General features: G+C 66.7%; 60 protein-coding genes (2 of these 60 running past the window's edge). 38 read left to right on the top strand and 22 right to left on the bottom strand.

Annotated elements, in window-relative coordinates:
- The 5 genes in view from argJ to AC3ISA_RS06680 are tightly spaced (at most 25 nt apart) and all read left to right on the top strand, a layout consistent with a single transcriptional unit that may run on beyond the window.
- Nucleotides 1–1,097, top strand: the 3' portion of a protein-coding gene (argJ, locus tag AC3ISA_RS06660) for a bifunctional glutamate N-acetyltransferase/amino-acid acetyltransferase ArgJ (protein ID WP_489179830.1). It extends 292 nt beyond the left edge of the window; 1,097 of the gene's 1,389 nt are visible here — the last part of the coding sequence; its start codon lies beyond the left edge, outside the window; it ends in the stop codon at nt 1,095–1,097.
- A gap of 20 nt (nt 1,098–1,117) precedes the next feature.
- On the top strand, nt 1,118–1,354 hold the full coding sequence (locus AC3ISA_RS06665) for a hypothetical protein (protein ID WP_372691640.1): 237 nt from the start codon (nt 1,118–1,120) through the stop codon (nt 1,352–1,354).
- On the top strand, nt 1,351–1,620 hold the full coding sequence (locus AC3ISA_RS06670) for a type II toxin-antitoxin system RelE/ParE family toxin (RefSeq protein WP_372691642.1): 270 nt from the start codon (nt 1,351–1,353) through the stop codon (nt 1,618–1,620). The genes AC3ISA_RS06665 and AC3ISA_RS06670 overlap by 4 nt, the downstream gene beginning before the upstream one ends.
- Nucleotides 1,617–2,027, top strand: a complete 411-nt coding sequence (locus AC3ISA_RS06675; protein WP_489179831.1) for a (deoxy)nucleoside triphosphate pyrophosphohydrolase — start codon at nt 1,617–1,619, stop codon at nt 2,025–2,027. The genes AC3ISA_RS06670 and AC3ISA_RS06675 overlap by 4 nt, the downstream gene beginning before the upstream one ends.
- Before the next feature lie 25 nt (nt 2,028–2,052).
- Nucleotides 2,053–2,244, top strand: coding sequence for a Flp family type IVb pilin (locus tag AC3ISA_RS06680; protein WP_372691644.1), 192 nt, complete (start codon nt 2,053–2,055; stop codon nt 2,242–2,244).
- Here AC3ISA_RS06680 and AC3ISA_RS06685 read toward each other — a convergent pair.
- Nucleotides 2,241–3,140, bottom strand: coding sequence for a methyltransferase domain-containing protein (locus AC3ISA_RS06685; protein WP_489179832.1), 900 nt, complete (start codon nt 3,138–3,140; stop codon nt 2,241–2,243). The genes AC3ISA_RS06680 and AC3ISA_RS06685 overlap by 4 nt on opposite strands.
- On the opposite strand from AC3ISA_RS06685, the gene AC3ISA_RS06690 reads away from it, so the two are divergent.
- The 7 genes from AC3ISA_RS06690 to AC3ISA_RS06720 all read left to right on the top strand — a co-directional run bounded on the left by AC3ISA_RS06690 (nt 3,139) and on the right by AC3ISA_RS06720 (nt 7,347).
- A complete protein-coding gene (locus AC3ISA_RS06690; RefSeq protein ID WP_489179833.1) occupies nt 3,139–3,933 on the top strand; it encodes a ComFC family protein in 795 nt (264 codons plus the stop codon). The genes AC3ISA_RS06685 and AC3ISA_RS06690 overlap by 2 nt on opposite strands.
- 61 nt (nt 3,934–3,994) lie before the next feature.
- Nucleotides 3,995–4,252 (top strand): glutaredoxin 3, encoded by a 258-nt coding sequence (gene grxC, locus AC3ISA_RS06695; RefSeq protein ID WP_489179834.1) that lies wholly within the window; start codon nt 3,995–3,997, stop codon nt 4,250–4,252.
- A gap of 4 nt (nt 4,253–4,256) precedes the next feature.
- Nucleotides 4,257–5,096, top strand: coding sequence for a carbon-nitrogen hydrolase family protein (locus tag AC3ISA_RS06700; protein ID WP_489179835.1), 840 nt, complete (start codon nt 4,257–4,259; stop codon nt 5,094–5,096).
- A 7-nt stretch (nt 5,097–5,103) separates the two neighbouring features.
- Nucleotides 5,104–5,538, top strand: coding sequence for a DUF1178 family protein (locus AC3ISA_RS06705; protein WP_489179836.1), 435 nt, complete (start codon nt 5,104–5,106; stop codon nt 5,536–5,538).
- A gap of 1 nt (nt 5,539) precedes the next feature.
- Nucleotides 5,540–6,361, top strand: coding sequence for a DUF6597 domain-containing transcriptional factor (locus AC3ISA_RS06710; RefSeq protein ID WP_489179837.1), 822 nt, complete (start codon nt 5,540–5,542; stop codon nt 6,359–6,361).
- Between the two features lie 24 nt (nt 6,362–6,385).
- A complete protein-coding gene (locus AC3ISA_RS06715) occupies nt 6,386–6,859 on the top strand; it encodes a DUF6265 family protein (RefSeq protein ID WP_489179838.1) in 474 nt (157 codons plus the stop codon).
- Nucleotides 6,860–6,870: 11 nt separating this feature from the next.
- A complete protein-coding gene (locus tag AC3ISA_RS06720) occupies nt 6,871–7,347 on the top strand; it encodes a GNAT family N-acetyltransferase (protein WP_489179839.1) in 477 nt (158 codons plus the stop codon).
- Here the strand turns inward: AC3ISA_RS06720 and AC3ISA_RS06725 are convergent.
- Complete coding sequence (locus AC3ISA_RS06725; RefSeq protein WP_372691654.1) at nt 7,344–7,667, bottom strand: hypothetical protein; 324 nt, start codon at nt 7,665–7,667, stop codon at nt 7,344–7,346. The genes AC3ISA_RS06720 and AC3ISA_RS06725 overlap by 4 nt on opposite strands.
- Nucleotides 7,668–7,885: 218 nt before the next feature.
- Between AC3ISA_RS06725 and typA the strand changes: the two genes are divergently transcribed.
- The 5 genes from typA (at nt 7,886) to AC3ISA_RS06750 (ending at nt 15,736) form a co-directional block, all read left to right on the top strand.
- Nucleotides 7,886–9,718 carry a translational GTPase TypA gene (typA, locus tag AC3ISA_RS06730; RefSeq protein ID WP_489179840.1) on the top strand — a complete coding sequence of 611 codons (1,833 nt, stop codon included), beginning with the start codon at nt 7,886–7,888 and terminating at the stop codon, nt 9,716–9,718.
- Between the two features lie 47 nt (nt 9,719–9,765).
- Nucleotides 9,766–12,471: a [protein-PII] uridylyltransferase gene (gene glnD, locus AC3ISA_RS06735; RefSeq protein ID WP_489179841.1), complete on the top strand. Its 2,706-nt coding sequence runs from the start codon at nt 9,766–9,768 to the stop codon at nt 12,469–12,471.
- Between the two features lie 37 nt (nt 12,472–12,508).
- The gene (gene murJ, locus AC3ISA_RS06740) at nt 12,509–14,104 is read left to right on the top strand and encodes a murein biosynthesis integral membrane protein MurJ (RefSeq protein ID WP_489179842.1); all 1,596 of its coding nucleotides are present in this window, start codon (nt 12,509–12,511) and stop codon (nt 14,102–14,104) included.
- Between the two features lie 124 nt (nt 14,105–14,228).
- Nucleotides 14,229–15,272 (top strand): tryptophan--tRNA ligase, encoded by a 1,044-nt coding sequence (trpS, locus tag AC3ISA_RS06745; RefSeq protein WP_489179843.1) that lies wholly within the window; start codon nt 14,229–14,231, stop codon nt 15,270–15,272.
- The gene (locus tag AC3ISA_RS06750) at nt 15,272–15,736 is read left to right on the top strand and encodes an OsmC family protein (protein ID WP_489179844.1); all 465 of its coding nucleotides are present in this window, start codon (nt 15,272–15,274) and stop codon (nt 15,734–15,736) included. Before trpS ends, AC3ISA_RS06750 begins: the two co-directional genes overlap by 1 nt.
- Here AC3ISA_RS06750 and AC3ISA_RS06755 read toward each other — a convergent pair.
- The 3 genes from AC3ISA_RS06755 to AC3ISA_RS06765 are packed head-to-tail and all read right to left on the bottom strand — an operon-like array spanning nt 15,733 to nt 17,971.
- A complete protein-coding gene (locus tag AC3ISA_RS06755; RefSeq protein WP_489179845.1) occupies nt 15,733–16,674 on the bottom strand; it encodes an NAD(P)/FAD-dependent oxidoreductase in 942 nt (313 codons plus the stop codon). The genes AC3ISA_RS06750 and AC3ISA_RS06755 overlap by 4 nt on opposite strands.
- Complete coding sequence (locus AC3ISA_RS06760) at nt 16,652–17,131, bottom strand: Rrf2 family transcriptional regulator (RefSeq protein WP_489179846.1); 480 nt, start codon at nt 17,129–17,131, stop codon at nt 16,652–16,654. Before AC3ISA_RS06760 ends, AC3ISA_RS06755 begins: the two co-directional genes overlap by 23 nt.
- Nucleotides 17,132–17,188: 57 nt before the next feature.
- Entirely contained in the window at nt 17,189–17,971 is a 783-nt protein-coding gene (locus AC3ISA_RS06765) for a dienelactone hydrolase family protein (protein WP_489179847.1), read from the bottom strand.
- 75 nt (nt 17,972–18,046) lie between these two features.
- Here AC3ISA_RS06765 and AC3ISA_RS06770 point away from each other — a divergent pair, with 75 nt between their 5' ends.
- Together AC3ISA_RS06770 and AC3ISA_RS06775 are read left to right on the top strand one after the other, a co-directional pair.
- Entirely contained in the window at nt 18,047–18,682 is a 636-nt protein-coding gene (locus AC3ISA_RS06770; RefSeq protein WP_489179848.1) for a PadR family transcriptional regulator, read from the top strand.
- Between the two features lie 2 nt (nt 18,683–18,684).
- The gene (locus tag AC3ISA_RS06775; protein WP_489179849.1) at nt 18,685–19,482 is read left to right on the top strand and encodes a siderophore-interacting protein; all 798 of its coding nucleotides are present in this window, start codon (nt 18,685–18,687) and stop codon (nt 19,480–19,482) included.
- 3 nt (nt 19,483–19,485) lie between these two features.
- Here AC3ISA_RS06775 and AC3ISA_RS06780 read toward each other — a convergent pair whose 3' ends face one another.
- A complete protein-coding gene (locus AC3ISA_RS06780) occupies nt 19,486–20,124 on the bottom strand; it encodes an alpha-ketoglutarate-dependent dioxygenase AlkB (RefSeq protein ID WP_489179850.1) in 639 nt (212 codons plus the stop codon).
- Entirely contained in the window at nt 20,087–20,455 is a 369-nt protein-coding gene (locus tag AC3ISA_RS06785) for a hypothetical protein (RefSeq protein WP_489179851.1), read from the bottom strand. The genes AC3ISA_RS06780 and AC3ISA_RS06785 overlap by 38 nt, the downstream gene beginning before the upstream one ends.
- Before the next feature lie 291 nt (nt 20,456–20,746).
- On the opposite strand from AC3ISA_RS06785, the gene dnaK reads away from it, so the two are divergent.
- The 3 genes from dnaK (at nt 20,747) to dapB (ending at nt 24,789) form a co-directional block, all read left to right on the top strand.
- A complete protein-coding gene (gene dnaK, locus AC3ISA_RS06790; RefSeq protein ID WP_489179852.1) occupies nt 20,747–22,666 on the top strand; it encodes a molecular chaperone DnaK in 1,920 nt (639 codons plus the stop codon).
- A gap of 174 nt (nt 22,667–22,840) precedes the next feature.
- Nucleotides 22,841–24,043: a molecular chaperone DnaJ gene (gene dnaJ / locus AC3ISA_RS06795; RefSeq protein ID WP_489179853.1), complete on the top strand. Its 1,203-nt coding sequence runs from the start codon at nt 22,841–22,843 to the stop codon at nt 24,041–24,043.
- Nucleotides 24,040–24,789 carry a 4-hydroxy-tetrahydrodipicolinate reductase gene (dapB, locus tag AC3ISA_RS06800; protein ID WP_489179854.1) on the top strand — a complete coding sequence of 250 codons (750 nt, stop codon included), beginning with the start codon at nt 24,040–24,042 and terminating at the stop codon, nt 24,787–24,789. Before dnaJ ends, dapB begins: the two co-directional genes overlap by 4 nt.
- A gap of 122 nt (nt 24,790–24,911) precedes the next feature.
- Here dapB and dnaQ read toward each other — a convergent pair whose 3' ends face one another.
- The 5 genes from dnaQ to AC3ISA_RS06825 are packed head-to-tail and all read right to left on the bottom strand — an operon-like array spanning nt 24,912 to nt 28,619.
- Nucleotides 24,912–25,634 (bottom strand): DNA polymerase III subunit epsilon, encoded by a 723-nt coding sequence (dnaQ, locus tag AC3ISA_RS06805; RefSeq protein ID WP_489179855.1) that lies wholly within the window; start codon nt 25,632–25,634, stop codon nt 24,912–24,914.
- 24 nt (nt 25,635–25,658) lie between these two features.
- Nucleotides 25,659–26,291 carry a dephospho-CoA kinase gene (gene coaE / locus AC3ISA_RS06810; protein WP_489179856.1) on the bottom strand — a complete coding sequence of 211 codons (633 nt, stop codon included), beginning with the start codon at nt 26,289–26,291 and terminating at the stop codon, nt 25,659–25,661.
- Nucleotides 26,288–27,118 (bottom strand): shikimate dehydrogenase family protein, encoded by an 831-nt coding sequence (locus AC3ISA_RS06815; protein WP_489179857.1) that lies wholly within the window; start codon nt 27,116–27,118, stop codon nt 26,288–26,290. Before AC3ISA_RS06815 ends, coaE begins: the two co-directional genes overlap by 4 nt.
- Entirely contained in the window at nt 27,115–27,753 is a 639-nt protein-coding gene (locus AC3ISA_RS06820) for a Maf family protein (RefSeq protein WP_489179858.1), read from the bottom strand. Before AC3ISA_RS06820 ends, AC3ISA_RS06815 begins: the two co-directional genes overlap by 4 nt.
- Nucleotides 27,750–28,619: a pyruvate, water dikinase regulatory protein gene (locus AC3ISA_RS06825; protein WP_489179859.1), complete on the bottom strand. Its 870-nt coding sequence runs from the start codon at nt 28,617–28,619 to the stop codon at nt 27,750–27,752. The genes AC3ISA_RS06820 and AC3ISA_RS06825 overlap by 4 nt, the downstream gene beginning before the upstream one ends.
- 450 nt (nt 28,620–29,069) lie before the next feature.
- Here AC3ISA_RS06825 and hemE point away from each other — a divergent pair, with 450 nt between their 5' ends.
- From hemE to AC3ISA_RS06880, 11 genes are all read left to right on the top strand, one after another.
- Entirely contained in the window at nt 29,070–30,128 is a 1,059-nt protein-coding gene (gene hemE, locus AC3ISA_RS06830; protein WP_489179860.1) for a uroporphyrinogen decarboxylase, read from the top strand.
- Nucleotides 30,125–31,186: a ferrochelatase gene (gene hemH, locus AC3ISA_RS06835; protein ID WP_489179861.1), complete on the top strand. Its 1,062-nt coding sequence runs from the start codon at nt 30,125–30,127 to the stop codon at nt 31,184–31,186. Before hemE ends, hemH begins: the two co-directional genes overlap by 4 nt.
- Nucleotides 31,183–31,650: a CopD family protein gene (locus tag AC3ISA_RS06840; protein WP_489179862.1), complete on the top strand. Its 468-nt coding sequence runs from the start codon at nt 31,183–31,185 to the stop codon at nt 31,648–31,650. The genes hemH and AC3ISA_RS06840 overlap by 4 nt, the downstream gene beginning before the upstream one ends.
- 694 nt (nt 31,651–32,344) lie before the next feature.
- Complete coding sequence (rho, locus tag AC3ISA_RS06845; protein ID WP_489179863.1) at nt 32,345–33,778, top strand: transcription termination factor Rho; 1,434 nt, start codon at nt 32,345–32,347, stop codon at nt 33,776–33,778.
- Nucleotides 33,779–33,817: 39 nt separating this feature from the next.
- On the top strand, nt 33,818–34,045 hold the full coding sequence (locus tag AC3ISA_RS06850; RefSeq protein WP_372691680.1) for a DUF6489 family protein: 228 nt from the start codon (nt 33,818–33,820) through the stop codon (nt 34,043–34,045).
- A 60-nt stretch (nt 34,046–34,105) separates the two neighbouring features.
- Entirely contained in the window at nt 34,106–35,413 is a 1,308-nt protein-coding gene (gene mnmE, locus AC3ISA_RS06855; protein WP_489179864.1) for a tRNA uridine-5-carboxymethylaminomethyl(34) synthesis GTPase MnmE, read from the top strand.
- 82 nt (nt 35,414–35,495) lie between these two features.
- Complete coding sequence (gene mnmG / locus AC3ISA_RS06860) at nt 35,496–37,376, top strand: tRNA uridine-5-carboxymethylaminomethyl(34) synthesis enzyme MnmG (RefSeq protein WP_489179865.1); 1,881 nt, start codon at nt 35,496–35,498, stop codon at nt 37,374–37,376.
- The gene (rsmG, locus tag AC3ISA_RS06865) at nt 37,376–38,008 is read left to right on the top strand and encodes a 16S rRNA (guanine(527)-N(7))-methyltransferase RsmG (protein WP_489179866.1); all 633 of its coding nucleotides are present in this window, start codon (nt 37,376–37,378) and stop codon (nt 38,006–38,008) included. Before mnmG ends, rsmG begins: the two co-directional genes overlap by 1 nt.
- Nucleotides 37,989–38,810, top strand: a complete 822-nt coding sequence (locus tag AC3ISA_RS06870) for a ParA family protein (protein ID WP_372691684.1) — start codon at nt 37,989–37,991, stop codon at nt 38,808–38,810. The genes rsmG and AC3ISA_RS06870 overlap by 20 nt, the downstream gene beginning before the upstream one ends.
- 25 nt (nt 38,811–38,835) lie before the next feature.
- Nucleotides 38,836–39,726 carry a ParB/RepB/Spo0J family partition protein gene (locus AC3ISA_RS06875; RefSeq protein ID WP_489179867.1) on the top strand — a complete coding sequence of 297 codons (891 nt, stop codon included), beginning with the start codon at nt 38,836–38,838 and terminating at the stop codon, nt 39,724–39,726.
- Between the two features lie 26 nt (nt 39,727–39,752).
- Nucleotides 39,753–39,935, top strand: coding sequence for a hypothetical protein (locus tag AC3ISA_RS06880; protein ID WP_135194327.1), 183 nt, complete (start codon nt 39,753–39,755; stop codon nt 39,933–39,935).
- Between the two features lie 40 nt (nt 39,936–39,975).
- Here the strand turns inward: AC3ISA_RS06880 and holA are convergent, their stop codons facing one another.
- The 4 genes from holA to AC3ISA_RS06900 all read right to left on the bottom strand — a co-directional run bounded on the left by holA (nt 39,976) and on the right by AC3ISA_RS06900 (nt 44,707).
- The gene (gene holA, locus AC3ISA_RS06885; protein ID WP_135194328.1) at nt 39,976–41,028 is read right to left on the bottom strand and encodes a DNA polymerase III subunit delta; all 1,053 of its coding nucleotides are present in this window, start codon (nt 41,026–41,028) and stop codon (nt 39,976–39,978) included.
- The gene (gene lptE / locus AC3ISA_RS06890) at nt 41,025–41,504 is read right to left on the bottom strand and encodes an LPS assembly lipoprotein LptE (protein WP_489179868.1); all 480 of its coding nucleotides are present in this window, start codon (nt 41,502–41,504) and stop codon (nt 41,025–41,027) included. The genes holA and lptE overlap by 4 nt, the downstream gene beginning before the upstream one ends.
- Nucleotides 41,504–44,083: a leucine--tRNA ligase gene (gene leuS / locus AC3ISA_RS06895; protein WP_489179869.1), complete on the bottom strand. Its 2,580-nt coding sequence runs from the start codon at nt 44,081–44,083 to the stop codon at nt 41,504–41,506. The genes lptE and leuS overlap by 1 nt, the downstream gene beginning before the upstream one ends.
- Before the next feature lie 159 nt (nt 44,084–44,242).
- Entirely contained in the window at nt 44,243–44,707 is a 465-nt protein-coding gene (locus AC3ISA_RS06900) for a DUF3576 domain-containing protein (RefSeq protein WP_017505409.1), read from the bottom strand.
- A 366-nt stretch (nt 44,708–45,073) separates the two neighbouring features.
- On the opposite strand from AC3ISA_RS06900, the gene AC3ISA_RS06905 reads away from it, so the two are divergent.
- On the top strand, nt 45,074–45,457 hold the full coding sequence (locus AC3ISA_RS06905) for an NtrZ family periplasmic regulatory protein (protein WP_489179870.1): 384 nt from the start codon (nt 45,074–45,076) through the stop codon (nt 45,455–45,457).
- Between the two features lie 10 nt (nt 45,458–45,467).
- On the opposite strand, the gene AC3ISA_RS06910 is transcribed toward AC3ISA_RS06905, so the two are convergent.
- Nucleotides 45,468–46,112, bottom strand: a complete 645-nt coding sequence (locus AC3ISA_RS06910) for a thiamine phosphate synthase (protein ID WP_489179871.1) — start codon at nt 46,110–46,112, stop codon at nt 45,468–45,470.
- Between AC3ISA_RS06910 and AC3ISA_RS06915 the strand changes: the two genes are divergently transcribed.
- Nucleotides 46,111–46,809, top strand: coding sequence for a YggS family pyridoxal phosphate-dependent enzyme (locus AC3ISA_RS06915; RefSeq protein ID WP_489179872.1), 699 nt, complete (start codon nt 46,111–46,113; stop codon nt 46,807–46,809). The two genes, AC3ISA_RS06910 and AC3ISA_RS06915, sit on opposite strands and share 2 nt — an antisense overlap.
- Nucleotides 46,810–46,889: 80 nt before the next feature.
- Nucleotides 46,890–47,576, top strand: coding sequence for a response regulator transcription factor (locus AC3ISA_RS06920; RefSeq protein ID WP_135194334.1), 687 nt, complete (start codon nt 46,890–46,892; stop codon nt 47,574–47,576).
- 3 nt (nt 47,577–47,579) lie between these two features.
- Here the strand turns inward: AC3ISA_RS06920 and yczE are convergent, their stop codons facing one another.
- Nucleotides 47,580–48,179, bottom strand: a complete 600-nt coding sequence (yczE, locus tag AC3ISA_RS06925) for a membrane protein YczE (protein WP_489179873.1) — start codon at nt 48,177–48,179, stop codon at nt 47,580–47,582.
- A 62-nt stretch (nt 48,180–48,241) separates the two neighbouring features.
- On the opposite strand from yczE, the gene yczR reads away from it, so the two are divergent.
- Nucleotides 48,242–49,696: a MocR-like transcription factor YczR gene (gene yczR / locus AC3ISA_RS06930; RefSeq protein WP_489179874.1), complete on the top strand. Its 1,455-nt coding sequence runs from the start codon at nt 48,242–48,244 to the stop codon at nt 49,694–49,696.
- A gap of 3 nt (nt 49,697–49,699) precedes the next feature.
- On the opposite strand, the gene AC3ISA_RS06935 is transcribed toward yczR, so the two are convergent.
- The 4 genes from AC3ISA_RS06935 to AC3ISA_RS06950 form a co-directional block, all read right to left on the bottom strand.
- Nucleotides 49,700–50,497 carry an exodeoxyribonuclease III gene (locus AC3ISA_RS06935; protein WP_489179875.1) on the bottom strand — a complete coding sequence of 266 codons (798 nt, stop codon included), beginning with the start codon at nt 50,495–50,497 and terminating at the stop codon, nt 49,700–49,702.
- 217 nt (nt 50,498–50,714) lie between these two features.
- On the bottom strand, nt 50,715–51,218 hold the full coding sequence (locus AC3ISA_RS06940; RefSeq protein WP_372691701.1) for a hypothetical protein: 504 nt from the start codon (nt 51,216–51,218) through the stop codon (nt 50,715–50,717).
- A gap of 48 nt (nt 51,219–51,266) precedes the next feature.
- Entirely contained in the window at nt 51,267–52,199 is a 933-nt protein-coding gene (locus AC3ISA_RS06945) for a Gfo/Idh/MocA family protein (protein ID WP_489179876.1), read from the bottom strand.
- A 3-nt stretch (nt 52,200–52,202) separates the two neighbouring features.
- A complete protein-coding gene (locus AC3ISA_RS06950) occupies nt 52,203–53,366 on the bottom strand; it encodes a DegT/DnrJ/EryC1/StrS family aminotransferase (RefSeq protein WP_489179877.1) in 1,164 nt (387 codons plus the stop codon).
- A 175-nt stretch (nt 53,367–53,541) separates the two neighbouring features.
- Here AC3ISA_RS06950 and AC3ISA_RS06955 point away from each other — a divergent pair, with 175 nt between their 5' ends.
- Nucleotides 53,542–54,172: the 5' portion of an AGE family epimerase/isomerase gene (locus AC3ISA_RS06955; RefSeq protein WP_489179878.1), read on the top strand. Its footprint extends 458 nt past the window's final position; 631 of the gene's 1,089 nt are visible here — the first part of the coding sequence; its start codon is at nt 53,542–53,544; the stop codon falls past the right edge of the window.

Consider the following 54,172-nt stretch of genomic DNA (forward strand, 5'->3'; position numbering starts at 1 on the left):
GTGCCGGGGTCTTCACCCGCCACAAGATCGGCTCGGCGCCCGTGGATTGGTGCAAGAAGCATCTGACGGGCCCCGAGGGTGGCAAGGACGTGCGGGCCCTGGTGGTCAACGCCGGCTGCGCCAACGCCTTCACCGGCAAGGCCGGCGCCGACGCGGCGCGCCGCACGGCCTCCGAGGTCGCCAAACGGTTCGGCTGTCGCCAGCGCGACGTCATGCTGGCCTCGACCGGGGTGATCGGCGTGGTGCTGGACGAAAAGAAGATCGTCGCCAAACTGCCCGAGATCGAGCACGGGCTGGACGCCGACGCCTGGGCCAGGGCCGGCCGGGGCATCATGACCACCGACACCTTCCCCAAGGGCTCGTACGCCGAGGCCGAGATCGAGGGCTACAAGGTTCGCATCGCCGGCATCGGCAAGGGGTCGGGGATGATCGCGCCGGACATGGCGACCATGCTGGCCTTCATCGTCACGGACGCCGACATCCATCCCAATGTGCTGCAGGCGCTGCTTGGCCTGCACGTCCGCACCACCTTCAACAGCGTGACGGTGGACGGCGACACCTCGACCAACGATACGGCCTTGCTGTTCGCCACCGGAACCTCGGGCGCGCCGCGCATCGGGCGGGTCGGCGACCGTCGCCTGAAGAGCTTCTCGGCTGCACTGGACAAGGTGATGCTGGATCTGGCGCACCAGCTGGTGCGCGACGGTGAGGGCGCGACCAAGTTCGTCAAGGTGACGGTGGACGGCGCGGCCAGCCCGGCATCAGCTCGAAAACTGGCCAAGTCCATCGCCGACAGCCCCCTCGTCAAGACCGCCATCGCCGGCGAGGACGCCAACTGGGGCCGGGTCGTCATGGCGGTCGGCAAGACCGAGGAGCCGGTGGATCGCGACCGCCTGGGCATCCGGTTCGGACCCAACGTCGCCGCCGTGGATGGCGCTCCGTCCGCGACCTACGACGAGGCGAAGATGAGCGCCTATATGAAGAACCCCGAAATCGACATCACCGTCGACGTGGGCGCGGGCCGGGCCTCGGCGACCGTCTGGACCTGCGATCTGACCAAGGGCTACATCGAGATCAACGGCGATTATCGCAGCTGATTTCGTGATAGGGTGAGGTCATGAGCGCCAAGCCGAAACCACTGAATCGCTACGCCCAGGAATTCCCGCCGTTCGTCAGCAGCGAACTGAACGCGGATCTCGACAGCGAACATCCGTCCGAGGACGCTCTGGAATGGGTTAGGCTTCAGCATGATCGCGCGCTTGCAGACCCCCGGCCGGCCCTGACGTCCGAACAGGTTCGGCTGAACCTTCTGGCCCGACACGAGGCGCGGTTGAAGCGCGACGCCAACGCGTGAGCCACAAGCTCGTCTGGCTTCCGAGCGCAGAATTCGATCTTGAGGCGATCTACGACCTCATCGCCTCGGACTCGCCCAAGGCGGCCTACGATTTCGTCGAAAACATCCGCCATCGCTGCGAAGCCTTCGCCGATTTTCCATTCATGGGCCGCAGTCATGATGGGCGGATGTATCAATTCACCTTTGATCGACGGGTCCGCGTCAACTACGCCGTGACAGACACTGAAGTGCAACTGTCCCAATTTCGCTATCTCGGCCAACAATGACTGAACCTCTCCCCACCGTCCTGGTCGTCGCCGTCGCCCTGATCGACGTGGACGGGCGCGTGCTGATCGCCAAACGGCCGCAGGGTAAGAAAATGGCCGGTCTGTGGGAGTTTCCGGGCGGCAAGGTCGAGCCGGGAGAGCGGCCCGAGGCGGCCCTGATCCGCGAGCTTAGGGAAGAACTGGGCATCGACGTCAGCGAAAACTGTCTGTCGCCATTTGTTTTCGCCAGCCACGCTTACGATTCGTTTCACCTGTTGATGCCATTGTATCTGTGCCGACGGTGGGACGGCGTGGTCACGGCGCGTGAACACGACGGCCTGGCCTGGGTGAAGCCGAGCAAACTTTCGGACTATCCCATGCCGCCGGCGGACGAACCTCTGGTCGCCTGGTTGCGCGACCTGCTCTGATCACCGCCGACCAGGGAGGCCGGCCATGCGACGTCTTATCGGCCGATTCCTGCGTAATGAGAGCGGGGCCACCGCCATTGAATACGGCCTGATCTGCGCCCTCATCTTCCTGGCGATCGTCACCTCGTTCAGCGCCCTGGCGAATACCCAGAACGGCGGCTTGGCCGTGACGGTGGAACGACTGACCACCGCCATGAAGGCCGTCGTCGGCAACTAATCCGACTCGCCGGTCATTTCCCTGACGCCCAAGGCATCGGCCAGACGCGTCTTGGCCGAGCCGCGGGGCAGGGGCTTCTGCTGACTCTCGTGCGGTTTCCAGCCGGCCAGATGGATGATCTCGAACGTCGCCAGGATACGACCGTCCGGCTGGGCATGACGTTCGGCATAGAGGGCGGCGGCGCGGGCGACGATGCGGCGGTTCAGCGGTCGGACCGATCCATGCAGCACATTGGTCTCGCCCATGGCGCGCAGGTCGCGGATCAGGGCGAACATATCGGCATAGCGGACGGTGAACCGGTCCACGTCGGAGACGGGCAAGGCCAAACCCGCCCGCTGCAACAGGGCCGCGCCGTCATAGCCGTCGGCGAAGGGCGAAACCCGCGCCTGAGCCCCGCCGCGTTCCTCCAGTTCGACCTCGGTCAGGATGGCGCGCAACTCCTTCAGGGTGCCCGCGCCGAACAAAGTGCCTATGAACAGGCCGTCCGGTTTCAGCGCCCGCCGGATCTGGGCCAGGGCGCCGGGCAGATCGTTGGCCCAGTGCAGGGTCAGCAGCGAGACGATCAGATCGGTCGATCCATCCTCAAGCGGCAGGGCTTCCGCGCCCGGCGCCGCGCGTTGGGCCAGGGAGACGGGCGTCAGGATCGATCCGACGCGACCGGCGGCGTCGCTGGATCGAACCGCGCGCTCGAACACCCCTGGATGGTCGGATAAATCGACCACAACGAGAAAATCGCGCAGTATGGCTTCCAGGCTCTCTGCGGCGTTGGCGGCGGCGCGGGCGTGCAGGAAGTCGGCCTGGTCGAACCGGGCGGCGGACCGCGCCAGTCGCGCCTGACGTCGAACGGCGTCGAAGATGCGCGGGGGGCCTTCGGACGAGGATGGGGGGACGGTCATGAACGCACAGGATGGGGGCTGGCGGCGCGCCTGGGAAGGGGCAGGGCGACAGTTGCGCGGCGCGGGACGCGGCTTGGCCGATCTGATCCTCCCGCCGATGGCGCATGACAGCCGCGAGGCGACGGCCGCCGCAGGGCTGACGCCCGACGCCTGGAGCCGCATCAAGTTTCTGGAGGCGCCGGTCTGCGACGGATGCGGGGCCGCGTTCGAATATGACGGCGGCGCCTTCGCCGAGGACCGCTGCACCGCCTGTATCGCCCAGCCCTATGTTTTTCAGCGCGCGCGGGCGGCGTGCCTGTACGACGAGGCGTCTCGCGGGCTGATCCTGAGGTTCAAGCATGGGGACCAGCAGCAGTTCGCACCCCTGTTCGCCCGCTGGATCGGCCGGTCCGCCGCCGATCTGGTCGAGGCGGCCGATGCGGTTGTTCCCGTGCCGCTGCATCCGTTGCGTCTGCTGTCACGCCGCTTCAACCAGGCCGCCGAGATCGCCCGACCGCTGGCCCGCGACGCGAGACGCGACTATCTGCCCGACGCCCTGGTCCGCACGACCCATACGACCAGCCAGGGCGGCAAGAGCCAGCGCGGGCGGCGTCTGAACGTCAGAAAGGCCTTCGCCGTGACCGAGGCAGGGCGGCGTCGGATCCGGGGACGGCGCATCCTTCTGATCGACGACGTGTTGACCACGGGCGCGACCGGAGAGGCCTGCGCGCGCGCCCTGCTCGACGCCGGAGCGCGCGGCGTGGACCTGGCGGTCATCGCACGGGTGCGAAACGCCCGTGAACTGACTATGTAACCCCTATCGCTCCCCGCGCGGCGGCTCGCTGCCTGGAGACACACTGTTCTGGAGACCTGATTTGGCCGACGTCGTCATCTACACCAAGCCCGGCTGCCCCTATTGCTACAGCGCCATGGCGCTGCTGAAGAAGAAGGGCGTGGACTATACCGAGATCGTCGCCTCGAACGATCCCGAGAAGAAGTCTGAGATGGTCGAGAAGTCAGGCGGCCGCATGACCTTCCCGCAGGTCTTCATCGGCGGCAAGCACGTCGGCGGCTCCGACGACGTCCACGCCCTGGATCGCGACGGCAAGCTCGACGCGCTTCTGGCGGCCTGATCCCGTGAGCGGCGGGCTCGACATCGCCCTGATCCAGACGCGTACGCCGGCGACGGCGCAGGCGGCGCTGGCCCATGTCGAGCCTCTGATCCGCGAAGCCGCGGCCGGCGGGGCGAAGTTCATCCTGACCCCCGAGGGGACCAATGTCCTGGAGCAGCGCCGCGATCGTCGCGACGCCGCGATAACGACCGAGGACGCCGATGTCGTCGTTCTGGGTCTGCGTCGTCTGGCGGCGGAACTGGGCGTCTGGCTGCTGATCGGCTCGGCCATCGTGAGGTCCGGCCATGCCGGTGACGGCCGCGCCGCCAATCGGTCGCTATTGATCAATGCGTCGGGAGGGATCGTCGCCCGATACGACAAGCTGCACGTCTTCGATGTGAACCTGCCGAACGGCGAGACCTATCGCGAGAGCGCGACTGTGCGGCCCGGCGACGGGGCGGCGGTCGCCGACACGCCCTGGGGCCGGCTGGGCCTAACCATCTGCTACGACATCCGCTTTCCACACCTGCACCGCCAGTTGGCCAAGGCGGGCGCGTCGATGATCGCCGTGCCCGCCGCCTTCACCGCCCCGACCGGCGAGGCGCATTGGGAGACGCTGTTGCGCGCGCGCGCCATCGAGACGGGCGCCTTCGTCCTGGCCCCGGCCCAGGGCGGGCTGCATAAGGATGGTCGCCGCACCTGGGGGCGGTCCACCGTCGTCGGACCGTGGGGCGAGATCATCGCCAAGGCGGATCACGACGACCCTTGCATCGTGACGGCGAAACTGGACATGGAGGCTGTGGCCAGGGCGCGTGCGGCCGTGCCCGCCCTGACACATGATCGCGATTTCCTGCCCGCCGTTTGATTGTCCCATGATCCGCTACGCCCTGAAATGCGACCAGGCCCACGGCTTCGAGGCCTGGTTCGGCTCCTCGTCCGACTTTGACGGTCAGGCGGAACGTGGTCTGGTGGAATGCCCGTTCTGCGGCTCGCATTCGGTTCAAAAGGCGATCATGGCCCCGGCCGTAAGCGGGGCGCGCAAGTCCGATCCGGGCTCGGATGTCGCCGCCAAGATGCAGACCCTTATGATGACCGCCGCCCGAGAGGTGCGCGCCCACGTCGAGGCCAACTTCGACTATGTCGGCGACACTTTCGCCCGCGAGGCCCGCGACATTCACGAGGGCAAGTCCGAGAAGCGCGAGATCTATGGCGAGGCGACGCCTGCCGAGGTGCAAAAGCTGAAGGACGACGGCGTGCCGGTCTCGGCCCTGCCCGACGCCCCGCCGGACCCGTCCAAGGTCAACTGAGGTGGCCTCGGGGGAGGGAAGATATCAGGAGTTCGCGCCGCCGCCGGCCCTGAGGCCGTTCGTCCGCGTGATCTGGACCTATGCCGCACCCGATCCTTCACCGACCATCCAGCGCATTGCGCCCGATGGCTGTGCCGAGCTGATCTTCGACCTGGGCGCCCCCTATGCGGAACAGGGCGACGATGGCGAATTCCGCCTGCAGCCCTCGGCCCTGTTCGCGGGGCAGATGACCCGGCCTGTGGTCATGCGGCCGACCGGTCCGACCGAACTGGTCGCCGTTCGGTTTGAGCCCGATGGCGCGCGCGGCTTTCTGGGGCGGCCGCTGAACGAGGCGACCGACCGGCGGCTGGACATGGTCGAGCGCCTGGCCGGCTTCGTCGCTCCGACCGGAGATCCAACGGGGCAGGTCGCGGCCATCGCCGCCTGGCTTGACGCGCAGAGGCGTGGTGCGGACTGGACGATAGACCCGGTGATCCGGGCTGAGATCGAGTTGTCGGCCGACGATCGTCCGGCGCCGATCCGATCTCCGTCCGAACAGCGCGCCCTTCAGCGCCGGTTCGCCGATCGGGTCGGGGTGTCGCCGCGCCTGCTGCGTTCGATCTTTCGCTTTCGCCGCGTGTTCGATCATGCCGCCGACCCGGACAGGGGCGAAAGCTGGCTCGCGGCCGGGCTGGAGGCCGGCTATTTCGATCAGCCGCAGATGGCGCGCGACTTCCGACGCTTTCTGGGCTGCACCGCCACCGAATGGGCGCGTGAACAGCATGAGTTGGCCCGCGCCATCGCGTCGCAAACCTACAAGCTGTCGGGGCCGCATCCCGTCTAGCTTATGCGCCTCGACTGGAGAGCGATGACGACCATGCTGACCCCGCTGCTTCTCGCCGCTGCGCTTCACGCGGACCTGCGCCCCGACCTGGGCTGGATGTCCGGCTACTGGCTGTCATGCGAACCAGGGCGCGAGGTGTCCGAGACCTGGACCGATCCGCGCCTGAACCTGATGCTGGGAACATCCCTGACGGTGCGCGGCGGCCGGGCGGGGTGGGAGCTGTCACGCATCGCGCCGGTCGATCCGACCCCGGCGGCCCCTCTGGCCTATTTCGCGCATCCCGAAGGGCAGGCTGCGACACTGTTTCCGGTCATCGCGTCCGGTCCGACCCGCGTCGTGTTCGAACAGGCGGCGGACGACGACTTTCCCAAACGCGTCGTCTATGAACGCGAGGGCGATGTCCTGAACGCCCGGATCGAAGGCGTGATGGACGGTCAGGAAAGGATCATCCGATGGCGCTTCCAGAAGGCGGAACTGAACGCCCGCTGCCCCAGCTAGACTGGCGGCCCATGCGGCCGACCGACATCGACGCCGTGGTCGAGGTCGCGCGCTTGTCCTTCCCGAACCATTTCGAGGACCGGCCCTGTTTTGAAAATCGGCTGGCGCTGTATCCGCGCGGCTGTTTCGTGCTGGCGGATGGGGATGGCGGGGTCCGGGGCTATCTGATCGCCTATCCGTGGCGGGCCGAAAGCGCGCCTGCGCTGAACACGGTGATCGAGGGACTGCCGGCCGAACCGGCCCTGATCTATCTGCACGACCTGGCCCTGCATCCCGAAGCGCGGGGCGGGGGCGTCACGGGCCGGATCATCGAGCGGCTGGCTGAACAGGTGGCTGAAGACAGCTGGCCCGCCATCGCCCTGGTCGCGGTCAACGACGCGGTCGGCTTCTGGTCACGGCACGGTTTCGTCGAACAGCCGGCCGAGGCCATGGCGGCGAAACTGGCCAGCTACGGTTCTGACGCCCGCTATATGCTCAGGCCGCTCTAAGGCCGGTTGAGGGCGGTCTGACCGCCCGCCCTCACGAAGTCCAGGCGGCTGGACCAAGGCAGGGCGTTGTAGGCCCGACGCCTCATCTCCCGCTCGCACATCAGGGGGTCGCCCACAGAATTCGGGGTCAGAAAGGCGCGGTTCGCGGCGCACCAGTCACGACTGGCGACCCGAATGCGTCCCGCCAGCATCAAAGCGTCTCCCGATCGAGCCATCTGCAAGCCCTGGGCATCGACATGCATGTCCGGCGCTGCGCCGGCGAGCAAAGCGCCAGCCACCATCAATTCCAGCATCAGGCCCATCGTCACAATCTCCCGCATTAGAAGAGCCTGCCTTCAGGCCCTCGCTGGAAAGAGGAGACGTCCGACGTCATCGGATGCGGCCCTGCGGATGAAATATCGGTAAGCTTGGAATAATCGCCGCGAACGCCCGCTATGGTGTTTCTGTCCACATGCCTGTAAGAGGCGCGCGCCTCCCGCATGCCTTTTCATGACCAGCGGCCGCCCGTATGCCGGCCGCGCCTTTTCGCGATTATCAAATGAACCTGCGCAACGTCGCCATCATCGCCCACGTCGACCACGGCAAGACGACCCTGGTGGACCAACTGCTCGCCCAGTCCGGCGTCTTCCGAGCCAACGAGGCGCAGACCGAGCGCGCGATGGACTCCAACGACCAGGAAAAAGAGCGCGGCATCACCATTCTGGCCAAGTGCACCTCGGTGCTCTGGAACGGCAAGGCGGGTGAAACCCGCATCAACATCATCGACACCCCCGGCCACGCCGACTTCGGGGGCGAGGTCGAACGCATCCTGGGCATGGTGGACGGTTGCGTCATCCTGGTCGACGCCGAAGAGGGCGTCATGCCCCAGACCAAGTTCGTGCTGACCAAGGCGCTGAAGATGGGGCTGAAGCCAATCCTCTGCATCAACAAGGTCGACCGCGCCCACGCCGATCCCGACCGGGTCCACAATGAGGCCTTCGACCTGTTCGCCGCCATCGGCGCGACCGACGAACAGCTGGACTTCCCTCACATCTACGCCTCGGGCCGCAACGGCTGGGCGACGATGGATCTGAACGTCCCGAACGACAACCTGGCCCCGCTGTTCGACCTGATCGTCGACCACGTCCCTGCGCCCAAGGTGCAGGACAACCGCGACAAGCCGTTCCAGATGCTGAACGTGCTGATCGAGTCCGACCCCTTCCTGGGCCGGATCCTGACCGGCCGGATCGAGAGCGGCAAGGCCGTTCCCGGCATGGCGATCCACGCCCTGGACCGTGAAGGCAAGGAAATCGAGCGCGGCCGCATCACCAAAGTCCTGGCCTTCCGCGGCCTGAAGCGTCAGGCCCTGGACGAAGGTTCGGAAGCGGGCGACATCGTCGCCATCGCCGGCATGTCCAAGGCGACTGTGGCCGACACCCTGTGCGCCATCGAAGTCACCGACGCCCTGCCCGCCCAGCCGATCGATCCGCCGACCATCTCCATGACCGTCTCGGTCAACGACAGCCCCCTGGCCGGTCGCGAAGGCGACAAGGTCCAGTCGCGCGTCATCCGCGACCGCCTGCTGAAGGAAGCCGAAGCCAACGTCGCCATCCGCGTCACGACCACCGAAGGCGGCGACGCCTATGAAGTGGCCGGTCGTGGCGAACTGCAGCTGGGCGTTCTGATTGAGAACATGCGTCGCGAAGGCTTCGAGGTCTCGATCTCGCGTCCGCGCGTGGTCTTTCAGGAAGGCCCCAACGGCGAGAAGATGGAGCCGATCGAAGACGTCATGATCGACGTGGACGACGAGTTCTCGGGCATCGTCATCGAGAAGCTGTCGGCCCGTAAGGCCGAAATGACCGACATGGGTCCGTCGGGCGCCGGCAAGACCCGCATCAGCCTGAAATGCCCGTCGCGCTCGCTGATCGGCTATCAGGGCGAGTTCCTGACCGACACGCGCGGTTCGGGCGTGCTGAACCGGGTCTTCAGCCACTACGAAGAATACAAGGGCGCGATCGCCGGCCGTCTGAAGGGCGTGCTGATCTCGAACTCGGACGGCGACACGGCGGCCTTCGCCCTGTGGAACCTGGAAGATCGCGGCGTCATGTTCGTCGGCGCCGGCGAGAAGACCTACCAGGGCATGATCATCGGCGAGAACGCACGCTGGGACGACCTGGACGTCAACCCGATCAAGGGCAAGCAACTGACCAACGTCCGCGCCTCCGGCAAGGATGAGGCCGTTCGCCTGACCCCGCCGCGCCAGATGTCGCTGGAACAGGCCATCGCCTATATCGACGATGACGAGCTGGTCGAGGTGACGCCGAAGTCCATCCGCCTGCGCAAGCAGACGCTGAATCCGTCGTTCCGCAAGAAGCGCGTTCGCCCGGAATAGTAATCCCTCACTGACGCGAAGGGGGATGCGGCCTATAGGTGGCTGACATGACCGCTTCGCCCAGTCTGGATGACCGCCTTGACGAGGCCGCCCGCGCGGGAGATCCGCGCGCGGCGGTCTCTGTCGTTTTGCGCGAGACCTATGACGCCGCCCGCGCCCGCGCCGAGCGCAAGCTGGACGGCGGCATGAAGGGGCGCGATGTCGCCCGCATCTACGCCACGGCCGCCGACGACATGCTGGCAGGCCTGTGGCGGGTCGCGACCCAGGTCCTGTTCCCCGTCTCCGCCGTCGAGAGCGAGCGGCTGTCCCTGGTGGCGGTCGGGGGTTACGGCCGGGGCGTCCTGGCGCCCTTTTCCGACCTGGACCTGCTGTTCCTGCGCCCTGCCAAGGCCACGCCGCGCGGCGAGAACGTCATCCAGTTCGTCCTCTATGTGCTGTGGGACCTGGGGGTGAAGGTCGGGCCGGCGGTGCGTTCGGTCGAGGAATGCCTCAGCCTGTCGCGCACCGACATGACGGTGCGGACCACCCTGCTGGAAGCGCGGCCCCTGGCGGGGGACTCAGGCCTGGCCGAACTGATGATCGGCCGGTTCCGCGACATGGTGTCGAAATCCGACCCACGCCCCTTCATCGCCGCCAAGCTGGAAGAACGGGCCGTCCGGCACCAGAAGGCGGGCGTGACGCGCTACAAGGTCGAACCCAACGTCAAGGACGGCAAGGGCGGGCTTCGCGACCTGAACACCCTGTACTGGATCGCGCGGTCCCTGGCGCCCGACAGCCGGCTGGGCGCGACGGTGATGGACGAGATGTTCACCTCGCGCGAGCGTCGCGCCTCCGACGACGCCTTCGACTTCCTGTGGCGGGTGAGGATCCATCTGCACCTGATCGCGGGACGGGCCGAGGAGAAGCTGACCTTCGACATGCAGCCCGAGGTGGCCAGGCGCATGGGCTGGCAGGGGCGGGGCGACGAACCGGCGGTGGAACGGTTCATGCGTCGCTACTTCCTGGTCGCCCGCGACGTCGGCGCCCTGACCCGCGCCATGTCGGCCAAGCTGGAGGCGCGTCACCAGAAGACGGCGCAGGGCCTGTCGCGGCTGATGACCTCGTTCCGATCCACGCGGCGCAAGCTGGAGGTCGAGGGGTTCTGGGTCGATCAGGGCCGGCTGTCGGTCGAGGGGCCGGAGGTGTTCGCCGCCGATCCGGTCAAGCTGCTGACCCTGTTCGTCTGCGCCGACAAGCATGATCTGGACCTGCACCCCGACGCCTTTTCGGCCGTGACCCGGTCGCTGTCGCTGGTGACGCCCAGGCTGCGGCGCGATCCCGCGGCGACGCGGGCCTTTCTGGACATTCTGGCGCATGGCCAGCGGCCCTATCGAGTCCTGACCATCATGAACGAGACGGGCCTGCTGGGACGGTTCCTGCCCGAATGGGGGCGGATCGTCGGCCAGACCCAGTTCAACATGTACCACGCCTATACGGTGGACGAGCATACGCTGCAGGCCATCGGCATCATCAACGACATCGCGCGCGGCAAGCTGAAGGACGACCACCCGTTGGCGACAGAGATCGTCCAGTTGATCTCGGACATGGAAGCCCTGATGCTGGGCATGTTGCTGCACGATGTGGGCAAGGGCGGGGAACGGGGACAGCTGGAGGACGGCGCCATCGCCGCGCGCCGGGCCTGCGAACGTCTGGGCGTCGATCCGCGCCGTATCGAACTGGTCGTCTGGCTGGTGCGCAGCCATCTGGCGCTCAGCGACTATGCCCAGAAGCGCGACCTGTCCGATCCCGCCACCATCCGCGCCTTCGCCGAGCTGGTGGGCGAGCCCGAGCGGTTGCGGATGCTGCTGGTCCTGACCGTGGCCGACATCCGGGCCGTCGGGCCAGGGGTGTGGAACGGCTGGAAGGGTCAGCTGATGCGCACTCTCTACAACCAGGTCGCCGCCTTGTTCCGGGGCGAGGACGTGGCGCGCGAGGATCCGCTGGCGGCGCACCCGGCCCTGGTCGAACGCGCGCGCCAGACGGGCGCCGCCGCCGAGGCCGCACCGACCGCCCCGGTCGCGGGACTGGCGGTCCAGACCACCGAAATCTCCATCGCCGCCGCCGACAGACCGGGCCTGTTCGCCGACCTGGCCCAGACCATGGCCGCCCTCGGCGCCGACGTGACCGACGCCCGCGTGGCGACCACATCCGAGGGTCTGGTGCTGGACGTCTTCCGCATCCAGGACGGGGCGGGTCTGCCCTATGGCCAGGCCGAGCCGCGCCGGATCAAGACCCTGGTCGATGCGCTGGAAAAGGCCGCGCGGGGCGACGGCCGTATCGGCAAGGCGCCGGACCCGACCGGCAACGCCCGAAAGGCCGCCTTCGAGGTCCGGCCCGTGGTCATGGTCGATCATCACGCCAGCGAGCTGGCCACAGTGGTCGAGGTGTCGTGCGCCGACCGGCCCGGCCTGCTGGCGGCCCTGTCGCGCGTGTTCAACGACGAAGGCCTGAACATCCGCTCCGCCCACGTCGCCTCCTATGGGGAACGGGCGGTCGACAGCTTCTATGTGGTGGACCGCAAAGGGCGAAAGGTCGCCTCGGAACAGAGCATCGCCGAACTGCGCACGGCCCTGGAGGCGGTGCTTGACAGCCGCGCGCCCGCGCCGGCCGGACGCAAGGTCGCCTCGGCCCGCGCCAGCGCCCGCGACGTCTCCGACCTGGGCCGCCGCAGCCCGCGCGCGAAGCCGGTATCGCCCGCCGGGGAAGCGCGCTAAGCGAAAGTCTTCTTTCCGCGCCCTGTCGAATGTCCGCATGAGCCTCGCCCGCAACACCCTGGTGCAGTCGACCCTGACGCTGGGCAGCCGCCTGCTGGGCTTCGGCCGCGATCTGGCCCTGTCGGCCAACTTCGGCCAGGGGGCGCTGATGGACGTCTGGTCCACGGCCCTGATGCTGCCCAACATGTTCCGTCGCCTGTTCGCCGAGGGCGCCTTCGCCCAGGCCTTCGTGCCGGTCTATGGCGGAGTCAAGACGCGCGAAGGCGACGAGGCCGCCGCCGTCACCGCCTCCGAGGCCATGTCCTTCATGTTCGCCGTGGTCGCCGCCTTCTGCATCCTGCTGCAGGTCGCCATGCCGTGGATCGTGCCCCTGCTGCTGTCGGCCTGGAGGGACGACGCCGAGGTGATGCGCGTCGGGGTGATCGCCACCCAGTTGGCCATGCCCTACCTGGCTTGCATGACCATCGCCTCCCTCTTGTCAGGGGTGTTGAACACCGGTGGTCGGTTCGCCCTGTCAGCGGCGGTGCCTGTCTTTCTGAACCTTTGCACCCTGGCGCCGCTGTTGGGCGGCTTTTTCCTGCCGGTCTCGCCCGCGATGGTGTTGCTGGCCACCAGCGCGGCGGTCACCGTCTCGGGCGTCATCCAGGCCGGCCTTCTGTGGTGGGGCGTGCGGCGTCTGGGCGTGCGGCTGAAGCTGGGCCTGCCGCGCCTGACCCCGAACGTGAAGCGCGCCCTGGCCCTGGCCGTGCCCGGCGCCATGGCCGGGGGGGCCATGCAGGTTAACTCGGTCGTGTCCCAGGTTCTGGCCGGGTCCGACGCCGGCGCCCGCTCGGTGCTCTACAACGCCGACCGCCTCTACCAACTCCCACTGGGCTTGGTCGGGGTCGCCATCGGTCTGGCCCTGGTGCCACGCCTGACCCGCGCCTTCGTTTCCGGCGATCACGAGGGCGGTCAGAAGACGCTGGACGACGGCATCAACCTGGCCATGGCCTTCACCCTGCCCGCCGCTGTGGCCCTGTTCGTCATTCCCTTCTTCATCATCGACGCGACGGTGACGCGCGGCGCCTTCACCAGCGCCGACGCCGCCCGCACCGCCGACGTGCTGCGTCAGTTCGCCTGGGGCGTGCCGGCCTTCGTCCTGGCCAAGGTCCTGACCCCGCCCTTCTTCGCCCGAGAGGACACGCGCCGGCCGATGTATTTCGCCGTCACAGCCGTGGTCATCACCGTGGTTTTGGGGTCGGGCCTGTTCTTCTGGTTCCGCACCCAGGGCTGGGACGGAGTGCTGGGCCTGGCCATTGCAACCAGCGTCTCGGCCTGGGTCAATGTCGGCCTGCTGGCCGGCGTGCTGATCCACGAGAACGCCTGGCGACCGTCGCCCGCCTTCGTCTCGCGCATCGCCCGTGTCCTGGCCGCCAGCGCCGTCATGGCCGGCCTGCTGCTGCTGGCCAGCATCAACTATGGCCTGCTGAGCCGGACTTTGCTGGCCAAGGAGATCGCCGTCCTCGTCGTCTGCGGCCTGGGCGCGGCCGCCTATGGCGTCTGCCTCTTCGCCTTCCGCGCCGTCACCCTGTCGGAACTGAAGGCGACCCTGCGGCGCGAGCCGGGCGGCGGCGTGGTCTCCGGTCTGGACTGACCGGCGGCGAACCGATAAGCGCGAGGCCATGACGACCTCGGACCTGATTCCGACCGGCGATGGCGCGGCTGAACCGCCGCCGCCTTCACCACGCCTGCCTTTCGACCTTCCGAGACCCGACCCTATGACCGACCAGACCCCAGCCGTTGCGACATACGACGGCCCACGCCGCATCCTGTCCGGCATCCAGGCCTCCGGCGCGCTTCATTTGGGCAACTATCTCGGCGCCCTGAAGCGGTTCGTCGAACTGCAGGACCAGGGCGCGCCCGTCTTCGTCTTCGTCGCCGACATGCACGCCATCACCGTGTGGCAGGATCCGGCCAAGCTGGCCGCCCAGACGCGCGAGATCGCCGCCGCCTATCTGGCCTCGGGCCTGGACCCGGCCAAGTCGATCATCTTCCCGCAGTCGGCCGTGCGCGCCCACGCCGATCTGGCCTGGGTCTTCAACTGCGTCGCCCGCCTGGGCTGGCTGGACCGGATGACCCAGTTCAAGGAGAAGTCGGGCAAGCACAAGGAGCGGGCCTCGGTTGGGCTCTACACCTACCCCGTGCTCCAGGCCGCCGACATCCTGCTGTACAAGGCGACCGAGGTGCCGGTCGGCGAGGACCAGAAGCAGCATCTGGAACTGACCCGCGACATCGCCGCCAAGTTCAACAACGACTTCGGCGTTCCCGGCTTCTTCCCCGTGCCCGAGCCGATCATCCAGGGGCCGGCGACGCGCGTCATGTCCTTGCGCGACGGGGCGGCCAAGATGTCCAAGTCGGACCCGTCCGATAACAGCCGCATCAACCTGACCGACGACGCCGACACCATCGCGTCCAAGATCAAGCGCGCCAAGACAGACCCTGAGCCCCTGCCGGAAACCCTGGACGGGTTGAACGACCGGCCCGAGGCCAAGAACCTGGTCGCCATTTACGCGGCACTGGCCGGCCTGACCCGCGAACAGGTGATCGCCCAGTTCGGCGGTCAGGGCTTCGGCGCCTTCAAGCCGGCGCTGGCGGACCTGGCCGTCTCTTCGCTGGCCCCGGTCACGGCCGAGATGCGCCGCCTGATGGACGACCCGGCCGAGATCGACCGCGTGCTGAAGGACGGCGCCGAACGCGCCGCCGCCGTCGCCGACCCGGTGGTGGACGAGGTCAAGAAGATCGTCGGCTTCTGGAGGGCGTGATGGGTCAGTACGAGGCGAAGATCGCCTGGAGCCGGGGCGACCAGCCCTTTTTGGACAAGCGCTACAGCCGCGCCCATTCCTGGACCTTCGACGGGGGCGCGGTCGTGCCTGGTTCGTCGGCGCCGTCCAGCGTGCCCCTGCCGATGTCCGACGCCTCGGCGGTCGATCCGGAGGAGGCGATGGTCGCCTCCCTGTCCAGCTGCCACATGCTGTGGTTCCTGGCCTTCGCCGCCAACGCCGGCCTGGTGGTCGACACCTATATCGACGAGGCCTCGGGCAAGATGGGCAAGGACGAGAAAGACAAACGCTACCTCGCCGAGGTGACGCTGCGCCCCTTCACCAGCTTCACCGGCCGCGAGCCGGACCAGGCCGAGATCGACGCCCTGCACCATCAGGCCCATGACCACTGCGAAATGGCCCATTCGGTGCGGGCGACCATCACGGTCGAGGCGACGATCGGTTAGGCGGCGATCGCCGTCTCCTCCTCCACCAGGGACCGGAACAGGGCGTGGGCGGCCAGCATCCCGTCCGAGGTCGCCAAGGTGATGTTGGACGCGGCCCGCGCCAGGTCGCCGGCGGCGAAGACGCCCGGCTGGGTCGTCTGTTGCATACCGTCCACCTTGATCACCCGGCCCATCGGCGTGTCGGTCATCTCGCAGCCCAGCCGCTCGGCGAAGGGGCTGGCGACGCGGACGTTGGCGCCGACGAAGATGGCCTTCAGATCCACAAACCGCCCATCCATCAGCCGCGCTCCGGTCAGGGTCGGGGCCTCGCCCTCCAGCCGGGCGATGGGCGTGGTTTCGATGGTCACGCCACGCCGGTAGAGCAGATGGGCGTCCTCTGGCGACAGACCGACCTCCAACCCCATGAACAGCGTCACCTGGCCCCATTCGGCGACGGTCGCAGCATATTGGACCGCATGGTCGCCGCGCCCCAGCACTCCGATGGGGCCGCCGCCGATCTCGTAGCCGTGGCACCAGGGGCAGTGCAGGGCGGTTCGGCCCCAGCGTTCCTTCACGCCGGGAATATCGGCCAGCACGTCCTCGACCCCGTGCGACAGCAGCAGGCGGCGGCCCCGGGTCCGCGTGCCGTCGGCGAAGGTGACCGAGAAGCCGCCCTCAATCCGCTCGACCCCGACGGCCTCGGCCATGCGGAAGGCGGCGGTGGGATAGGCGGCGACCTGGGCGCGGGCGGCGGCGGCGATCTCGGCGCCAGGCTTGCCGTCATTGGCCAGGACGCCGTGGGCGCGGGCGGCGAAACGATTGCGTGGCCGCCCGTCGTCGATGACCAGCACCCTGCGCCGCGCGCGGACCAGCTGCATTGCGGCGGACAGGCCGGCGTAGGAGCCGCCGATGATCAAGGCGTCGTGCGGCATGGGCTCAGCCTTCGTGGCGATGGGCATGGAACAGGTCTCTCTTCGGGTGTTCGGCCATCCGGCGCGAGAAGTCCGCCGCCAGATCGGCCAGGGTGATGTCGTTCAACCGCGCGACCAGCAGGGCGCGGGCGGCGGCGTAGGTCTCGCCCAGGGCGTCGTTGACCGCCGCCTCGACCAGACATCCCTCGGCCTCGACCGGCGGCGTTTCGGGGATCAGGCCCGGCTCGCCCAGGGCGGTGTTCACCTGGCCCAGGGTGACCTGGTCCAGCGGCCGGGCCAGCCGCCAGCCGCCGCCATGCCCCTTTTCCGAGGCCACCATTCCCTGTTCGCGCAGGCCGGCCATGGTCCGGCGCACCACGACCGGATTGGTCGACAGGCAGACAGCAAGCTGATCCGAGGTCATGGGCGCGCCGGTCCGCGCCTCATGCTCGGCCATGTGCAGCAGGGCGTGGAGGATGTTGGAGAGGCGAGAATCTCTTTTCATGTAACTTCAATTGTTACGTGATGCGCCACGCGTCAAGACGGGCCGGCGAGATTCTTTTCAAACGTGAGGGGCGACGTCGGTCAGGAAGGCGCGGAAGCGGCGCAGGGCCTCTTCGGTCAGTTCCGGGTCATGGCGCATCGGACCGTTGTTGGTCGGCTCGTCGAACGCGTGGGTGCCGATGGCGACCCAACTCTCGACCTCGGCGCCGCAGTTGCGGATCATGGCGTTGACCTGTTCGGCGTTGCGCTCGGTCGTCAGGTGATCACGCTTGCAGGTGACGGCCAGCACCTTGGGGCAATGCCGCCAGGGCTTCATCCGGTTGAAGGCGAACGGGCCGATATAGGGATACATCAGCCAGACGGCGCGGACGCCCGACAGGTCGGCATCTGCGGGGTTGGTCACCCCCATGGTGTTGGGCAGCGGTTCGGCGCTCATCATTTCCATGATCGACCAGCCGCCGTGGCTCCAGCCGCCGAGGGTCACTTGCGTTTCGTCCACGTCCGGCCGGGCCGAGATTCCCTGGATCGCCGCCAGCACGTCACCGGCCCGCTCGTAGCCCCGGAATGACAGACCGGTGCAGACCGCCGTCAGGGTGAAGGCGCGTCCCCAGCCGCGCGGGCCGTAGGAATCGATGATGAAGGCCCGCCATCCCGCCACCTTGGCCGCCGCGGCGTAGCGGGGCAGGTGGTCGCGCAGTCCGCCGCAGCCGTGGAACAGCAGCACCGCCGGCCGGGGCCGGTCGTCGTCAGGGCCCACGACGGTCATGTGGGGTTCGAGGCGGGCCCAGCGGCGCTTGAGGTCGTCCATCCCCGATTTACGCCGCAGCTTGCGCCCGAACACCAGCCCCTCTTGCGGATTTCATCATTCAGATATATCTAACCGCTCGTGAATAGATATATCGAAAAGGAATCGATCATGAGGTCCAAGGGGATCTTTCAAGGACGCCGTGACGGATGCGGCGAAAAACACGGTCGTCATGGCGGCTTCGGCCATGCTTTCGGCAGAGACATGCGCGGCGGACGCGGCGCGGACTTCGGTCCCGGCTGGGAAGGCGGCGAGGCGCGGGGACGCGGTCACGGCCATGGCCGGCGCGGCGGTGGTCGCCTGTTCGACCACGGCACGCTTCGCTGGGTGCTGCTGTCGCTGATCGCGGAAAAACCCAGCCACGGCTATGAGTTGATCAAGGCGGTCGAGACGAGACTGGGCGGCGCCTATTCGCCCAGCCCGGGCGTCATCTACCCCAGCCTGACCCTGCTTGAGGAAATGGGCGCGCTGGAGTCCGAGGCACAGGGCGGCAAGAAACTGTATTCGATCACCGGCCCCGGCCGCGCCCTGCTGGCCGAGAACGAAGAGATTCTACGCGCCGCCGAGGCGACCATGGACAAGTTCGCCGCACGCGCCCTGCGTCCGACCGCCATCCAAGACGCCATAGGCCGCCTGCGCCACACGATCCACGGCCGTCTGACGGGCGAGACCGCCCTGACCGAGGCCCAGGTCCAGGCCATCGCCGGCATCCTGGCCGAGGCCGCCGACAGGGTCGAAAAGGCATGAGCATGCGTGAAGCCCGCCGGGTGCGGCACGAACTGAAGTTCCGCACCCTGACCGTGGCCTCGGTTCAGGATCTGACCCCGGCCTATCGCCGCGTGGTCCTGACAGGGGACGATCTGGACGGCTTCGTGTCCCTGGGGTTCGACGACCATGTGAAGATCTTCCCGGTCGCCGAGGGCCGGGCGCCGGTCCTGCCCACCGTCGGGCCGGACGGTGCTGTCTTTCCCGAGCCGCGCCCCGTCGCCCGCGACTATACCCCTCGCGCCCATGACCCAGCGGGCCGGACATTGACGCTGGACTTCGTCGTCGGCCACGGCGGCCCGGCGACCGAATGGGCCATGGCGGCGAAGGTCGGCTCGATCCTGGGCGTCGGCGGTCCGCGCGGCTCCTTCATCGTGCCGACCGATTTCGCCGATCATGTGCTGATCGGCGACGAGACGGCCCTGCCGGCCATCGCTCGCCGTCTGGAGGAACTGCCCGGCGGCGTCCGCGCCCATGTGGTGGTCGAGGTCGCGGACGCAGGCCAGACCCTGACGTTCGACAGCGCCGCCGAGGTCGCCGTGACCTGGACAGTCCGTAACGGCGCCCCGCGCGGGCGGGCCGACACCCTGCTGGGCGCGCTTGACGCGGCTTTGGCCGGGATCGACCCGACAGACGCCTATGTCTGGATCGCCGCCGAATCCGCTGTGGCCAAGGCGTTACGGGCTCGGGTGCTCGACTTCGGCTTCTCGCCCAAGTCCATGAAGGCCGCCGGTTACTGGCGCCTAGGCGGCGGCGGCGCCCACGACGTCATCGAGGACTGACGCTCAGCCCGCACGCCTTAGTGTCAGGTTCAGCCGCCCACCGCCGGGAATCAGGCGCGACGAGCCCTCCAATACGCGGTCGATCCCGTGTCGGGCCAGTCGCGCCGGTCCCGTCAGGGCGCAGACGTCGCCGCTCTCCAGCTTCAGCGTCGTGGTGCTTCCGCCCTCGGCCGCGCCGATGCGGAACATGGCCGCGTCGCCCAGCGACACCGAAAGCACCGGCGCGCCCAGGTCGGCCTCGTCCTTATCCTGATGCAGGCCCATCTTCGCGGCCTCGCGATACAGATTGACCAGACAGGCGTCCGGCGGTTCGGGCCAGCCGACCGTGGCGTCCCACAGGTCCAGCAGAACTTGCGGGATCGCGGGCCAGGGCCGGGCCGTCTCGGGATGGGTCGCTTGATAGCGATAACCGCTTCGATCCGACACCCAGCCCAGCGGCCCGAAATTGCTCATCATCACCGAGAACGCCCGCCCGCCGGGCGTAATGGGTCGATAGAGCGGGGCCTGATCTAGTCGTGCGAACACATCGGCGACCAGATCGGCCTGCGCTGCCGCATCGAGCGCCCCCGGCCACAGCCGAAAGCCCTCGACGGCGGTCTTTACCTCAACGGGTGTAGCTGTATTCGCCGATTTCGCAGACATTGATGCGTGAACGCGTCAGCTCCTCGCCATTGGTGAACTCGGCCTTAAAGTCATAGATACAGGCGCCCGAGCCGTCATCGATATTGATGCGCACATTCTGACCGTTCTCCAGCACGTCGTCGCCCAGGATGTCCTCTTCCCAGTCGTCCTTGCGCGAATCCGACGCATAGAAGCGCAACATGGTCCAGCCGGTGCGGTTCTTGATGGTGACGTGACGGTCGTAACCGTCGCGCGACTGAACCGTCGGCGCTGTCGCGGGGGCCGGTGCAGCCGCGGCGGCCCCGACCAGAAGGGCGGCGGCGACCGCGGCCTTGAGCATGGTCTTGATCATTGTTTCCTCTCCCTTCCTTGATCGCGACCCCCTGAGCGCGACTAAAATTCTTATGCCTCACAATCGCGAACCCCGCATCTTTGAATTTCGTCGTTCTGTGAGATGGGTTGAATCGCAAATCGCCCTTGCAGGCCGGGGGGATTTTCCCATATCGGGGCCAGCTTCGGAGAAACCCCGCGAAAACTGGGGCTATCCAAACCGATCCACGCCAACCCAACCGGGGGCGGTCACGCGCGGCGCTTCTTCGAAGGCCGCCGCATCGCCCGCTGAATGAGAAAGACTGAAGAACACATGGCCAAGATTATCGGCATCGACCTCGGCACCACCAACTCCTGTGTGGCCGCCATGGACGGCAAGACCCCCAAGGTCATCGAGAACGCCGAGGGCAACCGCACGACCCCGTCGGTCGTGGCGATCCAGGACGGTGCAGAAACGCTGGTGGGCCAGCCCGCCAAGCGTCAAGCCGTAACCAACCCGTCCAACACCTTCTTCGCGATCAAGCGTCTGATCGGCCGCAGCTTCGATGATCCGGTGGTGGCCAAGGACAAGGGCATGGTGCCCTACGAGATCGTCAAGGGCCCGAACGGCGACGCCTGGGTGCGCGCCTTCGGCAAGGACTATTCCCCCCAGCAGATCTCGGCCTTCATCCTGCAGAAGATGAAGGAATCGGCCGAGGCCTTCCTGGGCGACAAGGTGACGCAAGCCGTCATCACCGTGCCGGCCTATTTCAACGACAGCCAGCGCCAGGCCACCAAGGACGCCGGCAAGATCGCCGGCCTGGAAGTGCTGCGCATCATCAACGAGCCGACCGCTGCCGCGCTCGCCTATGGCCTGGAAAAGAACGAAGGCCAGAAGATCGCCGTCTATGACCTGGGCGGCGGCACCTTCGACGTCTCGGTTCTGGAAATCGGCGATGGCGTCTTCGAGGTGAAGTCGACCAACGGCGACACCTTCCTGGGCGGCGAGGACTTCGACCTTCGCCTGGTCGATTATCTGGCCGACGAGTTCAAGAAGGAGCAGAGCGTCGATCTTCGCCAGGACAAGCTGGCCCTGCAGCGCCTGAAGGAAGAGGCCGAAAAGGCCAAGAAGGAGCTGTCGACCACGACGCAATACGAGGTCAACCTGCCGTTCATCACCATGAACGCGTCCGGTCCGCTGCACCTGAACATCAAGCTGACGCGCGCCAAGCTGGAATCCCTGGTCGACGACCTGGTCCAGCGCACGATCGAGCCGTGCCGCAAGGCCTTGGCAGACGCCGGCCTGAAGGCGTCGGACATCGACGAAGTCGTCCTGGTCGGCGGCATGACCCGCATGCCCAAGGTCGTGGAGGCCGTGAAGGCCTTCTTCGGCAAGGAGCCGCACAAGGGCGTGAACCCTGACGAAGTCGTGGCCCTGGGCGCCGCCGTTCAGGCCGGCGTTCTGCAAGGCGACGTCAAGGACGTGCTTCTGCTGGACGTGACCCCGCTGACCCTGGGCATCGAAACCCTGGGCGGCGTCTTCACCCCGCTGATCGAGCGCAACACGACGATCCCGACCAAGAAGAGCCAGACATTCTCGACCGCCGACGACAATCAGTCGGCCGTGACGATCCGGGTCTTCCAGGGCGAGCGCCCGATGGCGTCGGACAACAAGATGCTGGGTCAATTCGACCTGATGGGCATCCCGCCGTCGCCGCGCGGCATGCCGCAGATCGAGGTCGCCTTCGACATCGACGCCAACGGCATCGTCAACGTCTCGGCCAAGGACAAGGCGACCAACAAGGAACAGTCGATCCGCATCCAGGCGAACGGCGGCCTGTCGGACGCCGACATCGACAAGATGGTCAAGGAAGCCGAGGCCAACGCCGCCTCCGACAAGGTCCGCAAGGACCTGGTCGAGGCCCAGAACGCCGCCGACAGCCTGATCAACTCGACCGAGAAGGCCCTGGCCGAACACGGCGACAAGGTCGGCGCGGAAGAGAAGACAGCTATCGAGACCGGCCTGACCGAGCTGAAGACCGCGCGCGAAGGCACGGACGCCGAGGACATCCGCGCCAAGACCAACACCCTGGTCCAGGCCTCGATGAAGCTGGGCGAGGCCATGTACGCCCAGCAGCAGGGCGCGGGCGAAGGTGAAGCCGCCCCGGCTGACGACGGCGTTGTCGACGCCGAGTTCGAGGAAGTCTCGTCAGATTCCGATCTTGGGGACGGCGACGACAAGAAGAGCGCCTGATCCGCAACAGGTCGCTGAAATGATACGGCCCCGCTTGTCTTGCGATAGGCGGGGTCTTTTCATGAAACTTGCATCATTCGTCCCGGCCCCCATGTCAGCCGGGACATCGATTTCGACCAGCGCGCGATAGAGGCGAGGCGGGATCGAACGGGGAAGTATGAGGACGGACGCCCGATGGCGCGTGATTATTACGAGGTTCTGGGCGTCGAACGCACGATCGACGCGCCCGGTCTGAAGGCCGCCTACCGCAAGCTGGCCATGATCCATCACCCGGACCGCAATGGCGGCTCGGAAGAGTCGATGGCCCAGTTCAAGGAAGTGTCCGAGGCCTATACGGTCCTGTCGGACGAGAACAAGCGCGCGGCCTATGATCGGTTCGGCCATGCGGGGGTGAACGGCGGCGGTGGCGGAGGCTTCGGCCAAGGCCAGCAGGGCTTTTCGGACATCAACGACATCTTCTCGCAAGTGTTCGGCGATGCCTTCGGGGACGCCTTCGGCGGCCGTCAGCAGGGCCGGGGCCAGCAGGGCGGACCGCGTCGCGGCTCGGACCTGCGCTACGATCTGGAGATCACGCTGGAGCAAGCCTACAAGGGCGAGGACGTCGAGATCGACATCCCCTCGACCATGACCTGCGACACCTGCGAAGGGTCCGGCGCCAAGCCCGGCACAAAGCCCGTCACCTGCACCACATGCCAAGGCGCAGGCCGTGTGCGCCAGGCCAACGGCTTCTTCCAGGTCGAGCGCACCTGCCCCCGCTGCCACGGCCAGGGTCAGATGATCGCCGATCCCTGCACGACCTGCCACGGTCATGGCCAGGTCCGCAAAAACCGCACTCTCAACCTCAAGATTCCCGCCGGCGTGGACGATGGCTCGCGCATCCGCCTGTCGGGCGAGGGCGATGCGGGCCAGCGCGGCGGGCCGCGCGGCGACCTGTATGTCTTCCTATCGGTGACGCCGCACGATCTGTTCGAGCGTGACAACCTGGACCTGTTGGTGACCGTGCCCGTGCCGATGACGGTGGCGGCCCTGGGCGGCGAGATCGACGCGCCGTGCCTGGTGTCAGCCGCCTGCGACGGTAACTGCAAGGCCGCCGTCACGGTGCCGGCCGGCGCCCAGACCGGCAAGACCGTCCGCATCAAGGGCAAGGGCATGCCCCATCTGAACGGCCGCAACCGGGGCGACCTGGTCGTCGAGCTGTTCGTCGAGACGCCCACGGACCTGACCGCGCGCCAGCGTGAGTTGTTGGAAGAGCTTGCCCTGTCGTTCGGCGAGGGGCAGAACCCTCGCAACTCCAGCTTTGCCGGAAAGGCGAAGCGCTTCTGGGCCGACATCCTGGGCAATCAGGACGCGGACGGATCGAAAGAGAACGCGGCTTGAGCGCAATCTTCCACGCCGGCATTTCCGGCTATCGCGGCCGGATGGGTCGCGCGGTTTCCCAGGTGCTGGACGCCCGCGAGGACGTGGTGGTCGCCGCCCGCTTCGATTGGGGCGAAACCGCCGACCTGTCGCTGTGCGACGTGATCATCGACTTCTCGACGCCCGACGCCTCGGTGTCGCTGGCGCAGAGCGCGGCGGAACGCGGCGGCCCGGCTCTGGTCATAGGCTCCACCGGCTTCACGCCGGAACAGGAGGCCGACTTAATGAAGGCCGCCGAGAAGATCGCGATCGTCAAAAGCGGCAACTTTTCCCTGGGCGTGAATATCCTGATCGGCCTGGTCCAGCACGCGGCCCAGCGTCTGGACGCCCAGGACTGGGACATCGAGATCACCGAGGCCCATCACCGGCGCAAGGTGGATTCGCCCTCGGGCACCGCGCTGATGCTGGGCGAAGCGGCTGCCGAGGGTCGGTTCGCGGACTTGGCGGACCTTCAATCCAAACCCTATGACCGCGTGCAAGGCGAGCGCGAGAGCGGCAAGATCGGTTTCTCCTCTATCCGAGCCGGCGGCATCATCGGTGAGCACACGGTCCTGTTTGCCTCCGAGGACGAGGTCCTGACCCTCAGCCACTCGGCTATCGATCGGTCGCTGTTCGCCCGCGGCGCCGTCGCCGCCGCCGCCTGGGTCCGCACCCGCAAGGCCGGCCTCTACGATATGCAGGACGTGCTGGGTTTCCGGCAGGCTTGATACTTATAGGCGCTGACGCGCCGCGCTATGTTCGCCCCCGGGTCCGATCTCTGATCGGCCCGAGGACAGGCTCTGCGGTCGCTCTCGACTTGAGCGCCTCTGTGAGGCTGGAGGTCTAGCGACTAGGCCGCGTCTTCCTGCACCGGCAGGCCATAGGCCTCCCATAGAGAGCGATTCTTCAGCGCCTTGGTCAGGAAGGCGACGTGGGCGGCCTGTTCCTCGGGCGTGGAGCGGAGCGTCAGCGGGCGCGGACGCTGGCCATAGACGGCGGTTTCCAGCGCGCCGCCGGGACCGCGACCGACCGGCCCGGACGACAGGTCCAGCACCCGCTCCTTGCCGCCGCGCAGCTCCAGATAGACCTCGGCCAGCAAGCGGGCGTCGATCAAGGCGCCGTGCAGCGTCCGCTCGACCAGCGACACCTTGTAGCGTTTGCACAAGGCGTCCAGCGAGTTGGGCATGCCTGGAAACCGGGTCTGGGCCAGTTTCAGCGTGTCGATCCAGCGCGCCTCGCCGGTGATCGGCCGGCCGCACAGCTTGTACTCATGATCGATGAAGTTGCGGTCGAAGGCGGCGTTGTGCGCGATCATCTGCGCGTCGCCGATGAATTCGATAAGGTCGTCCGCGATTTCGGCGAACTTGGGCGCATCCTTGACCTTGTCGTCGGTGATGCCGTGGACCCGGATCGCATCGGGCGGGATCAGCCGCTCGGGATTGACGAAGCGGTGAAAGGTCCGGCCAGTCGGCAGCAGATCCTGAATTTCGATGCAGCCGACCTCGATCAGCCGATCGCCCGTCTTGGGGTCGAAGCCGGTGGTCTCGGTATCCAGAACGATTTCGCGCGCCATGTCCCCTTAATGGAGACATTCGCCTCAGTGCGAAAGGCCGGCCGCGCCTTGCCGGGGAGATATCCACGACGGGTCCAGGACGGTGGCGACGATCGCCTCCACATCCGCCCGCGCCGCATCGAAGCCTCGGCCGGTGTCGATCACGAAATCTGCACGGGCGCGCTTTTCGGCGTCCGGCATCTGGCGCGCGAGGATGGCGTCGAACCGTTCGCGCGTCATGCCGGGACGGGCCAGCACGCGCTCGGCCTGGATCGCGGGACCGGCAGTGACGACGACCACCGCATCGACCGACTGATCGCCGCCGGTTTCGAACAGGAGGGGGATGTCGAGAACCGCCAGCCTCGTCCCCGCCGCTCGCGCCGCATCAAGGTCCTCCGCCCGCCCTTGGGCGACTAGCGGATGGACGATGGCCTCCAGCCGGCGAAAGGCGGTCTCTTCGCGACCCAGGGCCTCGGCCAGTCGCGTGCGATCCACGGCGCCGTCAACGATCACGCCGGGAAAGGCTGCGCCCACCGGCTCGACAGCCGCACCGCCAGAGGCATAGAGGCCATGCACCGCGTCGTCGGCGTTCCAGACGACCGCGCCCAGATCGGCGAACATGGCCGTCGTCGTGGACTTGCCCATGCCGATGGAGCCGGTGAGACCGAGCAGGATCATGCCGTCTCGCCCAAATGGCGCATCAGCAGGGCGCGCAGGTCCAACGGCGGCGGCGAGCGACGAAACAGGGCCTGGAATGACGGCGCCGCCTGGCCGATCAGCATGGCCAGACCATCCACCGTCGGCAATCCACGCGCCCGCGCAGTCGTCAGGAACGGTGTGGCCAGCGGCTTATAGGTCATGTCCATCATCACCGTGCCCGGCGCGATCAGGCCAAAGTCGATTTCCGGCGGGACGCTGAGCGCATTGACGACCAGGGCTGCGCCGTCAAAAGCCTCCGCCGCCGCCATAACCCGCACAGACGGCCCAAAGTCGTCAGCCAGTGCCTGGGCCCGTTCCGGCGACCGATTGACGATGCGAACCTCGGCGCCGGCCTCGACCAGAGCGCCAGACCCGGCTCGCGCCGCACCGCCGGCGCCCAGCATGACCACCGGCCGGCCAGCGACGTCCAGATCCGGCGTCTGTTCCTTCAGCCCCCGCATCAGTCCGACGCCGTCTGAGCTGTCGGCCAGCACACGCCCGGCCTCGAACTGAAGAATGTTGGCCGAGGACGTGAGCCGCGCTGCCGGCGTCGCTGTATCTGCCAGGGCGAAGGCCTGTTCCTTGAAAGGCGCGGTGACGTTCAGGCCCATGATCAGCCCGGCGCGTCCCGCCGCGACCAAGGCCTCGAAACCGGCTGCATCGGCGGGGGTGAAGGGGACATAGGCGCCGTCGATGTCGCCCGCCGCCAGCCAGGCGTTGTGGATCACCGGACTGAGCGAATGGGCCACCGGATTGCCGGCGATCCCGGCGACCATGGCCGCGCCGGTTATGCGATGTTGCCTCATGCCGCGATCACTCCCGCGCGCCGTAGTTCGGCCAGAACAGGCCACAGGGGCAGGCCCAGGACGGTGAAATAGTCACCGTCCACCGCCTCGAACAGCTGCGACCCCAGACCCTCCAGCCGGTAGGAGCCGACGCAGGACAGCAAGATCTGGCCTTCCGCCGCCAGATAGGCGTCGAGGAAGGCGTCGGAGAAATCCCTCATCCGCATCTCGACCGTATCGACGCCGGACCAGACGATCTGACCCTTGGTCGCCAGGGCGGCGCCGGAATGGAGCTGGTGCGACTTGCCGCGCATGGATTTCAGCCGCTCGCGCGCCGCATCTAGCGATTTCGCCTTGGACACGAGGCCGCCATCGAAGGCCAGGGTCTGGTCCGAACCCAGCACCCAGGCGGTTTCGTCATCGCGCGACACGGCCAGCGCCTTGGCCTCCGCCAGTCGCACCGCCAGGGTCGCAGCGTCCAGATCCCCGGACACGGCCTTGATCGCGTCCTCGTCCACATTGGCGACCCTCACCTCGAAGGCGACGCCGGCGTTTTCCAGCATGGCGCGACGGGCGGCGCTCTTGGACGCGAGGATCAGGGTTTCGCGCTCAAGCAGCCCGGAGGGCGGTAGCGCACCAGAAAGCTCCGATTTCACCAGGTCGTCCCGATCTTGTGGTTGCGATGTTCGCTGAGCAGGTTGGTGATCGCGGCCGCCGTTTCCTCGACCGAGCGACGGGTCACGTCGATGGTGGGCCAGCCGCGCCGTTCGAAAGCGCGTCTGGCCTTGATGGTCTCGTCCCGGACGGCGTCCTGATCCGTATAGTTGGACGACTGGTTGGCGTTCAGATTGTCGATCCGGTTGCGGCGGATCTGCACCAGCCGGTCGGGCGACACCGTCAGGCCGATCACCAGCGGCTTCTTCAGCTTCGTCAGCCGCTCGCCGTCCTCCTGGCCCGGCACCAGCGGCACGTTCGCCGCCCGGATGCCGCGGTGCGCCAGATAGATGCAGGTCGGAGTCTTGGACGTTCGGCTGACGCCGCACAGGACGACATCGGCGCCCTCCAGCTGTTCCAGCGACCCTTGGCCGTCGTCATAGGCCATGGCGTAATCCAGCGCCGCGATCCGGTTGAAATAGTCGTGGTCCAGCGCGTGCTGGGCGCCGACGCGGGTCGACAGGGCCGCGCCCAGATAGCGCGACATGGCGCCGACAAGCGGATCCAGCGCCCCGATCTGCGGCATGTCCAGCCGGCGGCAGCCTTCCTCCAGCTGTTCGCGCAGCTCGCGATCCACAAGGGTGTGCAGAACGACGCCCGGCGCGGCCGCGACCTCGTGCAGCACCCGGTCCATCTGCTTGTCGGACCGGACCAGGGCGTAGATGTGCTCGATGGGGATGACGCCATCGAAGCGGGCCGTCACGGCCTTGGCCATGGCGTTCAGCGTCTCTCCGGTGGAATCCGACACCAGATGCACATGGAAATAGGTGGCCAGACGGGCCGGTCCCGAAGGTCTCGCTGGGCTCATGAGACTGTCTGTCTCCCTGTTGAAAGTTAGGGGACGGCGTTGGACCGTCGGGGCGCCGTTTTCCTTAGCCGCTCCTCGCCCGGCCCGCGAGCGGGGATGACGGTGGATGGCGGTCCTCATCCGAGGGCGGATCATCCCAAGGCGGAAAACCGGTTTCTCCATCGCTGTGGAAAATCCTAATGAAGAGTTAACGCCGTTTAACCGTGCTCACAGGCGCAAGTCCCCGCAAACCCTTGCCGGTTAAGGTTTCGTTAGGGATTGTCCACCGACGGGATTGTCGCCCATAGCGTCCCCGTTAAGGAAACCCGCAGCGTGGATATCCGCTTTTGTTCCGCCGGCAGTCCTGAAGTCATCCCCGCCATTCCACCGCCCTACCTGCCACTTCGAATCTTTTAATTCTTAATCTGATTAGGGATTGAGAGCGGGAGGCTGTGACCTTAATCGTCCGGCATGACCGATCCGACCCAGAACGCTGATCAGACGCCCCTAATGATCCGGGCTCTCCGAGGGGAGACGCTGGATCGTCCGCCGGTCTGGTTCATGCGTCAGGCGGGACGGTACCTGCCCGAGTATCGCAAGCTGAGGTCCGAGGCGCCCGACTTCATCGCCTTCTGCCTGAACCCCGAGATGGCGGCCGAGGCGACGCTTCAGCCCATGCGGCGGTTCGGCTTTGATGCGGCCATCGTCTTCGCCGACATCCTGTTGATCCCCCGCGCCCTGGGCCAGGATGTCTGGTTCGAGACGGGCGAAGGACCAAGGCTCGGCGAAATGCCCATTCCCGGTCGGATGGCGGAACTGGCGTCTGGGGCGGGCGAGCATTTGTCGGCGGTTGGCGAGACCCTGTCGATCGTGCGCGCGGCGCTGGAGCCCGAGCGGGCCCTGATCGGGTTCGCCGGCGCGCCCTGGACGGTCGCGACCTATATGTTGGACGGCGAGCACCGCACCATCGGCAAGGGCGAGCGCGCCCAGGCCCGGAGCTATGCCTATGCCGATCCCAAGCGGGTGGACGAAACGCTTGAGGTTTTGGTCGAGGCCACGGCCCGATATCTGAAGATGCAGGCGGACGCCGGCGCCCAGGTGCTGAAGATCTTCGAGAGCTGGGCCGAGGGACTTCCCGACGACCTGTTCGAGAGACTGGTCCTGAAGCCCCACCAGGCGCTTGTGAAGCGTACGCGGGAGCTGGGCGTCACCGTGCCCCTGATCGGCTTCCCACGGGGCTCTGCGGCGCTTGCAGAGCGGTATGCGCAGGAGGTCGAGGTCGACGCCGTCGCCCTGGACACCGCCTGCCCGCTGGAGGTCGGCAAACGGGTGCAGCAGATCAAGCCGATCCAGGGTGCGCTCGACCCGCTGTTGCTGCGCGCCGGCGGCGACCTGCTGGACCACCGCGTCGATCAACTGATGGAGGCCTGGGGACAGGGGCCGTGGATCTTCAACCTGGGGCACGGCATTCTGCCGGACGTGCCGATCGATCACGTCGAACAGGTTCTGAAACGGATCGGCGCCCAATGACGACGCCAGCCGCCGGCCGTCGCATCGCGGTGGTGCTGTTCAATCTGGGCGGACCGGACGACCAGGCCTCGGTCAAACCGTTCCTGTTCAACCTGTTCAACGACCCTGCCATCATCGGCCTGCCGGGGATCGTGCGCACGCCGCTGGCCAAGCTGATCTCCAGCCGGCGGGAGACCAGCGCCCAGGCTAATTACGCCCTGATGGGCGGGGGGTCGCCCCTGCTGCCCGAAACCCGCCGTCAGGCGCAGGCGCTGGAGACGGTGCTGAACGGTCGGCTTTCCGGGGACGAGGTGCGGGTCTTCATCGCCATGCGCTACTGGAACCCGCTGACCGAGGAGATGGCGGCCGAGGTCGCCGCCTTCGGGCCCGACGAGGTGGTGCTGCTGCCGCTGTATCCGCAGTTTTCGACCACGACGACGCAATCCTCGCTCAAGGCCTGGAACGCGGCCTACAAGGGCTCAGGCGTCAGCCGCGCCGTCTGCTGCTACCCGGCCGCGACGGGCTGGGTCGAGGCCCAGGCCCAGGCCATCGGCGAAAAACTGGACGAAGCCGTGGGCCAGCCGGTGCGCGTGCTGTTCTCCGCCCATGGCATCCCCGAGAAGCTGGTGACAGGCAAGGGCGACCCTTATCAGGAACAGATCGAGACGACGGTCGCCGCCGTGGTCGCCGCCATCGAGGCGCGTCGCGGACCCATCGACCACGCCATCTGCTACCAGAGCCGGGTGGGGCCGATGAAATGGTTGGGCCCCTCGACGCCCGAGGCTATCGAGAAGGCGGCCAGGGACGGCGTTGGCGTGGTCATCACCCCCATCGCCTTCGTGTCCGAACATATCGAGACCCTGGTCGAGCTGGATATCGAATACGGCGAACTGGCACATGAAAAAGGGGCCAGTCCCTATCTGCGGGCGCCGGCGGTCGGGATCGAACCCCTGTTCATCGACGCCTTGGCCGATGCTGCGGTCAGCGCCCTGTCCCGCACCGGCGTCGCGCCGTTCGGTCAAGGCTGCAAGGCGGACTGGAAGGCCTGTCCTTATCGCAACGGGAGACAGGCGGCATGAATACCTATGACCTTGCGCGTGGCCTGCACATCTTGGCCGTCATCGCCTGGATGGCCGGCCTGCTGTTCCTGCCCCGCCTCTACGCCTATGACGCCGAGCAAAACGCCAAGCCGGAGCCGCTGAAAAGCGAGATGCAGGCCCTGTTGCGCCTGTGGCAGACGCGGCTGCTGCGGATCATCCTGAACCCGGCGATGATCCTGGCCTGGGTGTTCGGCCTGTGGCTGATCCACATCGACGTCTCGGCACGCGGTGCAGGCTTCCTGGCCGAGCCGTGGATGATCGCCAAGCTGGCCGGCGTCTTCCTGCTCAGCGGCTGGCATGGTTTCCTTGCGGCGCAGAGGAAGAAGATCGCGGCCGGCACATCGAAATATTCCGGCAAGTTCTGGCGCATGACCAATGAGGTTCCTTTCGTTCTGGCCATCGTCATGGTGCTGTCGGTGACGACGGAGTGGACGTTCGGGTAAAGCTCCTCTTTCATTAGAAGAGGCGAGCGAGAGGTCTGGGGAAGTTCTGTGATAGCTGGCCTGTTGTCGCTGCTGATGATCGGAGGGTCGCTTCAAGCTCATGCTGGAGTATGGCCGGATGACACAACGACCCCGCAGGGCCAGGTCCGACGCCTCGGTGAGAGCGAGATAGCGACCTATGTCGTCAATCACGGCATCTGGCCTGCTGGGCTCGTGGGAGAACTGGGTGAAATCTTCCGTCCAAACGGAACCTACGCCAGTGCTTCCCGTGGATCGCGGGCTGGGACCTATAATGTCGGGAATAACAGGCTCTGCGTAAGCGTCTCAATGCAGGAAAGATGCCGCGCTCTATATATGGACGAGGTTGGAGTTGTTTTCTCTGCAGCGGTCAGCGGGGACGGGACGGAAGGCGTTCTGATTCCGCTCGACGCTGACTGGCTGGAGAGATGACGATAGAGGTCAGGACGCGCGCTCAATACCTCCGCTTGACCTGACCCGCCGCCTGTGGTTCCGGTGGTGGTGAACCGTTCGGTGCGAAGCGTTTCGCTTCGACCGCCGGTCCCTCTCTCTTCGTGACGCCTGCAGGCCTTGAGCCAGCGGGAGCCCGTCGCGCCTCCCTTCGGCCTTACGGCCAGACATTTTCAGAGACCCGCGCCGCAGCCTCTCAGGCCGTGTGCGCCCGCGAGCCTGCATCATGACCGACGTCCGCGACACCAATCCCGACACCCCCGAGAACGAAGGCGTGGAGGTTGAAGCCCCGACCCATCACGGCGCCGAGCACGAAGCCGGTGAGGCCGCTGGGGCCGATTCCGGCGTGGACACTACCGCTGATGATGAAGAAGACGGCGAACCCGTCGTCGCCAACGGCCGCATCACCCTGGCGGAACTGAACGAGAAGACGCCGGCCGACCTGGTCGCCTTCGCCGAACAGCTGGAGGTCGAGAACGCCTCCAACCTGCGCAAACAGGACCTGTTGTTCGCCATCCTCAAGGCCCTGGCCGACGAGGAAGTCGAGATCATCGCCGACGGCGTGCTGGAGATCCTGCCCGACGGCTTCGGCTTCCTGCGCAGTTCGGACGCCAACTATCTGCCGGGTCCGGACGACGTCTATGTGTCGCCGTCGCAGATCCGCCGCTTCGGTCTGCGCTCGGGCGACACCGTCCACGGCGCCGTGCGGGCGCCGCGCGAAGGCGAGCGTTACTTCGCCCTGCTGAAGGTCGACACGATCAATCTCGAAGATCCCGAGATGGTCAAGACCAAGGTCCTGTTCGACAACCTGACGCCCCTCTATCCCGAAGAGCGGCTGAACATGGAAATCCAGGATCCGACGCTGAAGGATCGCTCTGGCCGGGTGATCGACATCGTCGCCCCCCTGGGCAAGGGCCAGCGCTGTTTGATCGTGGCGCCGCCGCGCGTCGGCAAGACGGTGATGCTTCAGAACATCGCCAAGTCGATCGAGAAGAACCACCCTGAGGTCATCCTGATCGTCCTGCTGATCGACGAACGGCCGGAAGAAGTGACCGACATGCAGCGTACCGTGAAGGGCGAGGTCGTAGCCTCGACCTTCGACGAGCCGGCCACGCGCCACGTCGCCGTCGCCGAAATGGTGATCGAAAAGGCCAAGCGCCTGGTCGAGCACAAGAAGGACGTGGTGATCCTGCTGGACTCCATCACCCGCCTGGGCCGCGCCTATAACGCCACCGTGCCGTCGTCTGGCAAGGTGCTGACCGGGGGCGTGGACGCCAACGCCCTGCAACGGCCGAAGCGCTTCTTCGGCGCCGCGCGGAATGTGGAGCAGGGCGGGTCGCTGACCATCATCGCTACAGCCTTGATCGACACCGGCAGCCGGATGGACGAGGTGATCTTCGAAGAGTTCAAGGGCACCGGCAACTCGGAAATCGTGCTGGATCGCAAGGTCGCGGACAAGCGCATCTTCCCAGCCATCGATGTGCTGAAGTCCGGCACCCGCAAGGAAGACCTGATCACGCCGAAAGACCAGCTGGCCAAGACCTATGTCCTGCGCCGCATCCTGAACCCTATGGGTCCGCAGGATGCCATCGAATTCTTGCTCGACAAGCTGCGTCAGTCGAAGAACAACTCGGACTTCTTCCAGTCGATGAACACCTGATCCGTCTTCGGACGTTTCACGTGAAACAGGAGATGTTCGATGAAGGTCAATGTGGAAGTAGATTGCACACCGGCTGAGGCGCGCGCCTTCCTGGGGCTTCCCGACGTGACCCCGCTGAACGAGGCCATGGTCGCCGAGATGCAGAAGCGGATGGAGACCAATGTCGCCGCCATGCAGCCCGAAGAGCTGATGAAGACCTGGACCAGTTTCGGCCTTCAGGCCCAGGACCAGTTCCGCCGTCTGATGGAAGCGGCCGTCAAGCCATGACCCCCACGTCTCCTCCCCCATCGGGGGAGGGGGACCACGAAGTGGTGGAGGAGGATTGCAATGACCGACACAATCTTCGCGCTCGCGACGCCCCCTGGCCGAGGGGCCATCGCCGTCATCCGTCTGTCGGGGCCGGCGGTCGAACCGACCCTGAATGCGCTTGGTGCGACGAAGCTGAAGCCCCGCTTGGCGGCGGTTCGCGATCTGACCTACGCCGGAGATCACATCGATCAGGCCCTCGTCCTGCGCTTCGCCGCGCCCAGCTCCTACACCGGCGAGGACTCCGCCGAACTTCATCTGCACGGTGGGCGCGCCGTGGTCGAGGCCGCCAGCCGCGCCTTGATCGCGCTCGGCGTTCGTCCGGCCGAACCCGGCGAGTTCACCCGCCGCGCGTTCCAGAACGGCCGCATGGATCTGGCTCAGGCCGAGGCGGTCGCCGACCTGATCGACGCCGAGACCAGCGCCCAGGCCAGGCAGGCCCTGGGACAGTTGGATGGAAAACTCAGCGAAACCTACGCCGGTTTCCGCCGCGACCTGCTTCACGCGCTAGCCTTGGTTGAGGCGGAGATCGACTTCCCCGACGAAGAGGTGCCGGACAATCTGGCGCGCACCGCAGGGCCGGTGCTGGATCGTCTCGCCGGCGATCTGCGTCTTGCGATCTATACCGGGCGACGGGGCGAGCGGGTGCGGGACGGTTATCGCATCGTCCTGATCGGTGAGACGAACGCCGGCAAGTCGTCGCTGTTCAACGCCTTAGTCGCACGAGAGGCAGCCATCGTGACGCCGATCGCCGGCACCACCCGCGACGTGCTGGACGCCGATCTGGTGATCGGCGGTTATGCCGTGACCCTGTCCGACACGGCGGGGCTGAGAGAAAGCGACGATCCGGTCGAGGCCGAAGGCGTGCGCCGCGCGCGACTGCGGGCGGAACAGGCGGACCTTCGTCTGTGGGTTCGCGCGCCCGGCGATCCGGACGGGGTGGCGGCTGACTATGCACGACCGGACGACTTGGTGGTCGCCAACAAGTCCGATCTTGGAGGCATTCACACCACGGGCGGTTTTGAAGTTCTGTCGGTCAGCACCGAAAGCGGGCAGGGCTTGCCGGAGCTTCACGACTGGATCGCCGCACGGCTGTCCGCCGATCTCGCGGGTGCGGATTTTCCGGCAATCACGCGTGAGCGTCATCGGCTGCGTCTGACCGAGGCGCTGTCGGCGGTGACCGCGGCACGCATCGCCTTGGATGTCGCGCCGGAGATGGCGGGCGACGATCTGCGTCGGGCGGCCGATGCCTTGGCTCGTGTGACCGGCGCAATTGGTGTCGAGGACATACTCGGTCAGGTTTTTTCGACCTTTTGCATCGGAAAGTAATACCGGTGTTCCACGTGAAACATCGGCGGTCCGCCCAAGTCTGAAGGTGGCGAAGTCGAGCCAATTGGACTATGTGCCCAGCATGAGTTCTCCCACCGATCTTCTTTTCGACGTCGTCATCATCGGCGGCGGCCACGCCGGCTGTGAGGCTGCGGCGGCCTCTGCGCGTGCCGGCGCGCGCACTGTCCTGCTGACCCAAAATCTGGAAACCATCGGCGAGATGTCGTGCAATCCGGCCATCGGCGGTCTGGGCAAGGGACACCTGGTGCGCGAGATCGACGCGATGGGCGGGATCATGGGGCGGCTGGCGGACGTGTCGGGCATTCAGTTCCGCCTGCTGAACCGGTCGAAGGGCGCCGCTGTGCGTGGCCCACGCAGCCAGATCGACCGCCGTCTGTACCGTGAGGCCATGCAGGCCGAATTGAAGGCGACGCCAAACCTGACCCTGATGGCGGGCACGGCCGAGAGCCTGATCGTCGATGGATACCGTGTGGTCGGAGTGACGACGGGAGCCGGCGAGACGGTGCGGGCCGGGGCGGTTGTCCTGACGACGGGCACCTTCCTGAACGGCGTCATCCATCGTGGCGACGAGCGGATCCCTGCCGGGCGCCATGGGGAGGATCCATCGACCGGCCTGGCCGCCGACCTGCATGCCGCCGACCTGATGATGGGGCGGCTGAAGACGGGCACGCCCGCGCGCCTGGATGGGCGCACCATCGCCTGGGATCGGTTGGAGATGCAGCAGGCGGACGAGACCCCGTCGGCCTTCTCTTTCCTGACCGACACGATCACGGTGCCCCAGATCGCCTGCGGCGTGACCCACACCAACGAAGAGACCCACCGGATCATCGCCGAGAACCTCGGCGAGAGCGCCGTCTATGGGGGCAAGCTGTCGGGGCGGGGACCGCGCTATTGCCCGTCGATCGAGGACAAGGTGGTGCGGTTCGCCGACAAGACCAGCCATCAAATCTTCCTCGAACCCGAGGGGCTGGATGATCCGACCGTCTATCCGAACGGGATCTCGACATCGGTCTCCGAGCCGACCCAGTTGGCCTTCCTGCGCACCATCCCTGGTCTCGAAGCCGTGGAGGTGTTCCGTTACGGCTATGCCATCGAATACGACTATGTTGACCCGCGCGAGCTGAGCCCGGCGCTGGAGGTCAAGAAGAGACCGGGTCTCTATCTGGCCGGCCAGATCAACGGCACGACCGGATATGAGGAGGCCGCGGCCCAGGGGCTGATGGCGGGGCTGAACGCGGCCCGTGCTGCAGCTGGACAAGAGGCGGTCGTGTTGGGACGCGACCAGGCCTATATCGGCGTGATGATCGATGATCTGGTGACGCGAGGCGTCACGGAGCCCTATCGGATGTTCACCAGTCGGGCGGAATATCGTCTGACCCTGCGTTCGGACAATGCCGATCAGCGTCTGACCCCTCTGGCGATTGGGTTGGGAATTGTGGGCGAAGGCCGTCGGACGCGGTTCGAAGCCAAGGCGGCGGAGCTGGCGAGGGCGAGTGCCGTTTCACGTGAAACACTGTTCACACCCAACGAAGCGGGAGGCTTGGGGATCACCGTGAATGCGGATGGGCGTCGTCGGTCGATGCGTGAACTTCTGGCCTTCCCCGATGTCGCCCTGGATCACTTCATCGCCGCTTGTCCGTCTATCGCGGACTGGAGCGCCGAAGTACGCGAGCAGGTCGAGATCGACGCGGGATATGCCAACTACCTTGATCGGCAAGCGCTCGATGCAGAGGCCTTGCGGACGGAGGAGGGGATGATCCTGCCTGCTGATCTCGACTATGCCGCCATCGGCGGTCTGTCCAACGAGGTGAAGGAGAAGCTGGCGCGTGTCCAGCCTCGCACCCTCGGTCAGGCCGGGCGGATCGAGGGTATGACGCCCGGGGCCCTGACGGCCCTGCTCGCCCATGCGAAGAAGGCGCCCAAAGCCTCGGTCGCCGCTTGATGCTCGATACGGAGAAGGCCGCTTTCCAGGCCAGGACGGGCGCGACGCCGCAACAGATGGCCGACCTTGAAGCGTTCCGAATTCGTCTCGGCGACGCCAATGCGGTGATGAACCTGGTCGGACCCGACAGCCTGACGGACTTCTGGAACCGCCATGTCTGGGACAGTGCGCAGTTGTTGGCGCATGCGTTAGAGGCGCGGACCTGGGCTGATCTAGGGGCCGGCGCCGGGTTTCCGGGCGTGGTGTTGGCGATCCTGATGAAGCGGCGGGAAGGGGCGCATGTCTGGCTGATCGACAGTCTGGGCAAGCGGTGCCGGTTCCTTCAGGAGATCGTCGATGCGCTGGATCTACCGGCAACCGTCATCATCGGCCGTGCCGAGGAACAGGAGGTGACCTGCGACATCGTCACCGCCCGGGCCGTGGCTCCGATGGAGAAACTGCTGGGTTATGCACAGCCCTACTTCCAAAGGGGTGCACAAGGTCTGTTCCTCAAGGGAGAGAAGGCCGAATCCGAGTTGATCGAGGCGCGTAAATCCTGGCATTTCGAAGCTGAACTGGCCCCGTCGCAAAGCGACGTGCGCGGCCGTATCGTTACAATTCGGAGTCTCCGACGTGCCCACACAAAGCGCTAGAAAGAGACCTGCCCGCGTCCTCGCGGTGTCGAACCAGAAGGGCGGGGTGGGCAAGACCACGACGGCCATCAATCTGGGCACCGCCTTGGCCGCCATTGGCGAACGCGTGCTGATCGTCGACATGGATCCGCAGGGCAATGCCTCCACCGGCCTGGGTGTTCCACGTGAAACACGCCGCGTCACCATCTATGATGTGGTGGTGGATCAGCGATCCATCGACGATGCGGCCGTTCAGACGACGGTGCCCGGTCTTTGGATCGTGCCGGCCGATGCCGATATGTCAGGCGTGGAGATCGAACTGAGCCAAGCGGATCGCAGGTCCTATCGGCTGAGAGATGCGCTGCGAGCGCATGACGATGGCCCTACCGCGTATGACTATGTGCTGATCGACTGCCCGCCGTCGCTGAACCTGCTGACGTTGAATGCGATGGCGGCGGCGGATGCGGTGCTGGTGCCGCTTCAGTGCGAGTTCTTCGCGCTGGAGGGCTTGAGCCAACTGATGCGGACGATCGACATGGTCAAGCACAGCCTCAACCCGTCGCTGGAGATCCAGGGCTTGGTCCTGACTATGTATGACCGCCGCAGCGCCCTGTCGGGGCAGGTGGCCAACGACGTGCGCGCCCACTTCGGCGACAAGGTCTATGAGAGCGTCATTCCCCGCAACGTCCGCGTCGCCGAGGCGCCGTCGTTCGGCAAGCCGGCCCTGATCTATGATCTGAAATGCGCCGGCAGCCAGGCCTATCTGCGTCTGGCCAAGGAAGTGGTGAAGCGCGAACGCCAGCGCCTGAAGCTGGCCGCCTGAGTCTTATTGGAAACGGAACAGTATCTTGGCTGAACGACAAAGAGGTCTGGGCCGCGGCCTGTCGGCATTGATGGGGCAGGACGCCGAGGCGCCCGTGGCGTCGGACGCATCCGTGCCGGCCGGCGTGCATCGCGTACCGATCGAGAGTCTGAAGCCCAACCCGGATCAGCCGCGCAAGACCTTCCGCCAGGAGGATCTGGAGGAGCTGACCGCCTCGATCCGCGACAAGGGCGTGCTTCAGCCGATCCTGGTGCGGACCCATCCGGGCGAGGACGGCGTCTGGCAGATCATCGCCGGCGAACGCCGCTGGCGCGCCTCCCAGGCCGCGCGCCTGACCGAGGTGCCGATCGTCATCCACGAGATGGACGACGTGGAGGTGTTCGAGGTCGCCATCGTCGAGAACGTACAGCGCGCCGACCTGAATCCGTTGGAGGAGGCGGAAGCCTATCGCGTCCTGATGGAGCGGTTCGGCCGGACCCAGGATGCGGTGGCGGGTGTGGTCGGCAAGAGCCGCAGCCATGTGGCCAACACGATGCGCCTGCTGCAACTGCCCGAGCGGGTGCTGTTCTATGTGCGTGAAGGTAAATTGTCGGCCGGCCATGCGCGGGCTCTGATCAATACGCCGGATCCGGGCCAGCTCGCGGACATCGCCTTCGTCGATGGGTTGAGCGTGCGCGAGACCGAGGCCTTGGCCCGTCGGGCGGTCGAGGGGCCCAAGCCGATTAAGGCCAAGACTGCATCCTCGTCTTCGGGCGGGGAGGGGGCGGCCGATGTCGTCGCGCTTCAGCAGGATCTGGCCGACGCCCTGGGATTGAAGGTGCAGTTGTCGGACAAGGGCGGCAAGGGCGACCTGACCATCCGCTACGGCTCGCTGGAGCAACTGGACGATCTGTGCCGCCGTTTGATGCGGGGTTGAACGGCCGGATGTGCTAGGATGGTCGCATGACCGAAGACAACACACCTACAGCCGCCGAAAAGCTGAAACAGGCGCTCGCTGCCAAGAAGGCCAAGGCGGGCCACGGCTTCAACGCCCAGGCCGGCGCCAAGGCCGAAGAGAAGAGCGTTTCCGCGCGCAACGTCGCCATGGCGCAGCCCGCGTTCCGCAAGGCGTCGAAGCGAGGCTGACTACTCTGCGTCTTCTCCCCACGGCAGGGAGAGGATTCTTTCAGAGCCCCAGCCGTCGTGCCCGCCCGGCGATTTCCAGCAGCAGGCGTTCGGCGATCAGTTGATCTGGCATGCCAGTGGTCTTGGTGGCCACGTCGGCCGTGTTGATGCTGTCCAGCACCTCGTCCAGTGCTTCAAGTCGCCAGGACCGCGCTTGGCGCAGCATTTCCGCCTCCTGCTTCCAGAAGACGCCTGCGGCCTTGGCGGCCTCCTTGGCGTTTGCGCCGTTGGCCTGCAAGATATTGATCCGGCGCAGTTTTCCCAGATGCATGGCAGCCGATCGGACGGCCAGAACCGAGGACTCGCCCTCGGCGAAGGCGCGCCTTAGACCCGCCTGCGCCGGGCCGGGCCGGGCGCCGAAGGCCTGGAGCGCCGCATCCGAGAGTGAGGCGTCCGGCTCCACCCCCAGATGATGCTCCAGCGCGTCCATATCCAGCGTCTTGCCTGAGCCTGGGCCGATGAACAGGGCCAGGCGCTCGATTTCCTGGCGCATCAGGCCACGCTCACGCGGCAGGCGGGCGACGAAGCGGTCCAGGGCGTCGGAGGTCAGGCCGACCTTGTCGGCGGCTAAGGCCTCGCGGACCATACGGGCGACGTCGCCGGTCTCGTCCTCGTAGCAGACGATGCCGACCGCGCCGTTTTCCTTTTCGGCGGCCTTTCGCAAGGCGGATTCGCGACCCAGCTGATCGGCCTCGACCACCATCATGGCGTCGGGATTGTAGCCGCCCTCGGCGTGAATCTTGAGCGCGGCGGCGACGGCCTTGTCCACGCCGGGCTTCAGCGTGGACAGACGGATCCGAACCAGACGACGGCCGCCCATCAGGGACATGGCCGTCAGGGCCTCTTCCAGCTTCGTCTCGTCGCCATCGATGTCGCTGTCGGTCAGGACGGTGACGTTGAAGGGGTCGTTCAGGTCGGGGGTGACGGTCCGGCACAGGACCTCGGCCCGTTCGGCGACGCCGGACCGGTCCTTACCGTGGATCACCGCCGCCCGGATCGCCGGATCGGGCGCCTTCAGAAAGCGATCGATCTCGGGGCGTTTGGCCAGGATCACGGGTTCGACAGCGCCTGCATGAGATCAAGCCGGATCAGCCGGGCCAGTTCGGAGGCGGCGCGCTCCTCTCCGTCCTGCTGGGCGGCGATGGCGGCATAGGGCTGGTCGGCGGCGGCGTAGGTGGTGGTGACCGTCTCGGTCCCACTTACGGGCGTTCCGCCCGCGGCGGGGGTCAGGGTCCAGGTCGCCTTGACCGTCAGTTCGTAGCGGGTCGCGGTGTCGTCGATCCGGCGACCGAGCGAGCGACGGTTCTGCTCGACCTGGGTTGTCAGGCGATAAAGCGGCGCGGCGGACCGATCCCAGGCCAAGGCGTCCTCCAGCTGTTCGCGCAGGCGATAGCCGAGGCGGTCGTCCTGGGTCGTCACGGCGATGCGGCGCAGAGACGAGCCCACGGCCGGTTCGGCGTACATGGGGGTGAAGCCGCAGGCGGACACCGCCAAGGCGGACAGGACCGCGAAGGTCGCCGCGATACGCATCAGCCGGCCACCAGATTGACGATGCGGTCCTTGACCACGACGATCTTCTTCACACTCAGACCCTCCAACCGCGCCTGCACGGTCTCGTCGGCCAGGACGATGGCCTCGACCTCGGCGGGTTCCATACCGCGCGGCACGCGGATTTCCGCGCGACGCTTGCCGTTGATCTGGATGGGCAGGACCACCTCGTCGTCGGCCGCGAGCGCAGCGTCCCACACGGGCCACGGCGCGTCCAGAACCATCCCGTCCTCACCCAGTCGAGTCCAGGCTTCCTCGGCCAGGTGCGGAGTGAAGGGGGCGATCAGGCGGGCCAGGGCCGACAGAGCCTGACGCTTGGCGTCGCCGCCGGCCTGGGCGTTGTCGCGGATGGTGGCGACGAAGGCGTAGAGCTTGGCGATGGCCGAGTTGAAGCGGAAGCCTTCGACCCCTTCCGACACGGCCTTGATGGCCTTGTGCGTCTCGCGCAGCAGTTCGGCGTTGGCCTTGTCCTCGCCGGCGAAGGCGGGATCGTACGCATCAAACAGGGTCCAGGCGCGCTGGACGAAACGGCTGGCGCCCTCGACGCCGCCGGGGGTCCATTGCACATCCCGCTCAGGCGGGCTGTCGGACAGGACGAACAGGCGGCCGGCGTCCACGCCGTGGCTTTCCAGGATTTCAGCCGGGGCGACGACGTTCTTCTTGGACTTGGACATCTTCTCGATGTCGCCGATGACCAGGGTCTCGCCGGTCGACAGCTGGCGGGCCGATCGGACGCCGTTTTCGTTGCTCAGGTCGACGTCGGTCGGCTCGACCCAAGCGCCGTCGGCGCGGCGATACGTCTCGTGGACCACCATCCCTTGCGTGAACAGGCCGGCGAACGGCTCCTTCACCGACAGCATGCCGGCGTCGGAAAGCGCGCGCGTGATGAAGCGGGCGTACAGCAGGTGCAGGACCGCGTGCTCGACCCCGCCGATATACTGATCAACCGCCAGCCAGCGATCGGCGGCCGCCTTGTCGATCGGCGCCTCGGCGCTCGGATCGGTGAAGCGGGCGAAATACCAGCTGGAGTCGACGAAGGTGTCTAGCGTGTCGGTCTCGCGCGTCGCGTCCGCGCCGCACGATGGGCATTTGACGTGTTTCCACGTCGCGTGGCGGTCCAGAGGATTGCCGGGCACATCGAAGGTGACGTCGTCAGGCAGGACGACCGGCAACTGGTCGGCGGGAACCTCGACCACGCCGCAGGATGGGCAGTGGATGATCGGGATCGGGCAACCCCAATAGCGTTGGCGCGAAACGCCCCAGTCGCGCAGGCGATAGATGGTCTCAGCCCTGCCCTGGCCAGCAGCCTCGACCTTGGCGATGGCGGTGGCCTTGGCCGCTTCCACGTCCATCCCGTCCAGGAAGCCGGAGTTGAAGATCCGGCCGGGACCGACATACGCCTCTGTGCCGATCTCGACGGTTTCGGCGTCGTCGGGCTTGACCACCGGGGTCACGGCCAGGTCGTACTTGCGGGCGAAGTCGAGGTCGCGCTGGTCGTGGGCGGGGCAGCCGAAGATGGCGCCCGAGCCATAGGTGGACAGGACGAAGTTGGCCGCCCAGACGGGCAGGGTCTTGTCCGGATCGAAGGGGTGGCGAACGCGGACGCCCAGATCGACGCCGAGCTTCTCGGCCTTTTCGATGTCAGCCTCGCTGGTCCCGGTCTGGGCGCAGGCCTTGATGAAGTCCGCGACGTCAGGCCGATGTTCGGCAATCGCCTTGGTCAGAGGATGATCGGGGGCCAGGGCCAGGAAGCTGGCGCCGAACAGGGTGTCGGGGCGGGTGGTATAGACCTCGATGGGGTCGCGGGCGTGGTTCGGCTCACCCTCGGGCGAGGCGGGCAGGAAATCGGGCGCCTCGACGATGGGCCACCACAGGGTCGCCCCCTTGGACTTGCCGATCCAGTTCTCCTGCATCAGCCGGACCTTTTCCGGCCAGCGGTCCAGGGTCTTGAGGCCGTCGATCAGGTCGTCGGCATAGTCGGTGATGCGCAGGAACCACTGGTTCAGCTTGCGCTTCTCGACCAAGGCGCCGGAACGCCAGCCGCGGCCGTCGATGACCTGTTCGTTGGCCAGGACGGTGTTGTCGACCGGATCCCAGTTGACCGTCCCGTCCTTGCGATAGACCAGACCGCGCCGATACAGCTCCAGGAACCAGGCCTGCTGCTTGCCGTAGTATTCCGGGTCGCAGGTGGCGAACTCGCGCGACCAGTCCAGCGACAGGCCCAGCAGCTTCAGCTGCTCGCGCATCGTGGCGATGTTGGAATAGGTCCAGGCCTTGGGATGGATGCCGCGTTCCATGGCCGCGTTCTCGGCCGGCATGCCGAAGGCGTCCCAGCCCATCGGGTGCAGCACGTCGAAGCCCTGGGCGCGCTTGGACCGCGCCACGACGTCGCCCATCACATAGTTGCGGGCGTGACCCATGTGGATGTTGCCCGACGGATAGGGAAACATTTCAAGCACATAGTATTTTGGACGGCCGGTGTCCTTCGTCACGAAGGCGGACGCCTCGGCCCAACGGGCCTGCTGACGGGGTTCGGCGGTCTTGGGTTCGTAACGGGCCACGGTCGTCCTGAAAGTCAGAAGGGCGCTGACGCCCTCCCGGCTCAACTAGCCCGAAGGACGACAGCGCCCAAGAAGTAATGCGTCCCACAAACTCTTGGGCGCGTCGCGCTCAAGTAGCCCGAAGGGCGATAGCGCCTACAAAGAATCTAATGCTGGCGATCAGCCAGCATTAGACAGGTTCAGCTGGCGCGCCTTGGTCAGGATGGCGTTTTCCAGATCGGCCTCGGTCTGGGCGGCGACCGGGGCGGCGGTCCATTGCCCATCGGCGCCCTTCACTTCCTTGGTCACCGTGACGTTCAGCGCGTCAGCGCGCAGACGGGTGTCCAGGATGAAGACGGTCGCCTTGAAGCGCTCGTTCGGCGTCTGGGGGTTGATGTACCAGTCGTAGTTGATGACGCCGCCCCACGGATCGGCGGTCAGCAGCGGCATGAAGCTGAGGGTGTCGAGCGAGGCGCGCCACAGGAAGGCGTTGACGCCGATGCCCTGTTGCACGTTCGTCTTGGGCGCAGACTTCTTGCCGCCGACGAAGGGAATGCTTGAGCAGGCCGACAGGGACGCCCCCAGGGCCACGCCCGAGACCAGGACGACCGCGACGTTCCGAACCAGGGCCTTGTTGAGGCTCATCAAGAGAAGTCTCCGTAAACTCAGGGACGTGCAGGCCCTCGCCCACACGCGCGCACGGCCAAGGAAGAATGCCGACTGCGTGGCTCTATAACACGGCGAAAAGGGGCGATGACAAGGCGAAGTCTGCGGCGGTCGCATCCGGCGTCGCGCTGTTTTGCGACAGGACCATGTCATCGGGCGGGATTCAGACCAAATCCCGTGACGCTTGAGACACATGCGCCGACAACAATGACGGGGAATCTTGTTATCGGGCGGTCATTGCGTTGACCGAGAGGACGCCCGGTGTCTAATCGCCGGGTTCACGACCATATAAGGTCGGTCCGGGTTGAAACGTCGCCTCTAGGGCGGGGTTCGAAGGGTTTGGTTATGCGTTTCGGTGGTTTCCTGGCTGTGATGATGGCGACGACGGCGCTTGCCGCGTCGACGTCGGCGCTTGCCCAAAGTGGATCGCCCACCGTGTCGCTGTCGGAAGCCCAGGCTGCCCAGCGCAACGCCTCCGCTCCCCAACGTCGCGGTCTGCGACTGAACGACAACGGTCGCTGGGGCCTGGACTTCAACCTGAACCAGCCCGTCGGTCGTGAGACCGACTGGGGCGATGTCGAAGCCGGCGCCTATTACCGTCTGAACGACCGCCTGCGCGTCGGCGCAGCCGCCGCTGTTGGCTCGCCTGAGGCCGACCCGGCCCGTGCGCCGGAAACCAACAGCCGCGCCCAGCCGCGTGTGCGCCTGGAAACCATCTTCAAGTTCTGATTTCGGTTGGTCAGCGAAACGCTGACTGGATGGCGTTCACCGCCGCCAGGCCGCAGGCTCCTGTGTCTGACAGCGTGGATGCATTGTCCGGCGTGATCCCGCCCAGAGCGTAGGTCGGCAGGTTCGCCTCCTGCGTCCTCCGTCTGAATTCGGTGATCTCAAGCGCAGGCTTGTCGGCGGACGCTCCACCTGCGGGAAACACGGGCGACAGAACAAGGGCGTCCAGACCTGCGGTGGAGGGCGCTCTCCCATGCCAAGCGGCCGTCAGAATCCAATGGGGGTGGGCCGCGCGGATGGTGAAGGCCTGCGCCGCCTCTCGCTCAGGCAGATGAAGACCGTCGGCCGAGACTGCTTCGGCCAAGTGCGCGTCCAGCCCGACCAGCAGCTTCACCCCGCGATCCGCCGTCACGGCGCGCAGTCGCCGGCCGGTTTCGATGGAGTCTGCCGCGCCGAACGCCCGATAGACCACCGCCGATCCGGGCGGCAGGCGACGCGCCGTCTCCCATGGGCAGGGGGTGCGTTCGGGGTCGGTGAAGAACAGCAGCGGCGGCAGACCGGCGACCTGCGGGCTGACAGCGGCGGCGGCGCGGTTTAGAGCGGTCGCCGCATCCCAGAGCGCGCGCGCATCGTCGCTGTAACCGGCCGGCAGGGTCATGATCTCTTCTTCCTCCGCTTTATCTCTGTCGTCCATCGCCGAAAGGGCCGCCGTCGTTCGCGTCCGCATCGACGCCGCCTGCCGCGCCGCCGGTCGCGACCCCGCTGAGGTGACCCTGACCGCCGTGTCAAAGACCCAACCGCCCGAGGCCATCGACGCGATCCTGGCGACGGGGCAGCGGATCTTCGGCGAGAACCGGGTACAGGAGGCTCAAGGCCGCTGGGCCGAGCGGCGTGCGGCGCTGGTGGAGTCGGAACTGCGGCTGATCGGGCCATTGCAGACCAACAAGGCCGAGGACGCCGTCGCTTTGTTCGACGTGATCGAAACCCTGGATCGCGAGAAGCTGGCCCGCGCCCTGGCCCAGGCGGCGGAGCGGCGCGGCCGATCGCCGCGTGTGCTGGTTCAGGTCAATACCGGCGCGGAGCTTCAGAAGGCCGGCGTTCTGCCCGATGCGGCCGACGCCCTGATCGCGGCGGCGCGCGAGACCTATGGGCTGACGGTCGAGGGCCTGATGTGCATTCCCCCGGCGGATCAGGACGCAGAGCCCCATTTCGAGATGTTGCGCGATCTGGCCGAAAGGAACGGTTTGAAAGTCCTGTCGATGGGGATGAGCGGCGATTACGAGACCGCGATCCGGTGCGGTGCGACCCATGTACGGGTCGGAACCGCATTGTTTGGGGAACGAAATCGGCCTTAAAGCCCCTCTAGCCCGTAACCCAACGTGAATTCGCACCCCCAAGCCTTGGCGCGGGGGCCAAGCCTCGCCATTGTCTGCATATGCCCACGCCCAAGACCATTCTGATCATCGACGACGACGACGACCTGCGCGAGGCGTTGGCCGAGCAGTTGAACCTGCACGAAGAGTTCAAGACCCAGCAGGCTGCGACCGCGACCGATGGGGTGCGGATGGGGCGCGAGATCCGCGCGGACCTGATCCTGCTGGACGTGGACCTGCCCGACATGGACGGCCGCGAGGCCTGCCGTCTGTTGCGCAAGGACGGGGTATCGACCCCGGTCATCATGCTGACGGCGCAATCGGCTGACGCCGACGCCATCCTGGGTCTGGACGCCGGGGCCAACGACTATGTCACCAAGCCTTTCCGGTTCGCGGTGTTACTGGCCCGCATCCGCGCCCATCTGCGCAGCCACGAGCAGTCGGAGGACGCGGTCTTCTCGATCGGCCCCTACGAGTTCCGTCCTGCCGCCAAGGTGCTGATGGATGCCAAGGGCAAGAAGGTGCGGTTGACCGAGAAGGAAACTAACATCCTGAAATACCTCTATCGCGCAGGGGCCAAGCCGGTGTCGCGTGAAGAGCTGCTGACCGAGGTCTGGGGTTATAACGCCGGGGTTACGACCCACACGCTGGAAACCCATATCTATCGCCTGCGCCAGAAGATCGAGCCGGAGCCCGGCCACGCACGCCTTCTGCTGACCGACGCGGGCGGATACCGGCTGCAGCCGTAGGGCTCAATCGGTCGTCTTCGGGCGGATCGTGAACATCGGCAGGAAGATGTGGACCAACGGGCCGATGGTCACGGCGTAAAGCACCGTGCCCAACCCGACCGAGCCGCCCAGCAGCCAGCCGACGGCGATGACTGCCAGCTCGATACTGGTCCGCACCCATTTCACCGGCCAGCCGGTGCGGGCGACGATGCCGGTCATCAGGCCGTCGCGCGGGCCAGGGCCGAGGCCGGCGCCGATATAAGCGCCGCTGGCGACGCCGTTCAGGACGATGCCGGAGGTCAGCAGGCCTGCCCGCAGCGGTAGGCCCAGGTCCGACGGGATCCAATCCAGGCCGACGTTGGCGACCGTGCCGATGATCAGGACATTGGCGACCGTGCCGATACCGGGCTTCTGACGCAGGGGAATCCACAGCAGCAGCACGGCCATACCGATCAGGTTGACCGCCAGACCGAAGCTGATTCCGGCCGGAGCGGCGAACCGCTCGAACACGCCCTGGTTCAGCACGTCCCAAGGATCCAGCCCCAGATCGGCGCGCACGATCAGGGCGATGGACAGGCCATAGAGGACGAGGCCGGCGAACAGCTGGATCAGGCGACGGGTCATAAACCAGACAAATGCGCCAAACTGGCTATTTTAAAAAGGGCCAGTTATGCCATTCTGGCCGCATGTCGTCACGTTCCATTTGTCTTGTCTCCCTGACCCGCCATCTCGGCGCCTGGCGCGCGCCGGGCGCAGGGGCCGCCTATCGTCAGCTGGCGGGGGCGGTACGACTGCTGATCCTGGACGGTCGACTGCCGTTGGCGGCGCGGTTGCCGGGCGAACGCGAACTGGCGCAGGCGCTGGGTTTGAGCCGCACGACCGTGTCGGCCGCCTATGGCCGACTGCGGGATGACGGCTTTCTGACGGGCGGGCAGGGGGCGGCGGCGCGTACCAGCCTGCCGGCCGGGCCGGGACCAGGCCGCGAGGCCGCCGCAGAGGTGTCCGCAAAGTCGGGCCTGATCGACCTGACCGCCGCCGTCCTGCCGGCCGATTCGAATGTCCATGCCGCCTATGTGCGTGCGCTGGAACGATTGCCGGCGAACCTGCCCGGACACGGATACGAGACGGCGGGACTAGAGGAACTGTGTGAGGCGGTGGCGGCGGGATACCGGCGGCGTGGTCTGCCGACTTCGCCCGGCCAGATCCTGATCACGCACGGCGCCCACAACGGCCTGGTCCATCTGCTGCGGCTGACGACACGGCCCGGCGGGCCGGTGGTGTTCGATCATCCCACCTATCCGCAGGCCATCGACGCCATCTTGGCGGCGGGCGGCCGCGCCGTGCCGGTGGCCCTGCCGGACGGGGACGGCGAGGAGGGGTGGGACATCGAGGGGCTCGTCTCGGCCTGTCGCAACAGCAATGCGGCGATGGCCTATCTGGTGCTCGACCACAACAATCCGACCGGGCGCATGATGCGGGCGGCGGATCGAACACGGCTGCTGGCGGGGTTGAAGGGGTCCGAGACCCTGCTGGTGCTGGACGAGACCCTGGTCGAACTGACGCTGAGCGGACCACCAGCGCTGAGCGCCTCCGCCGTCGATGCGCCGCGCATGGTCCGGCTGGGCTCCATGTCCAAGAGCGTCTGGGGTGGGCTGCGAATCGGCTGGATCCGCGCCGATCGGGCGGTGATCCAGCGCCTGGCCCAGAGCCGCGCCAGTTTCGATCTGGGCGTGCCGATCCTGGAACAGTTGGCGGCGGTCGAACTGTTGAGCGACGGCGGCAAGGCCCTGGCGGGGCGCCGGCCCTTGTTGCGGGCGCGCCGTGATCATCTGCGGGCGCGGCTGGCGGAGCGGTTGCCGGAGTGGGTCTGTCCGCGGCCGGCCGGGGGGCTGTCGTTGTGGGCGCGCCTGCCCGCGCCGATCAGTTCCGCCCTGACGATCCAGGCCGAGGTCGAAGGGTTGCGCCTCGCCGCCGGCCCCCGATTCGGCGTCGATGGCGCCTTCGAACGCCGCCTGCGCCTGCCCTACACCTTGCCGGAAGACCAGCTGGACGAGGCGGTGACCCGCCTAGCCCGCGCGGCGAAGAAGGTTGGGCGAGGCGGCAAGGCCGTGACGGCGACCAAGGCGGTCGCCGTCTATTGAGGCTCAGACGTCCAGATCGACGGTCACAGGGGCGTGGTCGCTAGGCCGTTCCCATTCGCGCACATCGTCATGGATGCGGGCGGTGTCCTTGACCACAGCGGGCGTCAGGCCGGGCGAGGTCCAGATATGGTCCAGGCGCAGGCCACGGTTGGACTTGCGGAAGTCGGCGGCGCGATAGCTCCACCAGCTGGCCAGTTTCTGCGGCTCGGGGAAACGGTCGCGCAGAACGTCGGCGAAACCGCCCGTTTCCTGAAGCCGGTTCAGGGTTTCGACCTCCAGCGGGGTGTGGCTGACGATCTTGGACATGTAGCGGTGGTTCCACACGTCGCCTTCGCCCGGTGCGATGTTGAAGTCGCCAGCCATGACCAGGGGGCGGGACATGTCCTGCTTGGCGACGATGCCGGTCAGCTGTTCGTAGAAGTCCATCTTGTGATCGAACTTGGGGTTCAGCGCGCGGTCGGGAACGTCGCCGCCGGCAGGGATGTAGAAGTTCTGGACGTCGATCCCGGCGACGCGAGCCGAGACGCAGCGGGCGTGGCCCAGCTTGCAGACCTGGAAGGTGTCGCTGTCCTCAAGCGGCAGGCGGCTGGCGATAGCCACCCCGTGCCAGCCTTTCTGGCCCGCCACGCGCAGATGGGGCATGCCCATCTCCTCGAAGGCGCCGCGCGGGAACTGGTCCGTGGTGCATTTGATCTCCTGCAGCATCAGGACATCGGGCGCGCGCTCGGCGACGAAGCGTGCGACCTGGTCGATGCGCAGGCGGACGGAGTTGATGTTCCAGGTAGCGAGGCGGAGGGTCATGCCTTTCGTCTAGCAGGAGCGCAGCGTAAAAAAAGCCCGGCCACGACGGGCCGGGCTATGGGAGGTTCGTCTCTCTCGCCGCCGGGGAGGGGGATTTTCCGTGGCGGTAGAACGGCCGCCGCCGTTCCTGTGCTCAAAGTGTCACTCGCGATTACAAAAGTCAAATCGTCACAATTGACGCTTGCGCGTGCTGATTTTGGAACAGTCCGGGGCCGGATCAGTCGGGTGCGGTGCGAGACGCGGGGGCTGTCGCCCACTCGCCTCGCCATTCGTATGTCAGGGTGACGCAATGGCGATAGGCGCCGTCCGACCATCGACCGACCGCCTGCATGGTCAGGGGGCGCGGCGCCCGAACCCGGCTCATGATCAGCCAGACCTCGTCCGAGCCAGGACACAGGGCGCGGGCCAGACCGCGGCCGTCGCCGTCCTGATCCACGCCGTAGATGTCGTTCACTTGTGCGCCCTGTGGCAGGGCGCGACGCGCCGCATCGGGTCCGCCACGTGTGAAACCGGCCGTGCCGCGCGCCGAGGTGGAATAAAGCCTTTCGACCTGGACCGCGCCGAACAGTCCACGCCGGACCTCCAGCGTCACGCCCTTGGTCAGGGCCTGGGTGATGCGGTCCGACGCATTGTAGGACAGGAACCGGGTGTCGGCTTGGGCCGGTGCCGCGGCCGACGCTACAGCGGCGAGAGCGAGGGCGGTGGCGATGAAACGGCGCATACGTCCCTCTTCGTCAGGTTTTGCGGCGAGAACTAGGCTTCGCCCCGATCAGTGCTCGCCGAGACAGCGCAGGGCGGCTTCCAGATTGCGCAGGCCGTCCTCGCCGGTGACCGCAGGCGTTTCGCCGGTGGTGATGGCGCGGGCGAAGGCTTCCAGCTCCTTGCGAAGAGGCTCGGCCGGCCAGGAGTTCAGCATCCGGGTGGAGTAGGAGCCGTCGGGCTGCTGGCCGAAGTATTCGGTGACCTGGCGGGTGATCAGGTCGGCGACGATGAACTTGGTCTTGGTCGCGACCTGAAGCGTGCGGGTCTTGTAGGGCGTGACCCAGTTGGTGGTGATGTGGGCGATCACCCCATTGTCCAAACGGAACTGGAGCAGGGCCGTATCCTCGCGGTCGGCGCGTGTGCGGGCCACCTGAGGCTGGACCTCGGTGATTTCCGAACCCGTCAGGTGGCGGATGATGTCGATGTCATGGACGGCCAGGTCGATGACGACGCCGACCTCGCCCATGCGCGGCGGGAAGGGGCCGACGCGGGTGATCTGGATCGAGATGATCTCGTCGTCGGCGACGGCGCGCTTGACCGTCTCGACCGCCGGATTGAACCGTTCGACCTGACCGACCATCAGGACGCGGTCGTTGGCCTTGGCGGCGTCGATCATGCGCTGGGCGTCGGCGACGCTGGCGGCGATCGGCTTTTCGACCAGGACGTGGACGCCCTTTTCCAGCAGGGCCACGCCGATCTCGGCATGGAAACGGTTGGGCGTGGCGACGATGGCGGCGTCCAGACCGGCGTTTACGAAGGCCTGGGCCGTGGTGATCGGCGAGGCGCCATAGGCGGCGGCGACGCCCTCGGCCGTTACGGCGTCGGGATCGAAGACGGTGGTCAGGTCGAACTCGCGCATCTCGGAGGCGACGCGCGCATGGTTTCGGCCCATGACGCCGACGCCGGCGACGCCGATCTTGAGGGGGACGGGGTTGGTCATGGGTTAGCCCTTGTAGCTGGCGACGGCGGCGATGACCTTGTCCTGGGTCGCCTCGTCCAGATCGGCGTGCATCGGCAGGCTGATGACCCGGTCCTTCAGTCGTTCGGTCACAGGAAGGCCGCCCTCACCGCGCGGGAAGCGCTGATAGGCGGGCTGCAGGTGCATGGGCACCGGATAATAGACGGCGGTGGGCACGCCCTGATCCTTCAGATGCGCGGCGAGACCGTCCCGATCCTCATGCTCGACCGTATACTGGGCCCAGATCGACACGCCGCCGTCGATCACATGGGGCACGGCCGCGACATGGGGCGCCAGCTTCTCGTTGTAGCGCGCGGCGATCCGGTTGCGCCATTCGATCTCCTGACCGAAGACGTTCAGCTTCTCGATCAGGATAGCGGCCTGGATGGTGTCCAGGCGGCTGTTCATGCCGATGCGCATGGCCAGGTATTTGGGATCGTGGGCGAACGCGGCTGCGCCCGCCTGAAGGTCCTTGGCGACGACCTTTCCGTGGACGCGCAGCGAATCCATCTCCTGCGCCAGGTCGTCGTCGTCGGTCAGCACCGCCCCGCCGTCGCCGTAACAACCCAAGGGCTTGGCCGGAAAGAAGCTGGTCGTGGTCACGTCGGCCCATTTCAGCGGGTGGTCGCCGTTCAGGGTGCAGCCGAACCCTTGCGCCGAATCCGAGATCAGCTTCAGCCCGTGGCGGTCGCAGATGGCGCGGATGGCGGGATAGTCGGCCGGCTGGCCAAACAGATCGACGGCGATGACCACCTTGGGCGTGAGGCGCCCCTCGGCCTTGACCGCTTCGATGGCGGCTTCCAGGTGTGCGGGGTCCATATTGTAGGTGCGCGGATCGACGTCCACGAACACGGGCGACGCGCCCAGCCAAGGCACGACCTCGGCCGTCGCGGTGAAGGTGAAGCTGGGGCAGAAAACGGCGTCTCCGGTCCGAACGCCCCACGCGATCAGCGGCAGGATCAGGGCGTCGGTGCCGTTGCCGCAGCCTAGGGCGTGCTTGGCTTGGCCAAAGGCGGCGAGGTCGGATTCGAACTGGCGGACCTGCGGGCCCATGACCCAGGCCCCGCCGATGACGGCCTCCTGGACGGCGGCCTCGATCTTGCCGGCGAGACGCAGGCGCTGGGCCTGAAGGTCGATGAAGGGGATCATGAGGGACGCTCTCCACGGGGGATCGGGCGGCGACCCCATACCTACGGGCCGCGAATGTCGGGTCGTCCTAGCAAGATCGCGCGCAGGGGCCAAATCGCGCGGCGTCACTTCGCGTTGCCCTTTGCTACCGCATGGGCCTCTTGGCGCCCGTCAGCTTGCGCCTTAAGCCAGCGCCATGACCACGTTCGCCGCCGCCCAAACCAAGGTTTCAAACTGGCTGTTCGATCATGCCTTTCCACTGTGGGCGGATCGCGGCGTGGATGAAGACGGCCGCTTCTTCGAGCTGCTGGATTTCGAGGGCAGGCCCGTGATCGGCGCGCGCCGTCGAACGCGAGTGCAGGCGCGCCAGATCTATGTCTTCTGCGAAGCCGCCGCCCTGGGTTGGGAGCGGGGTCGCGCGGTGGCCCAGGCCGGGCTGGATGGGATGATCGCGACCTGCCGTCGCGAGGACGGCCTTTGGGTCGCCGCCACCGATGATGCGGGCGCGGTGCTGGATGAAACGCCCGATCTCTACGATATGGCCTTCGTCCTCTTCTCGCTGGCGGCGGCTCACCGGGTGCTGGGCGATCCGCGTGCGCGACCGCTGGCGTTGGAGACGTTGGCGAAGATCGAGGAGATGATGGTCGCCCCGCACGGCGGTTGGCAGGAGGCCTTGCCGCCGCGCCTGCCGCGCCGGCAAAACCCGCATATGCACCTGTTGGAAGCCATGCTGGCCTGGCAGGCGACGGCGCCCGATCCGGCTTTTGAGGCGGCCGCCCGCGTGTCGTTGGGTCTGTGCCGAACCTGTTTCCTGATCGACGGCGCCG

It is taken from the genome of Brevundimonas sp. KH_058, assembly GCF_057838505.1.

Excerpts from the sequence above, each read along its gene's own strand:
- AC3ISA_RS06690 (WP_489179833.1), top strand. The coding sequence starts at position 3,139 with ATGAACGCACAGGATGGGGGCTGGCGGCGCGCCTGGGAAGGGGCAGGG.
- AC3ISA_RS06850 (WP_372691680.1), top strand. The coding sequence starts at position 33,818 with ATGAAGGTCAATGTGGAAGTAGATTGCACACCGGCTGAGGCGCGCGCC.
- dnaJ (WP_489179853.1), top strand. The coding sequence starts at position 22,841 with ATGGCGCGTGATTATTACGAGGTTCTGGGCGTCGAACGCACGATCGAC.
- dnaQ (WP_489179855.1), bottom strand. The coding sequence starts at position 25,634 with ATGGCGCGCGAAATCGTTCTGGATACCGAGACCACCGGCTTCGACCCC.
- AC3ISA_RS06685 (WP_489179832.1), bottom strand. The coding sequence starts at position 3,140 with ATGACCGTCCCCCCATCCTCGTCCGAAGGCCCCCCGCGCATCTTCGAC.
- AC3ISA_RS06775 (WP_489179849.1), top strand. The coding sequence starts at position 18,685 with ATGCGTGAAGCCCGCCGGGTGCGGCACGAACTGAAGTTCCGCACCCTG.
- AC3ISA_RS06665 (WP_372691640.1), top strand. The coding sequence starts at position 1,118 with ATGAGCGCCAAGCCGAAACCACTGAATCGCTACGCCCAGGAATTCCCG.
- dnaK (WP_489179852.1), top strand. The coding sequence starts at position 20,747 with ATGGCCAAGATTATCGGCATCGACCTCGGCACCACCAACTCCTGTGTG.
- AC3ISA_RS06720 (WP_489179839.1), top strand. The coding sequence starts at position 6,871 with ATGCGGCCGACCGACATCGACGCCGTGGTCGAGGTCGCGCGCTTGTCC.
- mnmG (WP_489179865.1), top strand. The coding sequence starts at position 35,496 with ATGAGTTCTCCCACCGATCTTCTTTTCGACGTCGTCATCATCGGCGGC.
- AC3ISA_RS06920 (WP_135194334.1), top strand. The coding sequence starts at position 46,890 with ATGCCCACGCCCAAGACCATTCTGATCATCGACGACGACGACGACCTG.
- yczE (WP_489179873.1), bottom strand. The coding sequence starts at position 48,179 with ATGACCCGTCGCCTGATCCAGCTGTTCGCCGGCCTCGTCCTCTATGGC.
- rsmG (WP_489179866.1), top strand. The coding sequence starts at position 37,376 with ATGCTCGATACGGAGAAGGCCGCTTTCCAGGCCAGGACGGGCGCGACG.
- lptE (WP_489179868.1), bottom strand. The coding sequence starts at position 41,504 with ATGCGTATCGCGGCGACCTTCGCGGTCCTGTCCGCCTTGGCGGTGTCC.
- AC3ISA_RS06880 (WP_135194327.1), top strand. The coding sequence starts at position 39,753 with ATGACCGAAGACAACACACCTACAGCCGCCGAAAAGCTGAAACAGGCG.
- AC3ISA_RS06785 (WP_489179851.1), bottom strand. The coding sequence starts at position 20,455 with ATGATCAAGACCATGCTCAAGGCCGCGGTCGCCGCCGCCCTTCTGGTC.
- hemE (WP_489179860.1), top strand. The coding sequence starts at position 29,070 with ATGACCGATCCGACCCAGAACGCTGATCAGACGCCCCTAATGATCCGG.
- AC3ISA_RS06950 (WP_489179877.1), bottom strand. The coding sequence starts at position 53,366 with ATGATCCCCTTCATCGACCTTCAGGCCCAGCGCCTGCGTCTCGCCGGC.
- rho (WP_489179863.1), top strand. The coding sequence starts at position 32,345 with ATGACCGACGTCCGCGACACCAATCCCGACACCCCCGAGAACGAAGGC.
- trpS (WP_489179843.1), top strand. The coding sequence starts at position 14,229 with ATGACCGACCAGACCCCAGCCGTTGCGACATACGACGGCCCACGCCGC.
- typA (WP_489179840.1), top strand. The coding sequence starts at position 7,886 with ATGAACCTGCGCAACGTCGCCATCATCGCCCACGTCGACCACGGCAAG.
- AC3ISA_RS06905 (WP_489179870.1), top strand. The coding sequence starts at position 45,074 with ATGCGTTTCGGTGGTTTCCTGGCTGTGATGATGGCGACGACGGCGCTT.
- AC3ISA_RS06675 (WP_489179831.1), top strand. The coding sequence starts at position 1,617 with ATGACTGAACCTCTCCCCACCGTCCTGGTCGTCGCCGTCGCCCTGATC.
- AC3ISA_RS06840 (WP_489179862.1), top strand. The coding sequence starts at position 31,183 with ATGAATACCTATGACCTTGCGCGTGGCCTGCACATCTTGGCCGTCATC.
- AC3ISA_RS06760 (WP_489179846.1), bottom strand. The coding sequence starts at position 17,131 with ATGAAAAGAGATTCTCGCCTCTCCAACATCCTCCACGCCCTGCTGCAC.
- AC3ISA_RS06945 (WP_489179876.1), bottom strand. The coding sequence starts at position 52,199 with ATGACCAACCCCGTCCCCCTCAAGATCGGCGTCGCCGGCGTCGGCGTC.
- AC3ISA_RS06900 (WP_017505409.1), bottom strand. The coding sequence starts at position 44,707 with ATGAGCCTCAACAAGGCCCTGGTTCGGAACGTCGCGGTCGTCCTGGTC.
- AC3ISA_RS06715 (WP_489179838.1), top strand. The coding sequence starts at position 6,386 with ATGACGACCATGCTGACCCCGCTGCTTCTCGCCGCTGCGCTTCACGCG.
- yczR (WP_489179874.1), top strand. The coding sequence starts at position 48,242 with ATGTCGTCACGTTCCATTTGTCTTGTCTCCCTGACCCGCCATCTCGGC.
- AC3ISA_RS06780 (WP_489179850.1), bottom strand. The coding sequence starts at position 20,124 with ATGTCTGCGAAATCGGCGAATACAGCTACACCCGTTGAGGTAAAGACC.
- glnD (WP_489179841.1), top strand. The coding sequence starts at position 9,766 with ATGACCGCTTCGCCCAGTCTGGATGACCGCCTTGACGAGGCCGCCCGC.
- hemH (WP_489179861.1), top strand. The coding sequence starts at position 30,125 with ATGACGACGCCAGCCGCCGGCCGTCGCATCGCGGTGGTGCTGTTCAAT.
- AC3ISA_RS06770 (WP_489179848.1), top strand. The coding sequence starts at position 18,047 with ATGAGGTCCAAGGGGATCTTTCAAGGACGCCGTGACGGATGCGGCGAA.
- AC3ISA_RS06680 (WP_372691644.1), top strand. The coding sequence starts at position 2,053 with ATGCGACGTCTTATCGGCCGATTCCTGCGTAATGAGAGCGGGGCCACC.
- AC3ISA_RS06915 (WP_489179872.1), top strand. The coding sequence starts at position 46,111 with ATGATCTCTTCTTCCTCCGCTTTATCTCTGTCGTCCATCGCCGAAAGG.
- AC3ISA_RS06825 (WP_489179859.1), bottom strand. The coding sequence starts at position 28,619 with ATGAGCCCAGCGAGACCTTCGGGACCGGCCCGTCTGGCCACCTATTTC.
- AC3ISA_RS06705 (WP_489179836.1), top strand. The coding sequence starts at position 5,104 with ATGATCCGCTACGCCCTGAAATGCGACCAGGCCCACGGCTTCGAGGCC.
- AC3ISA_RS06940 (WP_372691701.1), bottom strand. The coding sequence starts at position 51,218 with ATGCGCCGTTTCATCGCCACCGCCCTCGCTCTCGCCGCTGTAGCGTCG.
- AC3ISA_RS06725 (WP_372691654.1), bottom strand. The coding sequence starts at position 7,667 with ATGCGGGAGATTGTGACGATGGGCCTGATGCTGGAATTGATGGTGGCT.
- AC3ISA_RS06935 (WP_489179875.1), bottom strand. The coding sequence starts at position 50,497 with ATGACCCTCCGCCTCGCTACCTGGAACATCAACTCCGTCCGCCTGCGC.
- mnmE (WP_489179864.1), top strand. The coding sequence starts at position 34,106 with ATGACCGACACAATCTTCGCGCTCGCGACGCCCCCTGGCCGAGGGGCC.
- coaE (WP_489179856.1), bottom strand. The coding sequence starts at position 26,291 with ATGATCCTGCTCGGTCTCACCGGCTCCATCGGCATGGGCAAGTCCACG.
- AC3ISA_RS06910 (WP_489179871.1), bottom strand. The coding sequence starts at position 46,112 with ATGACCCTGCCGGCCGGTTACAGCGACGATGCGCGCGCGCTCTGGGAT.
- AC3ISA_RS06750 (WP_489179844.1), top strand. The coding sequence starts at position 15,272 with ATGGGTCAGTACGAGGCGAAGATCGCCTGGAGCCGGGGCGACCAGCCC.
- murJ (WP_489179842.1), top strand. The coding sequence starts at position 12,509 with ATGAGCCTCGCCCGCAACACCCTGGTGCAGTCGACCCTGACGCTGGGC.
- AC3ISA_RS06755 (WP_489179845.1), bottom strand. The coding sequence starts at position 16,674 with ATGCCCATCGCCACGAAGGCTGAGCCCATGCCGCACGACGCCTTGATC.
- AC3ISA_RS06815 (WP_489179857.1), bottom strand. The coding sequence starts at position 27,118 with ATGAGGCAACATCGCATAACCGGCGCGGCCATGGTCGCCGGGATCGCC.